Source organism: Desulfovibrio sp., assembly GCF_041907885.1.
Taxonomy (GTDB): domain Bacteria; phylum Desulfobacterota; class Desulfovibrionia; order Desulfovibrionales; family Desulfovibrionaceae; genus Desulfovibrio.
Genome location: NZ_JAYRGM010000002.1, coordinates 198096 through 253838, shown reverse-complemented (window position 1 = coordinate 253838; position 55743 = coordinate 198096). Strand labels below are relative to the sequence as shown.

The 55743-nt window shown below is 60.4% G+C and carries 56 protein-coding genes and 1 tRNA gene (2 of these 57 running past the window's edge); 15 read left to right on the top strand and 42 right to left on the bottom strand.

Annotated elements, in window-relative coordinates:
* The 4 genes in view from ACE3NW_RS02635 to ACE3NW_RS02620 are tightly spaced (at most 39 nt apart) and all read right to left on the bottom strand, a layout consistent with a single transcriptional unit that may run on beyond the window.
* Window positions 1–352, bottom strand: the 5' portion of a protein-coding gene (locus tag ACE3NW_RS02635) for a translation initiation factor 2 (protein WP_374280076.1). It extends 164 nt beyond the left edge of the window; 352 of the gene's 516 nt are visible here — the first part of the coding sequence; its start codon is at window positions 350–352; the stop codon falls past the left edge of the window.
* Window positions 353–391: 39 nt separating this feature from the next.
* Window positions 392–895, bottom strand: a complete 504-nt coding sequence (locus ACE3NW_RS02630) for a cob(I)yrinic acid a,c-diamide adenosyltransferase (protein ID WP_374280074.1) — start codon at window positions 893–895, stop codon at window positions 392–394.
* Window positions 895–1899 carry an AmmeMemoRadiSam system radical SAM enzyme gene (gene amrS / locus ACE3NW_RS02625; protein ID WP_374280072.1) on the bottom strand — a complete coding sequence of 335 codons (1005 nt, stop codon included), beginning with the start codon at window positions 1897–1899 and terminating at the stop codon, window positions 895–897. Before amrS ends, ACE3NW_RS02630 begins: the two co-directional genes overlap by 1 nt.
* A gap of 1 nt (window position 1900) precedes the next feature.
* Entirely contained in the window at window positions 1901–3121 is a 1221-nt protein-coding gene (locus ACE3NW_RS02620) for a hypothetical protein (protein WP_374280070.1), read from the bottom strand.
* 143 nt (window positions 3122–3264) lie between these two features.
* On the opposite strand from ACE3NW_RS02620, the gene purM reads away from it, so the two are divergent.
* Both purM and ACE3NW_RS02610 read left to right on the top strand, forming a co-directional pair.
* Window positions 3265–4323, top strand: a complete 1059-nt coding sequence (gene purM / locus ACE3NW_RS02615) for a phosphoribosylformylglycinamidine cyclo-ligase (RefSeq protein WP_374280068.1) — start codon at window positions 3265–3267, stop codon at window positions 4321–4323.
* A 241-nt stretch (window positions 4324–4564) separates the two neighbouring features.
* Window positions 4565–5032 carry a YccF domain-containing protein gene (locus ACE3NW_RS02610; RefSeq protein ID WP_374280066.1) on the top strand — a complete coding sequence of 156 codons (468 nt, stop codon included), beginning with the start codon at window positions 4565–4567 and terminating at the stop codon, window positions 5030–5032.
* Between the two features lie 56 nt (window positions 5033–5088).
* Here ACE3NW_RS02610 and ACE3NW_RS02605 read toward each other — a convergent pair whose 3' ends face one another.
* From ACE3NW_RS02605 to ACE3NW_RS02565, 9 genes are all read right to left on the bottom strand, one after another.
* On the bottom strand, window positions 5089–5688 hold the full coding sequence (locus ACE3NW_RS02605; protein WP_374280064.1) for a TetR/AcrR family transcriptional regulator: 600 nt from the start codon (window positions 5686–5688) through the stop codon (window positions 5089–5091).
* Between the two features lie 465 nt (window positions 5689–6153).
* A complete protein-coding gene (locus tag ACE3NW_RS02600) occupies window positions 6154–6870 on the bottom strand; it encodes a DUF134 domain-containing protein (protein ID WP_374280062.1) in 717 nt (238 codons plus the stop codon).
* A 366-nt stretch (window positions 6871–7236) separates the two neighbouring features.
* On the bottom strand, window positions 7237–7602 hold the full coding sequence (locus ACE3NW_RS02595) for a hypothetical protein (protein ID WP_374280060.1): 366 nt from the start codon (window positions 7600–7602) through the stop codon (window positions 7237–7239).
* Window positions 7603–7608: 6 nt separating this feature from the next.
* Window positions 7609–7986: a NifB/NifX family molybdenum-iron cluster-binding protein gene (locus ACE3NW_RS02590; protein WP_374280058.1), complete on the bottom strand. Its 378-nt coding sequence runs from the start codon at window positions 7984–7986 to the stop codon at window positions 7609–7611.
* Between the two features lie 12 nt (window positions 7987–7998).
* A complete protein-coding gene (locus ACE3NW_RS02585) occupies window positions 7999–8910 on the bottom strand; it encodes an ATP-binding protein (RefSeq protein WP_374280056.1) in 912 nt (303 codons plus the stop codon).
* A complete protein-coding gene (locus ACE3NW_RS02580; protein WP_374280054.1) occupies window positions 8903–9808 on the bottom strand; it encodes a 4Fe-4S binding protein in 906 nt (301 codons plus the stop codon). Before ACE3NW_RS02580 ends, ACE3NW_RS02585 begins: the two co-directional genes overlap by 8 nt.
* A 5-nt stretch (window positions 9809–9813) precedes the next feature.
* A complete protein-coding gene (locus ACE3NW_RS02575; protein WP_374280052.1) occupies window positions 9814–10164 on the bottom strand; it encodes a NifB/NifX family molybdenum-iron cluster-binding protein in 351 nt (116 codons plus the stop codon).
* A gap of 139 nt (window positions 10165–10303) precedes the next feature.
* The gene (locus ACE3NW_RS02570; protein ID WP_374280050.1) at window positions 10304–11380 is read right to left on the bottom strand and encodes a dihydrodipicolinate reductase; all 1077 of its coding nucleotides are present in this window, start codon (window positions 11378–11380) and stop codon (window positions 10304–10306) included.
* 102 nt (window positions 11381–11482) lie between these two features.
* Entirely contained in the window at window positions 11483–12406 is a 924-nt protein-coding gene (locus tag ACE3NW_RS02565; protein ID WP_374280048.1) for a DMT family transporter, read from the bottom strand.
* Between the two features lie 225 nt (window positions 12407–12631).
* Here ACE3NW_RS02565 and ACE3NW_RS02560 point away from each other — a divergent pair, with 225 nt between their 5' ends.
* Window positions 12632–13537 carry a LysR family transcriptional regulator gene (locus ACE3NW_RS02560; protein WP_374280046.1) on the top strand — a complete coding sequence of 302 codons (906 nt, stop codon included), beginning with the start codon at window positions 12632–12634 and terminating at the stop codon, window positions 13535–13537.
* A 139-nt stretch (window positions 13538–13676) separates the two neighbouring features.
* Here the strand turns inward: ACE3NW_RS02560 and ACE3NW_RS02555 are convergent, their stop codons facing one another.
* The 14 genes from ACE3NW_RS02555 to ACE3NW_RS02490 all read right to left on the bottom strand — a co-directional run bounded on the left by ACE3NW_RS02555 (window position 13677) and on the right by ACE3NW_RS02490 (window position 28198).
* Window positions 13677–14846 carry a phosphoglycerate kinase gene (locus tag ACE3NW_RS02555; protein WP_374280044.1) on the bottom strand — a complete coding sequence of 390 codons (1170 nt, stop codon included), beginning with the start codon at window positions 14844–14846 and terminating at the stop codon, window positions 13677–13679.
* Between the two features lie 44 nt (window positions 14847–14890).
* Window positions 14891–16897: a transketolase gene (tkt, locus tag ACE3NW_RS02550; protein WP_374280042.1), complete on the bottom strand. Its 2007-nt coding sequence runs from the start codon at window positions 16895–16897 to the stop codon at window positions 14891–14893.
* A gap of 11 nt (window positions 16898–16908) precedes the next feature.
* Window positions 16909–17628, bottom strand: coding sequence for a ribulose-phosphate 3-epimerase (rpe, locus tag ACE3NW_RS02545; RefSeq protein WP_374280040.1), 720 nt, complete (start codon window positions 17626–17628; stop codon window positions 16909–16911).
* A gap of 147 nt (window positions 17629–17775) precedes the next feature.
* The gene (locus ACE3NW_RS02540) at window positions 17776–18129 is read right to left on the bottom strand and encodes a MerR family transcriptional regulator (protein WP_291443008.1); all 354 of its coding nucleotides are present in this window, start codon (window positions 18127–18129) and stop codon (window positions 17776–17778) included.
* Between the two features lie 78 nt (window positions 18130–18207).
* Window positions 18208–20619, bottom strand: a complete 2412-nt coding sequence (pheT, locus tag ACE3NW_RS02535) for a phenylalanine--tRNA ligase subunit beta (RefSeq protein WP_374280037.1) — start codon at window positions 20617–20619, stop codon at window positions 18208–18210.
* A 30-nt stretch (window positions 20620–20649) separates the two neighbouring features.
* The gene (locus ACE3NW_RS02530; protein WP_374280035.1) at window positions 20650–21093 is read right to left on the bottom strand and encodes a translation initiation factor IF-2; all 444 of its coding nucleotides are present in this window, start codon (window positions 21091–21093) and stop codon (window positions 20650–20652) included.
* 6 nt (window positions 21094–21099) lie between these two features.
* Window positions 21100–22137 carry a phenylalanine--tRNA ligase subunit alpha gene (gene pheS, locus ACE3NW_RS02525; RefSeq protein WP_374280033.1) on the bottom strand — a complete coding sequence of 346 codons (1038 nt, stop codon included), beginning with the start codon at window positions 22135–22137 and terminating at the stop codon, window positions 21100–21102.
* 318 nt (window positions 22138–22455) lie between these two features.
* On the bottom strand, window positions 22456–22809 hold the full coding sequence (gene rplT, locus ACE3NW_RS02520) for a 50S ribosomal protein L20 (RefSeq protein ID WP_374280031.1): 354 nt from the start codon (window positions 22807–22809) through the stop codon (window positions 22456–22458).
* A 365-nt stretch (window positions 22810–23174) separates the two neighbouring features.
* On the bottom strand, window positions 23175–23372 hold the full coding sequence (rpmI, locus tag ACE3NW_RS02515) for a 50S ribosomal protein L35 (RefSeq protein WP_022657789.1): 198 nt from the start codon (window positions 23370–23372) through the stop codon (window positions 23175–23177).
* 120 nt (window positions 23373–23492) lie between these two features.
* Window positions 23493–24029: a translation initiation factor IF-3 gene (gene infC, locus ACE3NW_RS02510; protein WP_374280029.1), complete on the bottom strand. Its 537-nt coding sequence runs from the start codon at window positions 24027–24029 to the stop codon at window positions 23493–23495.
* A 1-nt stretch (window position 24030) separates the two neighbouring features.
* The gene (gene thrS / locus ACE3NW_RS02505) at window positions 24031–25962 is read right to left on the bottom strand and encodes a threonine--tRNA ligase (RefSeq protein WP_374280027.1); all 1932 of its coding nucleotides are present in this window, start codon (window positions 25960–25962) and stop codon (window positions 24031–24033) included.
* Between the two features lie 160 nt (window positions 25963–26122).
* Window positions 26123–26199 (bottom strand) — tRNA-Val (locus tag ACE3NW_RS02500).
* Window positions 26200–26363: 164 nt separating this feature from the next.
* A complete protein-coding gene (gene trmFO, locus ACE3NW_RS02495) occupies window positions 26364–27743 on the bottom strand; it encodes a methylenetetrahydrofolate--tRNA-(uracil(54)-C(5))-methyltransferase (FADH(2)-oxidizing) TrmFO (protein ID WP_374280025.1) in 1380 nt (459 codons plus the stop codon).
* A gap of 170 nt (window positions 27744–27913) precedes the next feature.
* Window positions 27914–28198: a CD3324 family protein gene (locus ACE3NW_RS02490; RefSeq protein WP_374280023.1), complete on the bottom strand. Its 285-nt coding sequence runs from the start codon at window positions 28196–28198 to the stop codon at window positions 27914–27916.
* A gap of 235 nt (window positions 28199–28433) precedes the next feature.
* Between ACE3NW_RS02490 and dut the strand changes: the two genes are divergently transcribed.
* The 3 genes from dut to ACE3NW_RS02475 all read left to right on the top strand — a co-directional run bounded on the left by dut (window position 28434) and on the right by ACE3NW_RS02475 (window position 30591).
* Window positions 28434–28964, top strand: coding sequence for a dUTP diphosphatase (dut, locus tag ACE3NW_RS02485; protein ID WP_374280021.1), 531 nt, complete (start codon window positions 28434–28436; stop codon window positions 28962–28964).
* A 74-nt stretch (window positions 28965–29038) separates the two neighbouring features.
* Window positions 29039–30238 carry an aspartate aminotransferase family protein gene (locus ACE3NW_RS02480; RefSeq protein WP_374280019.1) on the top strand — a complete coding sequence of 400 codons (1200 nt, stop codon included), beginning with the start codon at window positions 29039–29041 and terminating at the stop codon, window positions 30236–30238.
* A 131-nt stretch (window positions 30239–30369) separates the two neighbouring features.
* Complete coding sequence (locus ACE3NW_RS02475) at window positions 30370–30591, top strand: TraR/DksA family transcriptional regulator (protein WP_291334032.1); 222 nt, start codon at window positions 30370–30372, stop codon at window positions 30589–30591.
* 280 nt (window positions 30592–30871) lie between these two features.
* Here the strand turns inward: ACE3NW_RS02475 and ACE3NW_RS02470 are convergent, their stop codons facing one another.
* The 12 genes from ACE3NW_RS02470 to ACE3NW_RS02415 form a co-directional block, all read right to left on the bottom strand.
* Window positions 30872–31876 (bottom strand): anion permease, encoded by a 1005-nt coding sequence (locus ACE3NW_RS02470; RefSeq protein ID WP_374280017.1) that lies wholly within the window; start codon window positions 31874–31876, stop codon window positions 30872–30874.
* A complete protein-coding gene (locus tag ACE3NW_RS02465; RefSeq protein WP_374280015.1) occupies window positions 31869–32498 on the bottom strand; it encodes a DUF47 domain-containing protein in 630 nt (209 codons plus the stop codon). The genes ACE3NW_RS02470 and ACE3NW_RS02465 overlap by 8 nt, the downstream gene beginning before the upstream one ends.
* Window positions 32499–32857: 359 nt before the next feature.
* Complete coding sequence (locus tag ACE3NW_RS02460; RefSeq protein WP_374280013.1) at window positions 32858–33961, bottom strand: pseudouridine synthase; 1104 nt, start codon at window positions 33959–33961, stop codon at window positions 32858–32860.
* A complete protein-coding gene (locus ACE3NW_RS02455; RefSeq protein WP_374280011.1) occupies window positions 33958–35157 on the bottom strand; it encodes a GAK system CofD-like protein in 1200 nt (399 codons plus the stop codon). The genes ACE3NW_RS02460 and ACE3NW_RS02455 overlap by 4 nt, the downstream gene beginning before the upstream one ends.
* Window positions 35154–35813 (bottom strand): 3'-5' exonuclease, encoded by a 660-nt coding sequence (locus ACE3NW_RS02450; protein ID WP_374280009.1) that lies wholly within the window; start codon window positions 35811–35813, stop codon window positions 35154–35156. Before ACE3NW_RS02450 ends, ACE3NW_RS02455 begins: the two co-directional genes overlap by 4 nt.
* A 3-nt stretch (window positions 35814–35816) precedes the next feature.
* Complete coding sequence (mnmE, locus tag ACE3NW_RS02445; protein WP_374280007.1) at window positions 35817–37241, bottom strand: tRNA uridine-5-carboxymethylaminomethyl(34) synthesis GTPase MnmE; 1425 nt, start codon at window positions 37239–37241, stop codon at window positions 35817–35819.
* Window positions 37242–37477: 236 nt separating this feature from the next.
* Window positions 37478–38947, bottom strand: coding sequence for a R3H domain-containing nucleic acid-binding protein (locus ACE3NW_RS02440; RefSeq protein WP_374280005.1), 1470 nt, complete (start codon window positions 38945–38947; stop codon window positions 37478–37480).
* Window positions 38948–38987: 40 nt separating this feature from the next.
* Window positions 38988–40637 carry a membrane protein insertase YidC gene (gene yidC / locus ACE3NW_RS02435; protein WP_374280003.1) on the bottom strand — a complete coding sequence of 550 codons (1650 nt, stop codon included), beginning with the start codon at window positions 40635–40637 and terminating at the stop codon, window positions 38988–38990.
* An 8-nt stretch (window positions 40638–40645) separates the two neighbouring features.
* The gene (gene yidD / locus ACE3NW_RS02430) at window positions 40646–40909 is read right to left on the bottom strand and encodes a membrane protein insertion efficiency factor YidD (protein WP_374280001.1); all 264 of its coding nucleotides are present in this window, start codon (window positions 40907–40909) and stop codon (window positions 40646–40648) included.
* Window positions 40906–41298: a ribonuclease P protein component gene (gene rnpA, locus ACE3NW_RS02425; RefSeq protein WP_374279999.1), complete on the bottom strand. Its 393-nt coding sequence runs from the start codon at window positions 41296–41298 to the stop codon at window positions 40906–40908. The genes yidD and rnpA overlap by 4 nt, the downstream gene beginning before the upstream one ends.
* A gap of 36 nt (window positions 41299–41334) precedes the next feature.
* Window positions 41335–41469: a 50S ribosomal protein L34 gene (gene rpmH / locus ACE3NW_RS02420; protein WP_022657771.1), complete on the bottom strand. Its 135-nt coding sequence runs from the start codon at window positions 41467–41469 to the stop codon at window positions 41335–41337.
* A 499-nt stretch (window positions 41470–41968) separates the two neighbouring features.
* Window positions 41969–42607, bottom strand: a complete 639-nt coding sequence (locus ACE3NW_RS02415) for a hypothetical protein (RefSeq protein WP_374279997.1) — start codon at window positions 42605–42607, stop codon at window positions 41969–41971.
* Between the two features lie 291 nt (window positions 42608–42898).
* Here ACE3NW_RS02415 and thrB point away from each other — a divergent pair, with 291 nt between their 5' ends.
* On the top strand, window positions 42899–43462 hold the full coding sequence (gene thrB, locus ACE3NW_RS02410; RefSeq protein WP_374279995.1) for a homoserine kinase: 564 nt from the start codon (window positions 42899–42901) through the stop codon (window positions 43460–43462).
* A 180-nt stretch (window positions 43463–43642) separates the two neighbouring features.
* On the opposite strand, the gene ACE3NW_RS02405 is transcribed toward thrB, so the two are convergent.
* Together ACE3NW_RS02405 and ACE3NW_RS02400 are read right to left on the bottom strand one after the other, a co-directional pair.
* The gene (locus tag ACE3NW_RS02405) at window positions 43643–44221 is read right to left on the bottom strand and encodes a translation initiation factor 2 (protein ID WP_374279993.1); all 579 of its coding nucleotides are present in this window, start codon (window positions 44219–44221) and stop codon (window positions 43643–43645) included.
* An 80-nt stretch (window positions 44222–44301) separates the two neighbouring features.
* A complete protein-coding gene (locus ACE3NW_RS02400) occupies window positions 44302–45297 on the bottom strand; it encodes an OmpA family protein (protein WP_374279991.1) in 996 nt (331 codons plus the stop codon).
* 344 nt (window positions 45298–45641) lie between these two features.
* On the opposite strand from ACE3NW_RS02400, the gene ACE3NW_RS02395 reads away from it, so the two are divergent.
* Genes ACE3NW_RS02395 through cobM form a run of 4 tightly spaced genes read left to right on the top strand, consistent with a single transcriptional unit; the run spans window position 45642 to window position 50488 of the window.
* On the top strand, window positions 45642–46547 hold the full coding sequence (locus ACE3NW_RS02395; protein WP_374279989.1) for a hypothetical protein: 906 nt from the start codon (window positions 45642–45644) through the stop codon (window positions 46545–46547).
* A gap of 3 nt (window positions 46548–46550) precedes the next feature.
* Window positions 46551–47777: a cobalt-precorrin-5B (C(1))-methyltransferase CbiD gene (gene cbiD, locus ACE3NW_RS02390; protein ID WP_374279987.1), complete on the top strand. Its 1227-nt coding sequence runs from the start codon at window positions 46551–46553 to the stop codon at window positions 47775–47777.
* On the top strand, window positions 47774–49696 hold the full coding sequence (gene cbiE, locus ACE3NW_RS02385; protein ID WP_374279985.1) for a precorrin-6y C5,15-methyltransferase (decarboxylating) subunit CbiE: 1923 nt from the start codon (window positions 47774–47776) through the stop codon (window positions 49694–49696). The genes cbiD and cbiE overlap by 4 nt, the downstream gene beginning before the upstream one ends.
* A 3-nt stretch (window positions 49697–49699) precedes the next feature.
* Complete coding sequence (gene cobM / locus ACE3NW_RS02380; protein WP_374279983.1) at window positions 49700–50488, top strand: precorrin-4 C(11)-methyltransferase; 789 nt, start codon at window positions 49700–49702, stop codon at window positions 50486–50488.
* A 667-nt stretch (window positions 50489–51155) separates the two neighbouring features.
* Here the strand turns inward: cobM and ACE3NW_RS02375 are convergent.
* The gene (locus tag ACE3NW_RS02375; RefSeq protein WP_374279981.1) at window positions 51156–51440 is read right to left on the bottom strand and encodes a hypothetical protein; all 285 of its coding nucleotides are present in this window, start codon (window positions 51438–51440) and stop codon (window positions 51156–51158) included.
* A gap of 295 nt (window positions 51441–51735) precedes the next feature.
* Here ACE3NW_RS02375 and ACE3NW_RS02370 point away from each other — a divergent pair, with 295 nt between their 5' ends.
* From ACE3NW_RS02370 to ACE3NW_RS02355, 4 genes are all read left to right on the top strand, one after another.
* Window positions 51736–52578: a sulfide/dihydroorotate dehydrogenase-like FAD/NAD-binding protein gene (locus ACE3NW_RS02370; protein ID WP_374279979.1), complete on the top strand. Its 843-nt coding sequence runs from the start codon at window positions 51736–51738 to the stop codon at window positions 52576–52578.
* The gene (gene gltA / locus ACE3NW_RS02365) at window positions 52568–53986 is read left to right on the top strand and encodes an NADPH-dependent glutamate synthase (RefSeq protein ID WP_374279977.1); all 1419 of its coding nucleotides are present in this window, start codon (window positions 52568–52570) and stop codon (window positions 53984–53986) included. Before ACE3NW_RS02370 ends, gltA begins: the two co-directional genes overlap by 11 nt.
* A 173-nt stretch (window positions 53987–54159) precedes the next feature.
* Entirely contained in the window at window positions 54160–54987 is an 828-nt protein-coding gene (locus tag ACE3NW_RS02360; RefSeq protein WP_374279975.1) for a histidinol-phosphatase, read from the top strand.
* Between the two features lie 33 nt (window positions 54988–55020).
* Window positions 55021–55743 carry the 5' end (the start) of an ATP-binding cassette domain-containing protein gene (locus ACE3NW_RS02355; RefSeq protein ID WP_374279973.1) on the top strand. 765 nt of this gene lie beyond the right edge of the window, so the window shows 723 of its 1488 coding nt (coding positions 1–723); its start codon is at window positions 55021–55023; the stop codon falls past the right edge of the window.

Below are 55743 nucleotides of genomic sequence, written 5' to 3'. Positions count from 1 at the left end.
CGCCGTGCAGCATCAGCCCCGGCCCTTCCAAGGGGCCACGTATGCCCAGCAATGGAACCCCGGCCCCGGCGGCAAGCCCCACCTCCACCCCGGCATCCTGCCCAGAAGCACCGTAATAGATCACCATGTCTGCCGTCAGACAGGCCTGGTGGCAAAAGGCGTACACCTCACCGCCATCACGGTCTGTATCCATCCAGATGCGGCGTTCGGCTGGCGTGAGCCCCGGCGGCGGCACGGCCTTGTCTGTCCAGTCCAGCATGCGGCAGCCCATGCCCCGCAGCTCGCGCCCCAGCAGGCGCACACCGTGTTTGTGCTTGAAAGATCCGGCAACGTAGATTGTCAACTGGGCCATCAGAACATGTTCCTCACAGGCAGGCCGCTCGGCGGCTGGCTAAAACTCTATGCCCGGCGCGGCCTTTACGCCCGTGCGCCAGGGGTGCTTGATTTCCGTCATGGAGGTGACCAGATCTGCCGCCTCAATCAGCCAGTCTGGCGCATTGCGGCCAGAGAGCACAAGATGCCGCCCCTGAGCACGGGCCATGGCTATCATCTGTTCCAGCTCCTGCCGTTCAAGAATGCCCGCGCCGAGCGCGTACAGGCTTTCATCCAGCACCAGCATATCCACATGGCCAAGCTGTTCTCGCGCCCAGTCAAGCACGCGCAGGGCCGCCTGCCGGTGCGCAGGCCGATTGGCATCATTGCGCAAAAAACCCTGCCCACCGGCAAAAAAGCGTTCAGGGAGCAGCCGCGCCAACATGGCCTGTTCACCGGCCTGCCCGTCGCGCTTCATAAACTGCCCAAAGGCCACCGCCATGTTCTGCCCAAGGGCGCGCACGGTCTGCCCCACACAGGCGCTTGTCTTGCCTTTGCCGTCACCAGTGTACACAAGAATCATTATTTCCAGACCCCCGGAATCTGCACACCGCACGAGGGGCATTTTCCCTCCACGCCGCGCAGCCGTGTTTCGTGCATGTCGCGTTCAATAACCACAGCCCCGCACGCGGGGCAAAAGGTGTTGCTGCCAAGGGCACTGCGGGCATTGCCGATATACACGTGCTGCAAACCAGCCTGCCGCCCGATGCTCCAGGTTTTCTCCAGCGTGGCCAATGGCGTGTCAGGATGATCTATCATCAGGTGAGCGCCATGAAACCCCGAAACGTGCCAGGGGGTATCCGGCCCCAGCTCGTCGCGGATAAAAGCCGCCAGATCGGCAAGTTCCGCCTGCCCGTCATTGACACCAGGAATGATCAGGGTTGTCACCTCAAGCCACCAGCCGAGTTTTTTTATGGCCTTAAGGTTTTCCAGCACGGGCTGAAGGCGCGCCCCGCAATATTTGCGGTAAAAATCATCGCTGAATGACTTAAGATCCACGTTGGCAGCGCATATACACCGGCTCAGGGCCGACAGACAGTCCTTGGACATATAACCGTTGGTAACCAGCACGCTGCGTATGCCCTTTTTAAGGGCCATGCCCGCTGTTTCGTACAGCAGTTCAAAAAATACCGTGGGCTCGTTGTAGGTAAAGGCCATGCTTTGGGCCCGGTTGCTCTGTGCAAGCACCAGCAAATCTTCGGGAGCGGCCCGCTTGCCCGGAACAATGCCGTTTTCCGGCACATGGGCGATACTGCTGTTCTGGCAAAATTTGCAGGAAAAGTTGCACCCTGCACTGCCCACAGAAAAAATCCTGCTGCCGGGTAAAAAATGGTACAGGGGCTTTTTTTCCACCGGGTCCATGGCCGCAGCCGTTACCACCTGGCTGACCAGTGAAACCAGCTTGCCCTGCATATTTACCCGCACCCCGCAAATACCCTTGGCCCCCTTGCGCAGGCGGCAACGGTGCGCGCACAGGCGGCACACCACACTTCCGTCGGGCTGAGAATCCCACAGCGCTGCAAGCATGCTAACGCCTCTCCCTTCCATCGCGGCTTCGGTCTGCATCGCGCTGGTCATACGGTGAAGTGCCCTGCTGGCCGGGGCGAGAATCGTACCGTTCGTCGTGGCGGCGGTCGCCGCCACCGTATGCGCCGTTACGGGAATCGTGCGGCCCGGAATATGGGCCCGAATATGAGCCTTGATGCGGCGGCGGTGGCGGTGGTGGCAAAGAGCCATCATATCGGTCGTCGTGGCGGCGATTGTCGTGACGGCGGTCGTCGTGCCGGTGACGGTTATGGTCGGGCGGCATGACGGTTTGCATGCCGGGCTGCCAGATCACAGAGGGCGGCATGTAGGGCTGACCGGGTCTGGGCATGGGCCCATTGGGATTGCCGCCCCACTGGTTGCCATCGGGGTAAATTTGCGGAGCCACAAAAAAGGTGCCGTAGTTCTGCTGCTCTGGCGGGCTTGGCGGCACTACAGAAGTGATGATGTCGCCGGTTTGCGGGTCACGGTACTGGGTAGCAATACCCCGGTCGTTGAAGGTGTCGCCCGGCAACTGGCTCGTACCGTATGTGATATCCCCCTGCCCGCCATAGCCCGGCGTAGCGGGGTAAGGTGAAGCCGGGTAAGGGGCAGCAGGATACGGCACGCTGCCCTGCCCATATGGTGGTGATGGCGCTGGCGCATAACCGGGCGCATAACCGGGCGCAGGCGGCTGGGCAGTAGCCGGAGCAGCAGGCGAACCGGCCATGTCTGCGCCGTTGAAACCGGGTGCAGCAGGCGGCTGATTCGCCCCATCTGGCGGTGATGCCGGGGCAGGCAGCGCCCCCAGTGCGGAATAGGGCATCATGCCCCCGGCAGAGGGCCAAGGAGCAAGCCCGCCTGCCTGCGGAGCAGCGGGCTGGGCCTGAGCGGGCTGACCAGAAAAGCCGGGCTGGCCAGAGAAACCAGACTGACCGGGAGCCTGCACGCCGGACGGGGCAGCGGGCTGGTTTTGCACGCCGGTATACGGCGCGCCAGAACTGGAACCGTTTTGTGCAGCAGGCAAAGCCCCTGACTGCGGCGGCTGCCCTGCGGTCTGGGGCTGCGCTGCTGACGGTGCTGGCTGCAAGGGCTGGGCTGGCCCAAGTTTTGCCCCGGTAACTGGTGCGCGGTATTCCGCTGCGTTTTCTGCCGCATGGGGCGCAACAGGAGAAACGAACGTCAGTACGGCGCAGAAAAAAAACAGACCGAAATATCCACGCATGGCACGCTCCTTCCCCCTCCGGCCCCATTCTAGCAGCGCTGGCGAGGCCGGTCTATGAAAAAACTCGCGCCGGGAGGCTCAAAAAGTCGCTTGGGATTTGGCAGAAGCTGTGCTAAATAGAGCAGATTCAAAGGAGGCATCGGATGTCCAGCGACCGCGCAAAAGCCTACACACAGGCAGGCGTTGATATCGAGGCGGGAAACTCTCTGGTTTCGCGCATCAAAGGCATGGTTCAGAGCACGCAGACCAGAGGCGTCATTTCCGACATTGGCGGCTTTGGCGGCCTGTTCCGGCCTGACCTCAGCGGTATGACCGAGCCTGTGCTTGTTTCTTCCACCGACGGTGTGGGAACCAAGCTCAAAGTGGCCTTTGCCTGTAACAGGCACGATACCGTGGGCATCGACCTTGTGGCCATGAGTGTCAACGACATTCTGGTTCAGGGCGCAACCCCCCTGTTTTTTCTCGACTACTTTGGCACCGGCAAGCTCGACGTAGACACGGCGCAGACTGTCATTGGCGGCGTGGCCGAGGGCTGCCGTCAGGCCAACTGCGCGCTGCTCGGCGGCGAAACCGCCGAAATGCCCGACATGTACGCACCAGGCGAATACGATCTGGCTGGCTTTTGCGTGGGTATTGTTGACAATACCAAGCTAATCGACGGCTCCGGCATTCAGGTGGGCGACAAGATCATCGGCATTGCCTCTTCGGGCCTGCACTCCAACGGCTACTCGCTTGCCCGCAAGGTGCTTGAGCAGAGCGGCCTTGCCTTTACCGATCCCTTCCCCGGAGCAGACGGAGCAACCGTTGGCGATGTGCTGCTGACCCCCACAATCATTTATGTGGAGGCGGTGCGCCATCTGCTGCGCGATATGAACGTCAAGGGCATGGCCCACATCACCGGCGGCGGTTTTTACGACAACATTCCCCGCGTGCTGCCTGCACAGGTTGAGGCGCGCATCAATTTTGGCAGCTGGCAGATGGCCCCGGTTTTCCACTGGCTCAAGGAAACGGGCAACCTCAGCTGGCCTGAAATTTTGCAGATATTCAACGGCGGCATCGGCTATGTGCTGGTTGTTCCCGCCGATCAGGCCGAAGAAGCGATAAGCCGCATTCAGGCTTTCAAACTGCGGGCCTGGTGCATTGGCGACATTGCCCGCCGCTCCAAGGATGACGACCAGGAACAGGTCATCATCAACTTTTAGCATGTATAATGGGCCGCACGGAATTCCGGGCGGCCCATATTTGTTATAAAGCCCAAGCTGCGGGCTTGGAGCCGCCCTGGTCGGCCATGCCGCCGGGCGGATACACCGGGCGGCTTTTTTTATCTGTCGGGCATGGCCCGGCATGATCCACGGGCGCATGAATCAGCATCTGCCCTGCGGCAGCACTCACCACATATTTTGCCCGTGCGGCCTTTGCCGCCAGCACATTCGGGAGACTTTCATGAACAGCACTCTCAGTTGCCTTGGCAACGCCATATGGTTCTTGTGCGGCGGCATTATTATGGGGCTTGTGTGGTGGCTTTACGGCCTGCTCTGCTTTGTTTCCATTGTAGGCATTCCCTGGGGCAGGGCCTGTTTTGTCATGGGCAATTTTGCCTTTTTTCCTTTTGGCAAAATGCCGGTGGCGCGCGATGTGCTTACAGGACAGCAAGATGTGGGTACAGGCCCTCTGGGCACGCTGGGCAACATCATCTGGCTTGTGCTGGCGGGGGTGTGGCTTGCCATGGGCCATCTGCTTTCGGCCATCATGTGCGCGGTGACCATCATTGGCATTCCCTTTGCGTGGCAGCATGTCAAACTGGCGGCCCTTGCGCTCTGCCCCATTGGCAAAACCATTGTGCCCGCCCAGCTGGCCGACGCAGCCGAACGCGCCGCCGCCGAACGTGGCTACCGTGAAGGGCGCTATTAGTCGCAGAAAATTCTGGCGGGCCCTGCCCACTGCCTTTACGCAAGGCCCACCGCAGACTAGCCCTTGGGGCTTTCGCCAAACAGCTCTTCTATCTGCCTTGCATAAAACTGCTTCATGAATTCAAGATCAATCTTGGGTGATTTTTCTCCCCGCAACAGATTTACCACCATGGATGCGCCCATCAGCTGCGCAAGTATCAATTCTGCGCGGGTGGCCGCGTGCTCGCCCGGCAACACGTTAATGATCTGCTCACGCACATTGTTGTAGGTGTCTGTCATCACGTCTGAAACATTGGGATCGAGAGCAGAAAGCGCCGTGATGCGAAAATCCGTCACCCAGGCGCTGTGTGCGCCGTCGCTCAAAATACTGTTCATGGCGAGCGTGGTTCTTTCTGCTGGCGGCACGTCGGGCAGGGCGGCATTGCCCTCATCATTGAGTATGGCTGCCACCTCAAGAAAAAGATTCCTTTTCGAGCCAAAATAGCGGCTTATCAAGGCCGGATTCACCCCAGCCTCAGCACCAATTTCGCGTATTCCCACACTGACATAGTTGGCTGAAGAAAAAAGCCTTCTTGCTGCTTGCAATAAACGGTTTCGCGTTTCTGCGGCATTACGTTTACGCTGGGGTACTGAAACTTTCTTGCGATCGCAAACCATTGTATTCGTCCTCTGTACTTGTTGCTGCTTGGCATGGCTCACATGCAAGAGCCCGCCCTTCGTGTAATCAATCGGTTACTCGCTTTCAATAAAAAGTGCAAGCTCATTTTATGCGGGATTACTCGCATATTTACAGGTATACCAGTGTAGTAAAAAATAAAAATACAATATTTTACTGCGCTGGCAGATCAGGGTGCGAAATATAAAAGCATGTGCAACCAGCACGATATATCCTTCAACATTGCCACCACGGGCGCTGCACTTACCTGCTGTGAACAGGCAAAAACAACAGTGCGCGCCCCTGGCGGGGCGTGGCTACAGCGGGCAGACCCTGTGGCAATCTGCCGAAGGTCAGGCGTGAATTTTACGGAGTTCAGAGAAGCACGAGGGCACGAAAAAGAAAATTACAAACAAAGGGCCCCACTGCGCCAAGGGCCTCTGGCACTTGGCAGCAGGCTGCAATCCTTAGCGTTTGGAAGCGCAGCCGCCCTGGCACAGATGCCCTGGCCCAAAGGGCACAAGCCTGCCAGCGGCAAAAGCATTAAGACAGTCTGCCACGGTGGGCAAACCGGCATTGTAGTACACGGCAATGCCCGCCGCCTGCAAAGCCTGCAAGGGGCGCATGCCCATGCCGCCAGCCAGCAGGGTGTTCACCCCAAGCCGCAGCAGGGCCTGCACGGGCCCGCCGCAGTCGCCACCCTGATGCATGGGGTTTGGCTGCACGCTGATTTCTGTAATCTTGCCCTCTTCCACCCTGGCCAGCGTATAGAGCTGGCAGCGGCCAAAGTGCGCGTTGGGTGCGGCATCCAGGCCACCCGGCAGCAGACAGGGAACCGCCACCAGGATGCCGCCGCTGGCGGCAGCCTCGGCTTCGTTGGCCTGGTCACCCGCATCTACCGCGCACACGCCACCTTCAATGCGCAGGGCCTGCCCCAACACAAGGGCTTGGGCCACACTGCGCCGGGCACGGCGCAAAAGTCTGCCAAAGGTGTGCCGCGAAACCCCCATGCGGGCAGCGGCCTCGTCCATGTTCAGATCTTCATAATCGGCCAGCCGCAGGGCTTCCAGCCCATCCAAGGCCAGCACTACCTCTTCAAGATCGTGCAGGGGTATCCCATTGGGCTTGAAACAACTGTTTTTCGGCAGGGCGCTTACACGCCTGCAATGGCAAGGTCTTGGCATAATTTCCCAGCAATATGGTTTTATTTGAGAATAAGCCAACGACAGCGCGTGCGCAAGGGGGCGCAGGCACGACAGACCTGGCATCTGCCCAGCTGTACCCGGCAGGCAACACTTCCCCGCCGGTTTGCCACACGACACACAGCAGCCCAAAACCGTACAAGGCCGAACCAGAACCGGGAGGGGTAAACCCGGTTCTGGCCCAGCCATGTTTCCATGGATGCCAGACAGTCACCCCTGTACGGAGGTGTGACTCTGCAACCCATGCCACACGCCCCGGCGCGGAACCGGGACGCGAATATCATGCCTGCGCGCTGCAAGTACGCGCTGCGCTCGGCCGCCGCTCTCAAACCGCTGGCGGGGCTGCGCTCAGGCCAGAATATCTGTCAGCAACCGTACCAGTCGCCGGGCATCATCCGGGCCCGGCTCTGGCGGCAATGAGGTCAGAATGCCAAGGCCTTCCATGACATCGTGAAAGAGGCCTTCTGCCATATCCGTAACAACTGCGGTATGCACCAGGGCGTTCACACGCATGATGCCTATGACATCCAGCCGGGCCTGCTCCTGCGTGGCCGCGTCTACCACCACAAGCTGCGGGGCCTGCCGCTGCACGCAGCTTTGACATGTCGCGGCGTCAGCCACAGTTGTAACTGTGCAATCCTGCCGCTCAAGCTCCTCCACAAAGGGGCCAAAAACAGCGGGCCTGCCTGTCTGCAACAAAATGGAGCGTTTCATGGCGGCCTAGTGCCCGCCGCCGCAGGTATGCTCTGGCGTGAATTCAATCAGCTTGCCCTGGCAAAAGGCCTGCACGGCCATGCCCACGGTGGGCTGGTTGCCGGCAAAATACACACTGATGCCCATCTGGTTAAAACCCATGAGGGGGCGCATGCCCATGCCGCCAGCCAGCAGGGCGTTGACACCGTGGGCGGCCAGATACTGCACAGGAGCCATGCAGCCGCCCTGCTGGTGCTCAATGGGGGCAAGCGTTGACTGACCGGCTACCTGTCCGTCTTCCAGTTCAACAATGGTGTAGATATCGCAATGCCCAAAATGCATGCCCATGCCAGAATCCATGCCACCGGGCATTTGCGAAGGAATTGCCAGAATCGTCTTGCTCATGATGCTTTCCTTTTACAGAGTTTTTGTAATGCCCCGCCGCTCTGGCTGCGCGGCCAGAGCGCACGCGCGCTCCCAGGCTGCGGCCAGTATTTCGGCAAGGGCTGAAGTTTGTTCCGTAAGGGCCTGCCGCCGCACCATGGCCTGCGTTACCAGCGGGCTGAAGGGCAGCTCGCCCAGCAGATGGTGGCCGCCCTCTTCGATCATGGTGCGGATGCGGGCGCATTCCTCGGCGTTCAGGTCGGCCTTGTTGATGAGCACCGCCACAGGGATGCGAAAGTGCGCGCACAGTTCGGCCACCCGGCCAAAATCGTGCCGTCCCGAAGGCGTGGGCTCTACCACCGCCACAGCCAGCGCCGCCCCGGAAAGGGAGCTGATGACAGGGCAGCCCACACCGGGGGAACCATCGCAAAGCACCAGCTCGGCCCCCAGGGTTGTGGCTTTTTCGCGGGCCTGCCGCTTGAGCAGAGCAACCAGCCGCCCCGAATTTTCCTGCCCTGGGTCAAGCTGCGCATGCACAAAGGGGCCAAGGCGGGTGTCGCTCACATACCACACGCCGCAACGCCGGTCTGGAAATTCCACGGCCTGAGCCGGACAAAGCTTGTGGCACACGCCGCAGCCCTCGCAGGCCAGCTCGTCAATGCTGTACACGCCGTCCACAAGGTTTATGGCGTCAAAACGGCACAGCTCGGCGCACCGGCCACAGGCGGTACAGAGCTCAGGATTGATGCGGGCCGTGTTGCCCGATATGAAAACCTCGCGCTGCTGCACCTGCGGGTTTAGCAAGATGTGCATGTCCGGCACGTCCACATCCAGATCGCAGAGCACGGCCTTTTGCCCACGGGCGTGCGCCTGTGCGGCAAATGCGGCGCAAACAGTGGTTTTTCCCGTGCCGCCCTTGCCGCTCACAACTACAATCTCACGCATGGCAGGGGCCCTCCGCAAAATTTCGCAGCTGTGCCGCAAGCTCGGCAAAACGCTGCCGCCACCGCTGGCCCGTGGAACCCGCTGCCTCCGTGGGCGGCACACCGTGGGCGTAAGCCTCGGCGGCCTCGCGCTCAAAGGGCAGCTCTGCCAGCACAGGCAGTTTGGCCCCGGCGCACCATGCGCGCATTTCTTCCTCGCAGGCGGCATTGCCCTGCATGCCCACACGGTTCAACACCACGGCAATGGGCCGCCCCAACTGGGCAAAGGCCGCTTGGGCCAGTTTGAAATCGTACAGGCCAAAGGGGGTTGGTTCTGCCACCAGCAAGACCACATCGGCCTTGCGGGCGGCGGTCATGGCCGGGCAGCTCACGCCTGGGGGGGCATCCATCAGCACGTCTGCGGGGTGGGCCAGAAGCTCGGCGGCGAGACGGCGCTCCTGAGCGCGCAGCAGTGGCGGTGTCATGGCCTCGCCCACGCGGGTGCGCCCCATTATAAAGGGCAATGCACGCCCGCCAGCCTGAACCGTGCCGAGCAGCAACGCGCCCAGCTCTCGCTGCGCCACGCGCAGCGCCTGTTCGGGGCACACCGCAAAGCAACCGCCGCAACCGTGGCACATATCCTGAAAATACATGGGCTTTGCACCCAGCATGGCAATGGCCCCATAGGCGCACATGGGGCGGCACGCGCCACAGCCCGTACACTTGTCTGCCAGCAGTTCCGGCACTTCAAGGCAGACCGTTTCCGGCTCCGCAAGGCTTGGGTGCAGCAAAAGATGCAGATTGGGAGCTTCCACATCGGCGTCGGCCAACATGAGCTCGCCCTTCCATTGGGCAGCAAGGCAGGCGGTTACCGTGGTCTTTCCCGCGCCGCCCTTGCCGCTGGCAATTACAATGCGCATACGCCCTACTTGTTGGGGGCAGTGGCCGGACTGACCGAGCCTTCTGCAAGGCAGCGCACGGCATCACCCACGCTGCGGTTGTCCATGTCCTGATACACATCAAGCCCCGCCGCCTTGAGCGCAGTAAAGGCCTTGGGCCCCACATAGCCGCTCATGACAGCCTGCACGCCAAGGCCAGCCAACAGCTCTGCTGTCTGGATGCCAGCACCCTGGGCCGCAGCCTGTGATGCGCCGTTGTCCACGTAGTCTGCCTGCAAGGTTTCCATATCAACGACAACAAACCCGCCAGCCCTGCCAAACCGTGGATCAACCAGCGATTCCAGCCCCGGCCCTTCACTTGAGATGGCAACTTTCATTTGCGTGCTCCCTTGTTTTTGCTCAAATGAGCATAATCCTGCACGCCAAATTGTCAAGCATATAAAAAATCCGCCGCACCAGCTTTTGTTGCTGCATGCGGCGGAGACCCGCCAGAGGCGGTGGGGGGGGAAGTAAAAACTAGCTGTTCACATAATGATCAAGCGATTTGACGCGGTAGCTGTTGACCGGCATGAGGTCGGTGGTCACATAGCCGGGCGCGGCATTGATGAGGTCGGGTATGCGGTTGACGATGGTGGCGCAGGTCAGCTCCACCGTGGCGGGCCGGGTAATGACCACCTGGGTATCGGGCTCGCCCACGAGAGTCCAGTCGTTGCGGTCTTCCTCGCCTGGGGCGTAGACCTTGCCCACGCACTCGCTCTCGATGACAATGCCCTCTTCTGTCTCTGTGGTCGCCACGGCAGACATGCCCGTGGCGTGCCCGGCAGGTATGGTCATACCCAGGGTTTCAGAATGCAGCTCGGCAGCATGGGTTTGCGGCACGCACTTCTGTACCTGACTCCTTACCGTCAGGCCGAGGCGCTCGGCCAGCCAGCCGTTGACATTCCACATATAGGAGGGCAAGAACTCGCCCTTTTCAATAAGCTGCTGGCGCTCGGCGGGCGAAATGGCATCGGCGGCGGCAATTTCCTTTTCAAAAGCCTGCAAATCAAGGCCAGCACCGTGGGCTTTGGCCAGGGCAATGCCGTAGTCTTCCACATTATAGCTTGAGCTGCCCCTGATTTTACGGATGCTGTGCATGGCCCCCGCAAGGGTGGCAATAAGGTTGCCCCAGAACACATCCTGATAGCCCGAACCGCAGATGGTGCAGCCGGTCTGTTTTGCCATGGCGTCCACCTGCCGGGTGAGCACTGGGGAGGAATTCATGGGAAAGATGGCTTCTTCGTTGGTGGTGATGGCGTTGACGCCGTTTCTGGCGCAGACCATGAGGGCCTCGGCGATATCGCGCATGAGGCTCATTGTTGTGATGATGCAGGCATCGGGCTTGAGGGCGGCCAGCACCTTGTCGGCCTCGTTCGCGTGCTGTACCACAACGCCCCGCTCTGGCCCGCCCATGACAGAACCGATATCGCGCCCTACCACAGCCGGGTTCACATCAAAGGCAGCCACAATTTCCGCGCCTTTTTCGTACACATAGCGCATGGAATACTTTGACATTTTTCCACAACCATACTGGGCAATCCGCAATTTGCTCATGAGTTTCCTCCTGGTTTTGGATATGCATTATCCTGAAAATTGCTTTCAACTTCAGCATACGCTTCGCTTGTGAAAAAACAAGCATGCCACGTATAGAAAAAATTAGCGTGTTTGAGGCCGCACTCCCAGGGCCACACCCAGGCCTGCCACAATGGCGGCAGATCCGGCCAGCTCAATGGGCAATATGGGCGCACCCAGCAAAAGTGCAGACAGTGCAAGCCCGCTTATGGGATTGAGCATGTTGTAAGCGGCGGCGGTAGAGGCCCCCTGCGTGCGGATAAGCAGCAGCCACAACGCCATACCCACAAGGCTCACCACGGCCAGCCACGCCAGGGCAAGCAGGGCTGGCAGCGACAGGGCCAGAGGCGTGACGGGGTTCAGCCAGGCCGCCGGGGCAAAGCAGACCATGGCGCATACAGACATCCAAAAATTCACCGGCAGAACAGGCAGAGCGCTGTAGCGTTTTCTGAACAGCAATGCGCCCACAGAAAAAGCCACCGTAGCACCGGCGGCCAGCAGCACCCCTAGAGCGGCCCCGCCCTTGAGATTGTGTAGACCCACCATCAGCACTATGCCCGCCAGCGAAAGACAAAATCCCAGCAGCTTTGCGGTGCTGAAAGATTCAAGGCCCCGTGCAACGCCCAACAGCAGGGTTACAAAGGGCGAGCACGACACAATCACGATAACCCAGGGGGCAGCCACCAAACCCAGGGCAGAAAAGCTCAGGCCCAGATAGAGCACGTTGTTCAGCAGGCCAAGCAGTATTCCGGCTCCAAGGGCCTGCCTCCACTGCGGACCCCACAGCCTCTTGCCACACAGCACCGCCAGCACGGCAACCGTACCCACAAAGCGGTAAAACAGGCCCGCAAACGGCCCCATTTCTGTCACCACAATCTTGCCCGCCACAAAGGCCGAGCTCCAGATGATGCTGAAACACAGCCCCACTGCCAGGTGCCCCAAGCCAGGGCAAAAATGCCCGGCAGGCTTTGGACTGCTCTCGGCTGCCCCCGTTTTATTCAGTTTCACAGTTTCTCCCTCCCTGCGGTTTGCCGTGTGATCGGCTTGCTGGCCTGCGCTTGTGGCTGAAAGTGCTCCGGCACTGGTTTCCGTGCTTTCTGGCAATGCCTGCCAATCTGCTTTCCCCACGCGTACTTTGTTTGCAGCCAGTGTAGACGGGAGTTTGATAATCTGTAAAATTTATTTTTATTATCTTCACATAAGCTGCTCTTATTTAAAAACACAGGAAGCCACATGCCCCAGACCCCAGACACGCGCAATATCACGCTGGAACAGATGCGCGCCTTTGTGGCCGTGGCCCACAGCCGCAGCTTTCAAAAAGCCGGGCAGAAGCTTTGCCGCAGCCAGTCAGCGGTAACACAGTCTGTCAAAAAGCTTGAGGATCTGCTCAACAGTACGCTGGTGGAGAGGGGCAACGGCCACACCTTTGGGCTGACGGCTGCGGGCGAACGTTTGCTGCCCCAGATTGAGGACATGCTGGTGCGGGTGGACGCCCTGTTGCGCGCGGCCTGCCAGCCAGAACTGCGGGGCCGCATTACTGTGGGCATTCCACCCAGTTTCAGCACGGTGGAGCTTCAGGCGGCCATGGCGCGCTTGCTGGCGCTCAACCCCAATCTGCAAATCGGCGTGCTTTCTGCCATGTCTGCCGATATTGACCGCATGCTTGTGGAGGGGCGGCTGGATGTGGCCCTGATCAACCAGTACAGGTTTGACAGCAGCCACGCCCCCGATGGCATTTTTGAAGTGCTGGCCCAGCAGCCCCTGCACTGGGTAAGCGGCAGCCCAGTGGATATTGGCCCCGCCGCCCCCGTCCCCCTTGTCACCTACAGCGAGGGCAGCCCCTGGCGCGCTGCCACGCTCGAAGCACTGGATGCCGCAGGTAGAGCCTACGAATTTGCCTACGAATGCGCCTCTTACGAAAGCCTGTGCAGCTCTGTGCTGGCGGGATTTGGCATTACCGCCCTGCCCGAATGGGACACTGGCGGGCGATTTGTCGTTCTGGACGGCAAGGGAAATCTGCCGCCCTTGCCGCAGGTGCGCACTGTGCTTAAAACCGCCACATCCAGCCCGGTGTTGCAGCAGTTTTGCGAATTTATCATCCAGCTGCCCTTTTTCAAAAACCTGCGCGCCCAGGGTTGAACGCACGCATGCGGTAGCGAGCAACAGCCACACGCAACAGCCACAACCAACTGCTTGCATGCAACAGCACGCAAAAACCCCCGAATCCGAAGATTCGGGGGTCAGTATCAGCCGTTTGCACCGCCGTATGGCAGCAGGCCTAGCCTCTGTCTTCCAGCGCCGCCACCGAAGGCAGAACCTTGCCCTCAAGCAGCTCCAGCGACGCACCGCCGCCGGTGGAGATATAGCCCATCTTTTCTGACAGACCGTATTTTTCCACCGCCGCCACAGAATCACCGCCGCCCACAACCACAAATGCCTTTGAATCGGCAAGGTATTGCGCCAGGGCCTTGGTTCCCTCGCCGAAGGGAGCGGTTTCAAAAGCGCCCACAGGGCCGTTCCACACCACGGTGGCAACCTTGGAGAGCAGCTTTCTGTACTGCGTCACGGTGTCACGCCCGATGTCCAGAATCATCTGGTCGGCGGGCACATCACCCACGGCACGGGTGGTGGCCACCTGACCGGGGGCCAGTTCTTCGGCAGTTACCACATCAACGGGCAGGGGCAGCTCTCTGTTGAGATTTTTGGCCTGTTCCATGATGCGTTTGGCGTCGGGCACGAGGTCTTCTTCGTACAACGACTTGCCCACCATGTATCCGGCAGCGGCCAGAAAGGTATTGGCAATACCGCCGCCCACGATGAGCACATCTACCTTTTCAAGCAGATTTTCGAGCAGCGCCAGCTTGGTGGACACCTTGGAACCGCCGATAATGGCGGCCAGCGGACGTGCGGGGTTATCCAGCACCTTGGCAAAGGCATCCAGCTCGGCCTGGAGCAGCGGCCCGGCGCAGGCCACCGTGGCCACACGCACCGCGCCCTCGGTGGAGGCGTGCGCACGGTGGGCAGCGCCAAAGGCGTCCATCACGTACACGTCGCCCAAAGCGGCCAGCTGCGCGGCCAGAGCGGGATCATTCTTTTTTTCACCCTTGAGAAAACGCACGTTTTCAAGCAGGGTGACGCCGCCCGGAACCGCCTTGGCTTCGTCAAGCGTGGCAGCAAGGGCCACGGGCTGCCCCAGCAGCTCGGCAAGACGCGCCGCCACGGGCTTGAGTGAAAACTGCTCTTCGTACTGCCCCTCGGTGGGTCGCCCAAGGTGCGAAAGCACTACCACGCCCGCGCCTTTTTCCAGCGCGGTGCGGATGGTGGGCAAGGATGCGCGGATGCGCTTGTCGTTGGTGATCTGACCGTCCTTCATGGGGACATTGAGGTCTTCACGAATCACAACGGTCTTGCCCGTCAGCTCCAGGTCCTGCATTTTCTTGATAGGCATATGTGTTCTCCCTGTCAGAGGATTTGCTCCCATTGGCAGACGGGCTACTTCGTACCCTGCTGCAAAAGCTCTTCCGCCAGTTCCAGCACATGCGCCACGGTAAAGCCCAGGCGCTCAAAAAGCACCTTGGCGGGTGCGGATGCGCCAAAGCGCTCCATGCCCACCACGGCCCCGTCAAGGCCCACATACTTGCGCCAGTAGTCCGCTGCGGCGGCTTCAATGGCAATGCGGGCGCGCACGCTGCGGGGCAGCACGCTTTCCTTGTAGGCAGCATCCTGCGCGTCAAAAAGCTCGGTGCAGGGCATGGAAACCACGCGGGCCTTGCGTCCGTTGGCGTTCAGCTGTTCTGCCGCCTCAAGGGCCAGCCCAACCTCGGAACCAGTGGCCATAATGATGATTTCGGGCGTGCCCGCGCAATCGAGCAGCACATAGCCGCCGCGCTCGATGGCCTCCACCTGCGCATCGGTACGCTTGCAGAAGGGCAGATTCTGGCGCGAAAGCGAAAGCCCGGTGGGCGTGTGGGCGTTTTCAAGGGCGCAACGCCAGGCCACGGCGGTTTCCACCGTATCGCAGGGACGCCACACGTTGAAATTGGGCATAAGGCGCAGCATGCCAAGCTGTTCCACAGGCTGGTGGGTGGGGCCGTCCTCGCCCACGCCAATGGAGTCGTGCGTCAGCACCCACACAGAGCGGATACCCATGATGGCGGCAAGACGCAGGGCGTTTTTGGCCTGATCGGCAAAGGACATGAACGTACCGGCATAGGGAATGAAGCCCCCGTGCAGGGCAAAACCGTTCATGATGGCGCTCATGCCGAATTCGCGCACGCCATAGGAAATATAGTTGCCTTCGTGGGTCTGCACGTCCATATGTTCGGAGGAGCTGGTCAGCGTTCCCACCGAGCCGGTAAGGTCGGCAGAGCCGCCCACCAGTTCGGGCAGATAGGGCACAAGGCACTCCAGCGCTTTTTTGGAGGCCACGCGGGTAGCCGTGGTTTCGGCCTTGCTCACGGCGTCTGCCACCATGTTCTGGGCAATGGTCGCCCAGCCGCCGGGCAGTTCGCCGCGCATACGACGGGTAAATTCGGCGGCCAGATCGGGGTTGGCCTTGGCGTAGTCGGCAAAAACATGTTCCCAGGCGGCCTCGGCAGCCTTGCCCGCTTCACGCGCGTCCCACGCGCTGTACAGGTCCTGGGGCACGCTGAAGGGTTCCTCGGTCCAGCCAAGGGCCGCACGGGTGGCGGCTATGCCCTCATCGCCCAGGGGTGAACCGTGGCAGGAAGAGGAATCGGCCTTGGGCGAACCAAAACCAATGTGGGTACGGCAGATGATCAGGCTGGGGCGGCTGTGATCCGACTTGGCTTCGGCAATGGCGGCATCAAGGGCGGCGGCGTCGTGCCCGTTGATGGGGCCGATCACCTGCCAGTGGTAGGCGCGGAAGCGCGCGGCCACGTCTTCGTTGAACCAGCCGTCAATCTTGCCGTCAATGGAAATACCGTTGGAATCATAGAGGGTGATGAGCTTGCCCAGGCCCCAGGTTCCGGCCAGCGAGCAGGCCTCGTGTGACACGCCTTCCATCAGGCAGCCATCGCCGGTGAACACATAGGTGTGGTGGTCTACAATCGTGTGTTCCGGCGTGTTGTAGCGGGCGGCCAGCATGCTTTCGGCCAGGGCCATGCCCACGGCAGAGGAAATGCCCTGCCCCAGAGGGCCGGTGGTCATTTCGATGCCCAGATCGGGTTCGTATTCCGGGTGGCCAGCGGTTTTGGCGCCCCACTGGCGGAAGTTGCGCAGCTCTTCCATGGGCAGATCGTAACCCGTGAGATGCAGCAGGGCGTACAGCAGCATGGATGCGTGACCGTTGGAAAGCACAAACCTGTCGCGATCAAACCAGCGGGGGTTGGAAGGATTGTGCTTGAAACCGTGACGCCACAGGGCTTCGGCCATATCGGCCATACCCAGAGGTGCGCCGGGATGACCGGAGCGGGCTTTTTCAATGGCGTCCATGGCAAGGGCGCGGATGGCATTGGCGCACTGTCTGCGGGTGGGCATGACTCTTTCCTCTATTTTTGCGTGATATGGTTGGCGGTGCGTTGTTTCAGGGCTTGTTCCGCAGGGCGGGGCGATCTGCCCGCCAGGGGAGCCAGAAAGGCGGCAAGCCGCTTGTCGTATGGTTTGTGGCCAAAAAAGGCCGAACCGGAAACAAGAACCTCTGCTCCGGCATCCACAAGCTGGGCGGTATTTTCGGGGCACACGCCGCCGTCTATCTGGATAAGCGCGTTGGCCCCGCCGTTGGCGTCGAGCATCTGGCGGGCAGCGCGAATCTTGTCAAACGTGGCGGGAATAAAGGCCTGACCCGAAAAACCGGGGTTCACGCTCATGAGCAGCAGCATGTCCATATCTGCCGCCAGCCAGCGTGCCGCGCTTATATCCGTGCCGGGGTTGAGGGCAAGACCGGCCTTGCAGCCCATGGCCCGTATGGCCGAGAGCGTGCGCTGGGGGTGCTTGTCTGCCTCGGCATGGATAACCAGCATGTCGGCCCCGGCCTTGTGAAAATCGGCAATGTACCGGGCGGGGTCATTCACCATGAGGTGTACGTCAAAAAAAAGCCCGCTGACAGACCGCAAGGCCTTGATCAACGGGGGTCCAAAGGTGATGTTGGGCACAAAGGCCCCGTCCATCACATCCAGATGCAACCAGGTGACACCAGCAGCTTCAAGAGCTGCAAGCTCTTCGGCCAGTCGGGCAAAGTCGGCAGAAAGCAGAGAGGGCGATAAAATCATGATTATATCGAGGGGGCTTGTTGCGGGGGAGGACCACCAACAGAAAGGGTCGCCTCCCCCGCGTCCCTTCCCTGAAATTTTTCGGCAGGCATGCTGCCGCATCTGTTGCCAGCGCCGCATGTGCGCTACATATATCCGCTGGCCTGCCTATTTTTCGCTGAGCAGGCGGCGCAGCGAGGTCAGCTCACGCTGAAGCATGCGCATAAAATCGGGGTCTGGCACTGCCGCAACCCTTTCGGGCAGGCTTTCATCTACCACCGCGCTGCCCGCAAGCACACGGCGAGCGCCTTCAATGGTCATGCCCTGCTCGTGCAGCAACTGCCGGATACGGCGCAGCAGGGCCACGTTTTCCTCGGTGTACAGGCGCTGGCCCTTGCCCGTGCGCAGGGGCGCCAACTGGGGAAATTCCGTTTCCCAGAAGCGCAGCACATGGGTTTTGAGGTCGAGCAGTTCCGCGACCTCGCCGATGCGATAGGTATTGTCGGGCGTGTGGTCCGACATGCTCTACCCCTCCTGACACTCGCTGACCATGTGCCATAAATGCGCAGGCCCGAAAAAGCCGGGCCTGCGCGCATTGTGCTATATCTTTACGCCCAGAGCGCTCACCAGTGACTGTGCCACCTTCTCCCGCTCTTTGTCCACTTCCGTATCCTTGAGGGTGCGCTCCGCATGGCGGAAGGTAAGCCTGAAGGTAAGGTTGCGCACGGGCTCTTCGCCCTGCTCCACCCTGGGTTCAAAGCAATCCACAAGGGTCACGTCGTCCAGCAGGGCAAGCTTGAGGCCCTGCACATGGGCCACGATGTCGGCCACCTTGAGGCCAGCCCCGGTGGTAACAGTAATGTCGCGCCGCACGGGCGGGTACACCGGCAGGGGCGCAAAGCGCACCGTGGCCGCATCGTGCAGCTCGCGCAGAACTTCAAGATTCATTTCGGCCAGCCACACATCCTTGCGGGCGTGGTATTCGTCGGCCATGGCGGGCTTTACCCGGCCCATGAAGCCCACGGCGCGGCCCTGTACAAAAACATTGACGCAGGGCAGCAAAAAGGCGTGTTCCTGAGCCAGCTCATAGGCAGGCGCTTCAAGGTGCAGATAGTGCAACAGGTTTTCCACCACACCCTTGAGGTCGGCGTAGTCCATGTCGCCTTCTGCCTGGGGCCAGGCAGTGTCGTAGCGCGCGCCGTAGAGCAGCACGCCCAGCATGCCTGTTTCGCGGGCGGTGGTTTCAGAGGCGGCGTCGGCTTCAAAAATATTGGCCAGCTCAAACAGCCGCAGCCCCTGTGCGCCCTGGGCAAGATTGTTGCGCAGATCGTACAGCAGGCCGGGGGCCAAGGCGGTACGCAGGGCGTCCTGCTCTGCCGAGAGGGGGTTCATGATGGAAATGCGGCCCTCGCGCGGCAGGGTGAGGTGATCCATATCCTTGTGGCCCACAAAGCTGTAGTTCACTGCTTCATTGAGGCCAAGGCCAGCGCCCCAGTGCTTGAGGCGCGACCAGAAACCAAAGCGCGATTCCGGTTCGCCTGCGCGGTCGAGGTTGCGGGCAATGGGGGGCAGCACAGGGGCAATGGTATCAAGCCCGTGAACGCGGCCCACTTCTTCAATCAGGTCGGCCTCGCGGGTGAGGTCGGGCCGCCACGAGGGCTGGCTCACACGCCACACGGGGCTGTTTTCGCCCTTGTCCACGGCGCAGCCCATGCCGGTAAGCACCCTTTCATCAAATTCGCTGGTGAGGTGTACGCCCAGCAGGGAATCGGCCCGTGCGGGGCGGAATTCAATGCTGGCTCCCTTGAAGGGGCAGGGTTCGCTGATGGAAAGCCCGCGCTGCACACGCCCGCCGCTCACGGCGGCCATCATGGCGCAGGCGCGGTCGAGCGCCCAAACGGTACGCTGCTGGTCAATGCCGCGTTCGAAGCGGTAGGAGGCTTCGGACGAAAGACCAAGGCGGCGCGAGGTTTTGCGGATGGTGGCGGGCTTGAACACGGCGCTTTCCAGAAACACGTTGGTGCTGGCATCTGAAATTTCGCTGTTCAGGCCGCCCATAACACCGGCCAGGGCCACGGCGCGTGCTCCGTCGCGGATGCACAGGTCGGCGGCGGTAAGCGTGCGCTCCTGCCCGTCCAGAGTGGTGAACTTGTCACCTTCCTGAGCGCGGCGCACCACAATGCGGCCGCCTTCAAGCCTGTCCAGATCAAAGGAGTGCAGGGGCTGACCGCATTCAAAAAGAATATAGTTGGTCACGTCCACAATATTCGAAATGGGGCGCACACCCACGGCATGCAGCCGGTGGCGCAGGCGCATGGGCGAAGGCCCGATCTTGACGCCCGTAATCACGCGGCCAGAATACAGCCAGCAGTGTTCGGGGTCTTCAATATCAATGGGAACCAGCATTTCCGGCCCGGCTGCGTCGAGTTCCAGCGGCAGGTCGGGGATGGAAAGCGGCATGTTGTACGCAAGGGCCGTCTCACGCGCAAGACCGAGCACAGAGAGGCAGTCTGCACGGTTGGGCGTGATGGAAATATCGAGCACCTCGCGGTCCAGCGTCAGCTGGTCCACCAGGGGTTTGCCCACCACAAAGCTTTCGGGCAGCACCATGATGCCGGTATGGTCTTCGGTCAGCCCCAGCTCGCGCTCTGAGCAGATCATGCCAAAGGAAGGCGCACCGCGCAGCTTGGCTTTTTTGATCACCATGCCGTCGGGCATTTTTGTGCCCACCAAGGCCACGGGAACCCTTTGCCCGGCAGCCACATTGGGCGCACCGCAAACGATATCCAGCAGTTCGCCCTGCCCTGCATCGACCTTGCACACGTGCAGATGGTCCGATTCGGGGTGGTTGTCGCACGAGACCACATGACCAACCACAATGGAGCTGATGGCGTCGTAGGGCCGCCGGATGTCTTCCAGCTCAAGGCCGAGCATGGTCAGACGGTCGCCCAGCGCCTCGGCCGTTCCTTCATACGGAGTAAATTCACGCAGCCATGAAAGTGAGAGCAGCATAGTTCGTCCTGTTTCCGCGCCTTGGCGTGGTTATTTGAAACTCCAGGCAGGAGTCTGATTTTGCGGATTGGGCAGAGGGCGCTCGTTGGGCCCGCTCTTACCCGCGCCCGGCCCATAGGCCCCCGGAAGGGGACGCTGACGGGCGGGTTTTTCTTCCGGCTGGCGGTCGTCAATGGTGTTGCCGTAGGCATCCGTATAGCCCATGCCGCCCTCGGCTGTACGGCCAGCGCTTTTGCTTGGCAGGGACTCGATGCGCTTGGGCTCGCCGGGCGGGTCCATGCCCGAATTGCGCGCGCTGTAGGCAGAGGCCGCCTGTGCCGACGGGGCAAGCCATTGCGGGCTGTCAGGCACAAGCTGCGCCGCCGCCAGCAGAACCAGCAGCACCAGGCACAGAGGCGCAACGGCCAGAGGCCGCGCCGCACGCAGGCAGGCAAACCGGGAGCTACGGGCTATATGGCTGACAACGTGGCGCATGCAGACCTACCGGGCAAACTGGCCCAAAAAGCGCACGTCGTTTTCAAAAAACATGCGCAGATCACCAATGCCGTACTTGAGCATGGTCACGCGTTCCACGCCCATGCCAAAGGCAAAGCCGCTGACATCTGCAGGATACCCCACAGCCTCGAAAACCGCCGGGTCAACCATGCCGCAGCCCAGAATTTCAACCCAGCCTGTGGTTTTGCACACACGGCAGGGGGCATCGCCAATGTGGCCCTTGCCGCCGCACATGCAGCACGAAATGTCCACTTCTGCCGAGGGTTCGGTAAAGGGGAAAAAGCTGGGGCGGAAACGCACCTGTGTTTCTGCGCCAAACACAGCGCGCACAAAGGCGGTGAGCGTGCCGCGCAGATGGGCCATGCTGATGCCTTCGCCCACCACAAGTCCCTCGATCTGATGGAACATGGGGGTGTGGGTAAGGTCGCTGTCGCGCCGGTACACCTTGCCGGGGGCAATTACGGCCTGAGGAGGCTTGCGCGCCAGCATGGTACGGGCCTGCACGGGCGAGGTGTGCGTGCGCATGAGCACCTTTTCGGTGACATACAGGGTATCCTGCATGTCGCGGGCGGGATGCTCCGGCGGCATGTTGAGGGCTTCAAAGTTGTAGTAGTCGATTTCCACTTCAGGGCCAGAGGCCACGTCAAAACCCAGCCCCTGAAAAATCTGGCAGATTTCTTCGGTCACCAGCGTGGTGGGATGCAGGCTGCCGCGCCAGGGCGCACGGCCCGGCACAGAGGGATCGAAACGCCGCAGCGCCTCGGCCTCACGCCCGGCTTCAAGAGCGGCCTTGCGGGCTTCAAACAGGGCATTGCAGCGCTCTTTGACGCTGTTGGCAGTCTGCCCCACGGCGGGGCGCTCTGCCGGAGCAAGCGAAGGCAACTGGGCCATGATCTGGGCTATACGGCCCTTGCGGCCCAGTACATCCACGCGCAAAGCCTCAAGGGCATCCAACGAAGAAGCCTGGCCCAGACCTTTTTCAAGTTCAGGAACCAGGCTTTCCAGTGCAGAAATCAGATCCATAGCGGATATCCCAATGCCGCGCGGCGCGGCTTTTGTTAAGGGAGGCGCGGTTGCTGAAAGGGGTTGCTGCGGGAGGGCCTGAGCTCAGGCCTGCCCATGCGGCAGCACGCCAATTCTGCGGCCCACGCTTCCTCACGGCATGAATTCGCCCTGCCTGCCGGTTTTGCCGGCAACACAAAAAAATCAAGGCGCGGACGGCGCTTGTGCACCGCCCGCGCCTTATACCATGCAAGGCCCCGCTCCCGCAAGCCGCACTGCCCCATCAGGGGGCATGCGTCGCTGCCAGGAGGCTGCCCTCCGGCGCGGGGAGCGCCACTCTTACTTCAGAGCGGCCTTGGCCAGATCGACGATCTTGGCGAAGTCGTCCTTGTGATACACGGCAAGGTCAGCCAGAACCTTGCGGTTCAGTTCAATGCCAGCCTGCTTGAGGCCGAACATGAAACGGCTGTAGGAAAGACCGCTCAAACGCGCACCGGCGTTGATGCGGAGAATCCACAGAGTGCGGAAATCGCGTTTCCTCTGCTTGCGGCCCACATAGGAATACTGCATCGAGCGTTCCACAGCCTCACGCGCGGTGCGGTACAAACGGCTGCGGCCGCCGCGAAAACCCTTGGCTGCGCTCAAATATTTTTTATGACGACGATGACTTGCAAGACCTCTCTTTACACGCATATGCGCTGCCTCCTTCTCCCAACCAGGCGGAGGAATGCCCGTTGGGGAGCGTAAAAAACTCATGGCTCTCAAACGAGAGACGCGGATTGAACGTCAGTCGCGGCTCCGCATGCGCCGCCGATGCCGTGGCATCGCGCTAATTTACCGTTGTTCCCTACAGAATCTGCTCGCGTTCGCACAAATTTAATTGTGGTTACGCGAATTTGCCTTGCTGTTTTGGCTATCTGCAATGCAGACGGCTGACGCAGCTAATTCGTTCGTTGGCGAGAAAGCCAAGGGAAACGCCGAGCGGAGCATAGTTAGACCTATGTGACCGAGGCGCGCCCCGCAGGCTGACAAAGCCAACGGGCGAATGGGCAAGTCAGCTAGCCGTTGGGCAGCATCCGGCGCACAGCCTTCTCGTTAGTCTGGTCCACAAGGGTGGACTGTCCCAAACGCATCTTGCGGCTGGCGGCCTTCTTGGTCAGAATGTGGCGCAAGTTCTGGCGGCGACGCTTGAACTTACCGCTGCCGGTCTGCGAAAAACGCTTGGCGGCGGAACGCCGGGTTTTGATCTTGGGCATGGCGTACTCCTTAAAAACGTATACACTTGGCCGCCGTTTTACGGGCGCACCAAGGGAAGGGCATAATGCCCCAAAGCGACCCACCACGCAAGGAAAAATTCATCTCCCCGCGCAGTCGGCTTACGACTGTTTCTTGGGCACCAGCATCATCTGCAAGGTGCGGCCTTCGGCGCGGGCTTCCTGATCAACCTTGGCAATATCGGCAAGGTCTTGCACAACCCGTTCAAGAATGGCCATACCGCGATCTTTGTGTACAATTTCGCGGCCTCTGAAAAACACCGTAATCTTGCAGCGGTCGCCCTCTTCAAGAAAACGGCGGATGTGGCGGACCTTGGTTTCGTAATCGTGGTCGTCCGTTTTGGGACGAACCTTGATTTCCTTAATCTGCACCACGGCCTGCCGCTTTTTGGCTTCCTGCTTCTTTTTCTGCTGCTCGTACTTGAACTTGCCGTAGTCCATTATGCGACAAACGGGCGGTTCAGAAGTGGAAGCCACCTCCACAAGATCCATGCCGGCTTCCTTGGCCAAGGCAATAGCATCGTTGCGTTGCAGAATTCCAAGCTGTTCGCCATCGGCGGCGATCACGCGCACTTCACGGGCGCGGATCATCTCGTTGCGACGCACACCGTCTTGCGGCATGTCGCGACGGAATCTCATATTAGGCGAAGCTATAGCGCATCCCTCCTTGTTTGAAAGGCTCTTCGGCGTCCGCCCGGATAAGCGCGGCGATTTCCGCAACGGATTTGAGCCCCAGATTGTCCCCACTGCGCAGGCGCACATTGGCACCGCCCGCCTGCACTTCTTTTTCACCTACCACCAGAATAAACGGAACCTTTGCAAGCTGTGCCTCGCGCACCTTGAAGCCCAGCTTCTCATTGCGCGTATCGGCTGTGGCGCGGATACCCAGCGCCTTAAGCTCATCGCACATTTTCAGAGTAGCTTCATCACCGGCATCTGTCACCGTGAGCAGGCGGGCCTGCTCTGGCGCAAGCCACGTGGGCAGCGCACCGGCAAAGTTTTCAACCAGAATGCCGATGAAGCGCTCAAGCGAGCCCATGATGGCGCGGTGTACCATGACCGGCCTGTGCCGCTCACCGTCCTGCCCCACATAGGTGAGGTCAAAGCGTTCCGGCAGGGTAAAATCAACCTGAATGGTCGAGCATTGCCATTCACGGCCGATGCAGTCAAGCAGGCGCACGTCAATTTTGGGGCCGTAAAAGGCGCCGTCGCCCGCATTGATCTCGTAGGGCAGCCCGGCCTTTTCAACAGCCTTGGTGAGGGCGTTGGTGGCCAGTTCCCACGCTTCGTCCGTGCCAATGCTGCTTTCGGGCCGTGTAGAAACGGCCACCTTGTACTGAAAGCCAAACAGGTTCATGAGGTCGCGGATAAGGTGAATGACCTCAAGAATTTCGCCTTCAAGCTGCTCTGGCGCGCACAAGATGTGGGCATCGTCCTGGGTAAACTGGCGCACACGCAAAAGCCCGTGCAGCACGCCGCTTTTTTCATGGCGGTGAACCACGCCCAGTTCAAAATAACGCTGGGGCAGATCGCGGTAGCTGTGCAGCTCGTTACCGTAAATGAGCATGTGCGAAATGCAGTTCATGGGTTTGACGCCGTAGGCGTCTTCCTCGATCTGCGTAAAGTACATGTTTTCGCGGTAGTGGTCGTAGTGGCCCGACTTCTGCCAGGTTTCCACGCGCAGCAACTGCGGCCCCTGCACAATTTCGTAATTGCGCTTGAGGTGCTCGCGCCGCCAGAAGTCTTCAAGAATGGTGCGCACCATCATGCCCCTGGGCAGCCAAAAAACCATGCCGGGCGCAACGTCTTCCTTGAAGGTGAAGAGGTTGAGCTCGCGGCCAAGCTTGCGGTGGTCGCGGCGCTTGGCTTCTTCAAGCTGCTTGAGATAGGCATCCAGCGACTTTTGGTCGGCAAAGGCCGTGCCATAAATACGCGAAAGCATGCGATTTTTTTCATCGCCACGCCAGTAGGCACCGGCAACGCTCATGAGCTTTGCGGCCTTGGCAAAGCCCGTGTGCGGCACGTGGGGGCCACGGCACAGGTCGGTAAAATCGCCGCAAGTATAGAGCGACACCGTTTCGGCATCGATGCTTTCGATAAGCTCTACCTTGTAGGATTCACCCATGGCGCGAAAAACCTCAACGGCTTCGGCCTTGGAGAGCACCTTGCAGGTAAAGGGCTCGCGCGCATCGGCAATGCGCTGCATTTCTGCTTCAATGGCGGGAAAATCTTCACTGGAAAAGGGCTTTTCCACGTCAAAGTCGTAGTAAAAACCGGTATCAATGGAGGGGCCAATAGTGACCTTGGCAGTGGGGAAGAGACGCTTGACCGCCGCAGCCATAACGTGGGCGGTAGAGTGACGGATCATTTGCAGGCCCTCGGCCGAGTCGGCGTACACGGGCGCAAGCTCGGTGCAGCCAGCAGGCAGGGGTGCGGAAAGATCCAGCAGAGCGCCGTTATCGGCACGAGCGGCCACAACGGCCTTGAACTTTTTACCGCTCAAGGCTTTTTGCAGGGCAGAGGCAACAGAATCACCAGCCTCCACCATCTGCCCTTCCACGCGGACTTCCATGAAAAGCTCCTTAAAAACATCCGGAGGCACATAAAACAAAGTGGGGAGGTAAACCTCCCCACTGCGCCGAATCCGGTCTTCGGGTCGCATAAAGCGACCTGTGCTATGGGCGGGGCCAAGGCCTTCCGCCGTTTAGGGGAACTATCCCCGAAGAGTCATTTGGTAGGAACGAACAGACTTGAACTGTTGACCCCTTCCGTGTCAAGGAAGTGCTCTAGCCACCTGAGCTACGCTCCTACATGGGCAAGAGGCTATATAGCTACTCCCCATGCCCCCGTCAACACTTTTTTGTCACATTGCCGCAATTTATTGCAAAACAATCTCTCAAAGCGGCCTGAACCGCCATTTTTTCTGGCCAACATTTTTCGGGTCAACTGCCCGGAATCCGGCCAACTGCGGCACTAGGCCTGGGTCTGGATGGCCCCTGCCTCACGCAATTCTGCCAGCCATGCGCCAAAACATTCCTGAGCGCGGGCAGAATACAGGGCCTTGCGGTCTTTTTTGCGGGCCTTCTCCCCCAGTTCTGGCACAAGGCCAAAATGCGCGTTGGACGGCTGAAAATGCTTTACCGGCGTGCGCAAATGGTTGAGCAGCCCGCCAAGGGCGCTCTCCACCGGCGGGGGCGGCAGCTCGTGCCCACGGGCGCGGGCGTCGAGCAGCATGCCCAGCCACAGGCCGCTGGCCGCCGATTCCACATAACCCTCCACGCCGGTGATCTGCCCGGCCAGATACACGCCGGGCCGGGCCCGCAGCGAAAGATCGGCTGCAAGCACCTCTGGCGCGTTCACATAGGTATTGCGGTGCATGCTGCCAAAGCGCGCAAATTCAACATGTTCCAGCCCGGGAACCAGCCGGAACACGCGGGCCTGCTCGCCCTGGGTGAGTTTGGTTTGGCACCCCACAAGATTGCAGGTTTCGCTGTTGGCGTTTTCGGCCCGCAATTGCAATATTGCCCAAGGGCGGCGGCCCGTGCGCGGGTCAACAAAGCCCACGGGCTTGAGCGGCCCAAAGGTCAGGGTGCGGGGGCCGCGCTCGGCAAGGGCCTCTATGGGCATGCATCCTTCAAAGTGCTTTTCCTGCTCGAACTCGTGGGCTGAAATCTTTTGCGCTTCAAGCAGAGCGGCATGAAAGGCCTCGTATTCATCGCGGCTCATGGGGCAGTTGAGATAGTCGCCCTCGCCTTCTCCCTCGCCGTTTTCCTGCCCATAGCGCGAGGCGCGGAACACCACGTCCATATTAAGGGAGTGCGTCCACACAATGGGCGCAATGGCATCATAAAAATAGCAGTGCTTGGCGCTCAGGGTTTCGGCCAGCGAGGCAGAAATTCCCTCCGAAGCCATGGGCCCTGCGGCCAGCACCACTGCCCTGCCCTCGCCGTAAAAAGGCGCAAGCACAGGATCATCGAGCGACTCCACCCGATGCGCCACAAGCGTGATGTTGGCCTGAGCGGCCACGCGCAGGGTCATGGCGCGGGCAAAGGCCTCGCGGTCAACGGCCAGCGCCTTGCCCGCCGGCACGCGGTGGGCATCGGCCAGCTCCATAAAATCGCTGCCAAGGGCGCGCATTTCGGCCTTGAGCAGGCCCACACCAGAGCTGAGTTCGTCCGAACGCAGGGAATTGGAGCACACAAGTTCGGCCAGCTGATCGCTGATATGGGCAGCCGACCGGTAGGCGGGCTTTTGTTCAAACAGGGTTACAGCGTGACCGGCGCGGGCCAGATGCAGGGCGCATTCGCACCCGGCAAGGCCGCCGCCCACCACGGCTATGGACATGGTTTGCATACGTTCTCCTTGCCGCGCAGCTTGAAAGAAAACCCGCCTGTTGGCAAGGGGCAGGCATGGTCGGGGGGCTCCAGACAAAAAGCGCCCCGATCACTCAGGGCGCTGGCGTCAAACGGATTGGGGATACGGATCGGGGATTTTTGAGGGCAGCAAGATGACCCTGCAAGGCATCAGCATGCCCTGTCGGTTTGCCCGCAGCCCGCAAGAATTTTGTAAACCGCTTTTTCAGAAAGAAAATACCGCTCCGCAAGCTGCGGAACTGTCCAGCCAGCCTTGCGGCGCGCGGCCATTTCGCTGTTTCTGGCAGCCCGTTGCGCACGGCAGGGGGCAACCTCGCCCCAGTGCTTTCTGTTTTCTTCCTTGCGGGGAATGTACAGGTATTCCCCGTCTACATATTCCTGTATGGCCCGCAGCAAATGCTGCGGCAAAACATGTGCAGCCTTTTTATAGCCCATGGTGCTTCCTCCTGCTGATGATTCAGGACGGAGCAAGGGCTATTGCCTAAACATTCAAGCTGTTATGCAATAGCCCCTGCTAAGCACAACAGGCAGAATCCATGTAAGTGTTCATCCAGCATTCCTGTTAATTGTTAATGTATATCCTTTTTTATACTGGCCGTGGCAGGGCGTCAACAGGCGCGGGCCCAACGCAACTCTTGCCCCCGCCGAAATCCTGCGCTACTAACACCTGATGCACGACGATCTTTCAGCACAGCACTCTGCCGATCTGGCGCAAGGCAACCACGCAGGCACTGCCCCCGTGGACATTGCCTTTGTGCGCGCCGGTGCGCGTGAGCTCTACGCAAAGGGGCAGGATGATTTTCTGGCCCCCGCCACCAGCCAGTCGGCAGGCATGGATCTGCGCGCCTGCCTTGATGTGCCTGAAGCCCTTATCCCCGCCGGGGGCAGGCTCAAGGTAAGCACGGGCATCAGCGTGCAGCCCCGCGCCGCAGGCATTGCCGGTTTTGTGTACTCGCGCAGCGGCCTTGGCGCGCGCGACGGCATTACCGTTGCCCAGGGTGTTGGCATCATAGACCCGGACTATACCGGTGAAATTCTGGTGTTCCTTCTGAACACCTCTGGTCACGACCGACGAATCCAAAACGGCGAGCGCGTGGCCCAGCTTATCTTTCAGCCCTACGTGCGACCGCGATGGCGTGAAGTTACGGAACTGTCTGCCACAGAGCGCGGTTCCGGCGGTTTCGGTCACACCGGGCGCTGATACTCTGCGTTGGCCAGCGCCAGCGCCTTTCATCCATTCCACCATTCATACGTTCACCGAGAAGGAGTTTGTCCATGTCACAAGCTTTTGCCGCCGTGAAAGCCGGGGAAGAGAGCCTGCTCTGCCGTTCCTACAGCCGTTACCCGCTGGCTATCGTGCGAGGCAAGGGCGCGCGACTCTGGGACGTGGACGGCAAGGAATATGTCGATCTGCTGGCTGGCATCGCCGTAACAGCTCTTGGCCACTGCAATGACGAAATCTGCGCTGCCCTGGAAACCCAGGCCCGCAAGCTCTGGCACGTGAGCAACCTGTTTTATCAGGAAGAACAGCTTGAGCTGGCAAAACTGCTGCTCTCGACCAGCCACCACGGCAAGGCTTTTTTTTGCAATTCGGGCGCAGAGGCCAACGAGGCCTGCATCAAGCTGGCGCGTCGCTACATGCGCAGCGTAAAGAAACGCGAAGCGTATGAAATCATCACCCTGGGCGGCTGCTTCCACGGCCGTACCCTGGGCGCGCTGGCTGCCACCGGGCGCGAAAGCCTGAGCCAGGGCTTCACCCCCCTGCCAGAAGGTTTCAAGCAGGTTCCGGCTTGTGCCCTGGCAGCGCTTGAAGCCGCCATCAGCCCGGCCACGGCTGCGGTGCTTGTTGAGGTGGTGCAGGGCGAGGGCGGCATTGTGCCCCTGCCCGCAGACTACCTGCACGGTGTCGAAGCCCTGTGCCGCAAGCACGACGTGCTGCTGATGTGCGACGAGGTTCAGGCTGGCATGTGCCGCACCGGCAAATTCTGGGCCTTCCAGAACTATGGCATCACGCCCGATATCATCAGCATGGCCAAGTCGCTGGCCAACGGCCTGCCCATGGGTGCCATGCTGGCAACAGACGAAGTTGCACAGGGCTTTGAAGCGGGCAGCCACGCCACCACCTTTGGCGGCGGTGCGCTTGTTTCTGCCGTGGCGGCCAAAACGGTCGAAATCATGCTGCGCGACCATCTGTCAGAACGTGCCGGGGCACTGGGCGAACACATGAAAGAACAGCTGGCAGCCTTGCAGCAGCGTGTGCCCGGTAAAATCCGCGAGGTGCGCGGCCTGGGCCTCATGCTGGGCATTGAGCTGACCGTTTCCGGCAAGGACGTGTGGGAAGAGCTGCTGCGCCGGGGCTACATATGCAATCTGAGCCACGGCGTTACCCTGCGCCTCTTGCCCCCCCTGAACATCGACCAGGCAGATCTGGATGGTTTTGTGACTACGCTTGAGGATGTGCTGAAGGCTTTTTAAAAAATGCCCCCGCGTGGGGCTTTACAGAAGCATAAATGTACACTAAATAGTGCTTCCTGAAATATTCTGATAAAACTTACGGCAACCCCGCTCTGCGGGGTTGCCGCTTGCTTTACACAAGGAGTTGAAAAATGGACGTTTTTGACCAGGCTACCGAGCTGGAGCGTCTTGACCGCGAATCGGCCCTCATGCGTGCGCGTGCCGCTGTAGACCGTGGCGGCCCCGAATGGATCAACGGTGTGGCCTGCTGCCGTGAATGCGGCGACCCCATTCCCGCCAAGCGCCTTGAAGCCCTGCCCGGTGTCGGCCTGTGCCGTGCCTGTCAGGAAGAACGCGAAGGCAGCCGAGACTAGCAGGCCAGCGCTGCTCTGCGGCTGCGGCCCCAGCAGCGCACGCTTGCCCTCCGCACAAAGGCTTCCACGCCCTCAGGGCCTGCCCACGGCAGGGCCTTTTTTTTCGCCTGCCGACTGGCTTGATGGCTCGGTGCAAGCTTTCTTATCCTTCTGCGATTCTGCCAACACAGTCTTTTTCATCATGAAAAAACGCCCTGCCGCACAAGGCGGACAGGGCGCATATCAGCAACAAAAACAGACACAAACAATTCAGGCACAGCGCGGCAAGCGCGTCTACAGGTCAGTTCCAGATAAAATGCAGCAGCCAGTAGGACACATACCCGATGGCCGCTGCGGCTGGCAGGGTGAGCACCCAGGCCGTCACCAGATTGGCGGCCACGCTCCAGCGCACGGCTGAAAGCCGCTTGGTGGAACCAACGCCAAAAATGCAGGCCGAAATGGTGTGTGTGGTGCTGACGGGCGCGCCCATCAGCGAAGCCCCGGTAATCACCATGGCGGCGGCGCTTTCTGCCGCAAAGCCGTGTACAGGTTCCAGCTTGAAAATACGGTGTCCCATGGTCTTGACGATCTTCCAGCCGCCCACGGCTGTGCCCAGCGCCATGGCCCCAGCGCACGAAAGCTTGACCCACATGGGCACTTCAACCGTATCGAGCTTGCCAAAAATCATGAGGGCGAGCGTCACAATACCCATGGTTTTTTGCGCATCGTTGAGGCCGTGGCTGGTGGCCATAAAGGCCGCAGACACCAGTTGCAGACGGCGGAACGAAGCATTGACCTTCCGCCGGTGTATCTGGCCGCATACCCAGTAAATAAGCCACATGCAGCCAAAGCCCATCACATAGCCAGCCAGGGGTGAGGCCACCAGCGGAACGAGCACCTTATCCCAGATACCCTTTCCGTTCAGGGCGCTGAAACCGGCATCGGCCACGGCAGCCCCGATGAGCCCGCCTATGAGCGCATGCGATGACGATGAGGGGATGCCAAAATACCAGGTGATGCAGTTCCAGGCGATGGCCCCCACAAGGGCCGCCAGCACAAGCACATGGCTGCCTTCAACAACCTGGGGCAGCACAATGCCGCTGCCCAGGGTTTTGGCAACCTCCGTGCCCAGCAATGCCCCGCCAAGGTTCAGCAGGGCCGCTGCCCCCACCGCAAAACGAGGCGTAACCACCTTGGTCGAAACCACGGTGGCAATGGCATTGGCGCAGTCGTGTGCCCCGTTGGTGAAGTCGAACACCAGGGCCACCAGCACGATGAGCGCCAGCAGCACGGGGATATCAAACATTTTTCAGCACCGCTTCTTCAATGGTTTCGGCCAGGGCATTCACCTGTTCAAGCAGGATATTCATGCGTTCGTAGGCCTGGCTCCATTTGAGCACCCGCATGAGGGCCTTGCTTGTGAGTTCCTGATGTTCGTCCATAAGCTCTGCCAGGCCCACGGCCAGCACCATGTCGCATTCGCTGCGCAGGGCGCGGAAGGCTCGGGTTTTGTGGCAGTCGCGCCGGTTGGCCAGGCCTTCGAGCATTTCGCGGGTCAGGTCCAGCATGGCACTGATGGTGCGCGCCATTTGCAGGGCAGGAAAACGGATCGAGGCAAATTCAAAAATATGCAGCCGCGTGCTCAGGCTGTGCAGGCAGTCCATGCACTCTTCCTGTTCCTGGTTGATGCGCAGGATGTCCTCGCGGTCAATGGGCGTGATAAATGTCTGCGAAAGAGCCCGGATAATCTTGCTGTGCAGCAGATCGGCCTCTTCTTCCAGAAAGGCTATTTCCTTGTGTACATGATCCATGTTGGAAACGTCTTCCAGCATGTTTACCAGCAGGGCCGCCATGCGGCGCAGCAGATCGTTCTGCTCTGCAAGCATGGAAAAAAACGGTGCGGATTTGGGCAATAGGGCAGGAAACATCCCTTCTCCTTAAACTGGTTGCAGGCGCGCCGCGCCAACGAATGGTAGCTGTTCCACGCAGGCAGGCCTGAGCTGTGCAGCTGTGGCGAATGCGACACCGCTTCGCCATCCTGTTTGACCTAATCCATTTATACCGGGCAGAACTTTGTGCCAAGAGAAAACACGGGGGCAAATTGAACTTTTCAATTTTTTTTAAATAAATCAAATCATGATAGCATGTTATAAATCAAGTTTTTTGCCGTTTTTTCGCTTGTGGCACGGGTTTTCAGCATGATTTCCCCTATTAGATTGAGCGCTCAACCCATATTCGGAACAAGGATTGTGCCAATGCTCTGTAAAAAACAGCAGATGCCTGGTTGCTAGAAACCAGTGGTCAGCCAATCCTGCGCACGTCGGACGGCGGGCGGCGGCAAAAAGGTCCAGGGTGGCGGCACAATGCAGGTTGCGCCCGGAAGCGTCAGACAACCATGGTGCAAAAAAAATGTGGAGTCAGATGCACTGTCAGAGTCTTCGCTGGCACTGGCAAAGCCGTACAGGGGGTCATTCCAAAGGGGATGCCCAAAAGAAGCCGCATGAGCGCGTATCTGATGGCGCGCCCCACGGCGGATGCGGCAGCCCGCCAGCGTCAGGCCAACGCGGTGAAACTGCGAATGTTCGTCAAACGCGGGCAGATTGAGCTCTGGCCCATCAAAATAATACAGAGGCGCAAATTCCGTCCAGCGCGAGCGACCAGTATCGCACTCAAGCACCCGGCTTTTGTTGCGTTTGTCTGTGCGCAGGGCCCGCCTGACTGTAAAGTCTTCCTCAAGCCGCCCAGCCAACAGGGCCACATAGCGTTTTTCGCAATGCCCGGCCACTTCAAGACGGCGAAAGTCATCCGCAGCTTCAGGGCTGAACGCCCCACAAACAATGCCTGACGTGCCGTGATCGAGCCGCTGGAGCAGCTGGGGGCAAGGCCGGGCCGCAGCCTCGGCAGACCAGTCGCCCTCCGCTCTTTTTGCGGCAGAGGAAAGCAGCTGCGGCAGCATTTCTTCGAGACTTGCAGCCGTGCCACCCACCAGAGAGGCCGTGTGCAGGCCTGCGGGCTTGAAGAAAAAGCACAGGGCTCCCTGTACGGCCAGCAGGCGGGGTTCAAGCTGCGTGCAGTCCATACCGGCTGCGCATGCGGCCACGGGCTCAACGGTTTCAACACTGGGGGCAGCGTCTGCCGGTTCCTGCGCTGGTTCTTGCAGGGTAACCACATCACCCTTGCGCAGGCGCTGCGCAGCCGAGCAGCCACGGCCATTGACCAGCACCAGCCCGTTTTCGATGCAGCGCTTGCGGCCGCGCAGCCCCATGTGGGGCAAAAGCAGGCTCAGGGCGTAATCAAGCCGCTGGCCCACCATATTGTGACTCTCTGCCTCAAACTGGCCAGAAGCCGCCTGGGGCGCGGCACTTTCCGTATGCGAAATATCATTGCTCACAGGGTCACCGAACTGCCGGGCACGAGCTCCAGCAGGGCTTTGGCGGTTAGTTCCGGCACGTGCCGCTGCGGATCATTCTCGTTCACCAGGTCTTTTTCCACCAGCCGCACGCCCATACGGGTCAGGGCCGCGCGCTCGTCCGCATCAAGCCCGCCCTCATAGCGACCATGCCGGGCATCCACCAGCACGGTATGCAGCAGGGCCTCGCCTGGGGCTTCGGGCGCGTCTTCACGCAGATGGCGCAATATCATGGCCGCCTGCCCCGCCACCGTAAGCCCGTGCAGCTCGGCATCTGTGCCCGTATTGGGAATAAATATCTTGGGGCAGTCAACCGCTGCAATGCCCTTGCCCACATTTTGCGGCAGCAGATTTGCCAGCACGCTGGTGTAAAAACTGCCCATGGGATAGCATATAGCCCCCGCAGAGCGCAGATAGGCCGCAGAGGCTGGCGCAAGCGGCGGGCGGCAGGGTGTTTGCGGTTTTTTTGATCCGTCCTGATTGCGGTCTGGCTCGTGTACGGTCAAAAACAAGCGTCGCACAGCACCGCTCAGATTTTTGAAGCGGTGCTGCCCCACAACCAGCGAGCCATCCTCAAGCTCTGCCGCCAGGTGCAGGCTTTCGCTCACAATGGGCAAAACCACGCCCCGCGTTTGCAAAAGACGGCTCAAAAAAGCCATCACCGGGCCAAAAACCCGCTTGTGATGCAAGTAGCCGCCCGCCAGAACAAGATTGCCCACACAGGCCCTGAAGGGATCAAAATCGTTGGGCATGCGCTGCAAAAAGAAATTGAGGTGCAGGCGCAGGGCATCGGCAAACAGGGGGGGCATTTCTGCCCATACCGGGTGCGATTCGCTGCCCATAAGGCGCAACTGCTGCCGCAATGGTTCTGGGTCGGCATGCTCGTCGTCCTGATCCGGCAGTCTGCTGGCGCAGAACGACATGACGGCAGCGGGCACAACGGCGCTGTCGGCCAGTGCCAGCATGCGGTTGCGAATGTCGCCCACGGCGGGCATGGCAAAAGCACGCCGCAGGGCGGCAGAGCTGCCGCCGGAATCAAAGGGCGTTACCAGATGGACAGAATTGTGCGTGTAGTGGATCAGTTCGCGGCTCAGGTCGCGCAGGGCAGTGCCGCCCGTAAAAAAAACCAGTCGTGGACCAATAGGCGGAAAACAGAAAGGCGAAGAATTTTCGCTCACACGGGGCTCCCGACGGCCAGCATGTCACCCTGGGGCAGAGCATCGCAAAGATGACGACAGGAAGGAATAAGCCCCATTTCGCACATGCGCAAAAAGATCAGCCTGCCAATCCAGGCATCTGTGGCGGCGTAGGCGATCTGGCGGGGGGTCAGCTCCATGAGGCCCCAGTTGGAACACTGCGAGCCCTTGGAAATGCGCCAGCCAAAAAAATTGGCCGCAAGGGTGCGCAGCCCCTGGCTGGGCAGCTTGTGCGCACGGGCAACGCCGCCAAGGTCCACAAGCCCGGCGGGCTCAAAATCGTACACCTTGGCAAGGTCGCGCATGTCGTCGCGAATACCCACACCGGCCTTGACCTGATCGGGATTTGCCAGAATTTCAACGATATGCGGGCCAAAGGGCAAGAATGCCAGCTGCACAAGATACACGGCATTGGCCGTTGCCAGCTGGATGAGTGCCGGAGAATTGCGCCGCCCCTTGCGGAAAGAAGGGCGCGTTTCTGTATCAAAACCCAGCAGCTCAGCAGAGCGCAGATCTGGCAGCGCGAGTTTCCAGTCGTCCAGAGAGCGAATAACCTGCACTGCCCCCTCATAATGGCAAAGGGGCATGGCGTTGATTTCTTCGCAACTCAGCCGACGGTGCAATACGTCCATATCCATAGGTTACTTACCAATGCAGAATTGGGCAAATATGCTGTTCAGCACTTCAGCCGGGCTTGAAAGCCCGGTAACTTCCCCCAGATACGAGGCGGCCATATCGAGTCTGACCGCACAACAATCATAAGGCTGCCCAGCGACCACATCCGCACGCAGCCCATCAAGCTCTTTCAAGGCGTTTTCCAGCGCCAGCGATTGCCGGGCGTTGGGCGCAAGACCGTCTTCCGGCGCGGAATCCGCGCTGCCCCCAAGCAACTCGGCACGCAGGGTTGCGGCAAGCTCCTCAACATATGTATCGGAAAGTGCGCTTACTGCGCAACAGGTTCTGGTGCCAATCCACCGTGGGGGAAAAACTTTTGGCATACAAATGTCGCATTTGTTCCATACCACAAGCAATGGCGCATCGCCAAGGGCTTCCAGAACCTCGCAGGCTGCAGGATCAGGGCACGTATCTGCGGCGGCGCCCTCCTCACCCAGCTTGGCACCGTCAAGCACCAGAACCACCAGGTCGGCCTGCGAAAGTTTTTCGCGACTGCGGTTTACGCCCATCTGTTCCACGGTTTCTGCGGTTTCGCGCAGACCGGCGGTGTCCGTAAGGCGCACGGGCAGGCCGTCAAAAAAGCAGGTTTCTTCCAAAAAATCTCGGGTTGTGCCGGGTATGTCTGTTACCAGCGCCCGTTCGCGGCCAAGCAAGGCATTGAGCAGGCTTGATTTGCCCGCATTAACCCCACCAGCCAGCACAACAAGCGCCCCCTGCTGGGCGATCTGCGCGCGGCGGCTGCCCGCCAGCAACCGGCGCACGGCCAGTATCACGCCGTCCAGCACTTCGCACAGCGCGGCAGGGTCCATGCCTTCCACTTCTTCATCGGGAAAATCCACGGCCAGGCACATCTGAGCCCGCAGCATTTCGAGCTCGTCGCGCAGCTCTACGGTGCGCTGCCCAAGCAGGCCGTCGAGCCGGTTAAAGCCGTAGCGCAGGGCCTCGCGCGAGGGTGCGGCTATGAGCTCGGCAACGGCCTCGGCCTGGCTGAGATCAAGGCGGCCATTAATAAAGGCCCGGCGAGAAAATTCGCCCCTGTCTGCCTGACGCGCGCCGCAGCGGATGGCACTCTCAAGCACTGCCTGCACCAAGAACGCGCCGCCGTGGCTCTGAATTTCAGCCACATCCTCACCGGTAAAGGTGCGCGGCCCAGGCATGAATACGGCCAGGGCATCATCAAGAGCCTCACCGTTCCAGTCAATAACCCGGCCCCGATGCAGATGCCAGGGCGTAAAATTTTCTACCATGGCAGAAAGGGGCAAAAACATGCGTGCCAGCACTTCTTTGGCACGAGGGCCCGAAATCCGCACAATGCCAATACCCCCGGAGCCGGGCGGCGTTGCTATGGCAGCGATGGTATCGTTGCGCTCTGTCTGCATTGCTGTTTCCATTTTTCTGCCATCCTGCCCGGTATGCCTGTAACCTGTGTGCCGCTGTGCCAATATGCTCAGGCCCGATTCGGCCTGTGCCGATCAGGCCTGCGCACTGGCAACGCTGCCTGACCGCAAAAAGCGTTGCCGGAGATATGCCCGAAAGGGCCGTCTCTCCGGCAACGTAACAAGCTTTGTATGGCCGTGCAGGCCGCTTGCGGGGGCGTCATTGAGCGCGTGTGCCGTGAGGCTGAACGCTAGGCGCGCTCTCCCTTTTTGCGCATGATAACCACGCGCTTCATGGGGCCATCGCCCGTGCTGCGGGTCTGCACATCCACCGCTTCCTGCAAGCACACATGCACAATGCGCCTGTGGTAGGAGGACAGGGGACGGGTTGAATACGAACGCCCGCTCTGGCGAACCTTTTCTGCCAGCGCAAGTGCCATTTCGCGCAGTTTTTCATCCTGACGACGCCGGTATTCGCCAGCATCAAGCTGCACGCGCACGGCTGCGTTCATACCCCGCGAGACAATGCGCGAAATCATGTACTGCAATGCCGCCAGGGTCTGGCCCTCGCGGCCAATCAGCAGACCAGAATCCTCATCGCATTCAATACCCACATAAACCCTGCCGCCGCCAATCTTGACGGCAATGCCCACTTCGTCGCCCGTGATGGGGCGAATGAGCTTGCGCACGGTATCGCCCACCAGGGCTTCAAGCTTGGCTGCGTCGAGCTGCTCAAGCGGCGTAACCGGCAGGCCTTCGCCTGCGGCTTCAAAGTCTTCTTCCAAGCCCTCCAGGGCAGCGTCACCCTTGGGAGCGCGCTCTGGGCGCGCACCTTCACGATACGCGGGGCGGGCATCGCCCCTGCCGTTGCCCCTGTTATCAGGGCGGGAATCGTTGCGGCGGCCCCTGGGATCACGGGGGGCTGATTCAGTGGCGACGCCAGCTTCCACAGCCTCGTCACCCTCGGCATTTCTGCTAGGGCGTTCACGGCGGTCGTTTCTGCCGTTTCGCCCCTGGGGCTTGCTGCCGATTCTTTCCTGCTTGCCGTTGCGGTCATTGCGACGCTCAAAGGGCCGATCTGCCGGTTTTTCCATCACGTTGCCATTACAAGCAGCGTCAAGGGCTTCTTCGCTTTCATACGAATCAAGCGACGGGGGCTTGTTGCGGTTACGGCCACGGTTACGGCGGTCGTCCTGCTGCCCGCGCGGGGGCCGGGCTTCCTGCGAACGCGTTTCGTGCGCGCGCGGCTCTTGCCGCTGGCGCTCACGCCCTTCACCCCTTTTCTTTTCTGCCGATGCTTCTGCCGGCTTTTGAGCGGCCACGGCAGAGGGTTCCACTGCTGACGCAGCAGGGGCAGATACGGCCTCTACGGGGGCAGGTCTGCCACCGTTTTTGCGCGGTTCTGCCGCAGGCTGAACGTCATCGGTTCCCGCCTGGCCAGTAGGTTGGCCCGCAGACGGGCCCGCAGCCTGATCAGCACGCTGGCCAGACGCAGCGCCTTCGCCACCCTTTCTGCCCAGAATAGTATCCACAGTTTCGCGCAGCTGCACGCGGCGGGCGCGCACCTTGGCCTTACGCGCCCCTACGATGCCGAAAATGCCGGATTTCGCATCCTGTACAATTTCGATTTCAAGCTTTTCCCGCGCCGTATTGAAGTAGCCGCAGGCTTCCTCTATGGCGCCGTCAAGATCCTTGCCCTGGAATTCCTTAAACCCTTCCATACGAACCCCTTGCTGTGTCACGCGAACCCGCCGGGGCGGCCTACTTCGCTGCGGCTGTAGAGAACTTTTTCGCCATCATCCTCTGCTGCGCAATGGAAAGGATGTTGTTGACCAGCCAGTACACCACCAGACCAGAGGGGAAGCTCAGGAACATGGCGGTAAAGATCAGCGGCAGGAACATCATGATCTTCTGTTGGGTGGGGTCAGAGGCCGGAGGGCTCATCTTTTGCTGAATAAACATGGTCAGGCCCATGATAACAGGCGTGACATAGAAGGGGTCCTTGGCCGAAAGGTCGGCCAGCCACAAGATATCCGTGCCGGGCACATAGGTGATGAAGGGAGCGTGGCGCAGTTCAATAGAAGTGAGCAGCGCCTGGTACAGACCAAAGAACACCGGCATCTGGATAAGAATGGGCACGCAGCCGCTGGCCGGATTGACACCGTAGGTCTTGTAGAGCGCCATGACTTCCTTGTTCATGAGCTCCTTGTCGTCCTTGTACTTCTCGCGAATAGCCACCATGTGGGGCTGAAGCTTCTTCATCTTTTCCATGGAGGCATAGCTCTTGGCCGTAAGGGGCCAGAACAGGGCCTTGATGAAGACCGTCAGCAAAATGATGGCAACGCCCCAGTTGTTGACGTACTTCTGGAAAAATTCGAGCAGCCACAACAGGCCCTTGGCAATAACGTGGAACATGCCAAGGTCGATACTTTTGGAAAGCTGGTCTGAAACAGCGGCAAGCTTGGCGCGTTCCTTGGGTCCAAGCCAGTACGAAACGGTGAGCTCGCGCTCCTGGCCGGGGCCAAGCAGCACTTCGGGCTCTTCAACAGCTGCGCGAAACACGTTCTGCTGCATGCGGCCCTTGACGGTCACGTTGTTGGTGTCGCCGGGCAGCACTGCCGCCAGAAAATAGGTGCTCATGGTACCGGCCCAGTATATCTTGCCGGTAACCTGCGAACCCGTTGTTTCGAGAGTTTTGGAAGATGATTCTTCACCCAGGCTGCCGTCGTTGTCCCAGGCAAGGCGCATGGCGTCATAACGGTCGCCAGCGGCATTGCTGGCATCGGCGGCCACGGTGTAGCTCACGCGCACGCTGCGGGCCTGATCGGTGTTATTCACCACGCGGATTTTTTCGCTGATCAGGTAGGTATCGGCGCTGAAGGTCATCTCACGCACAACACGCAGATTGTCCACCTCGCCGTTAAAACGCAGCACACCCTTCTGGCCCTCAGCAATTTTCAGGCCGTTTTCGGTATTTTCAACAGACCACTGGCCGGTGCTCCACGAGGGCTGGCTGTTTACCACAAGGCCCAGAGGGGCAACCGTGGCGGTCTGTGTATCTACAAGATTGACCAATGGAGAATCTGAAGCGAGGCCGGTCTGGTACTGCTTGAGCTTGAAAGAGCGCAAAGCACCGCCGCCGGTATGAAAAACGGCTTCGTAAAGCGGAGAATCGACCGTAAGGTCGCGTCCGGGGGCGGGGGTAAACACGGGCAAAGCCTGCTGGGCGGCGGCAGCGGCCTGCTGCTGCGCCTGCTGCTGTTGGGCGGCCTGCTGCGTCTGCTGTTGCTGCGCAACCACGGCCGGATCAGGCTTGCGAACCCAGCCCATGTATTCGGACAGGTAACTCCAGCCCACAATAACGACGAGGCACAAAAGAATGGCGATGATCAGATTTTTTCCGTCTTGCATGAGGGCGTTCACTCCTGGGACAGTGGCGGGACGTCACGAGGACGCCTTGGTGGTGGAACAGGGTCGTACCCTGAGCCGCCCCACGGGTGGCAGCGGGCAAGACGCTTGAGCGCAAGCCAGCCCCCCCGGAAAATGCCGTGGGTCATGATGGCCTCTGCGGCATAGGCGGAACAGGTAGGATAATACCGACAGGCGGGGGGAAGCACTGGCGAGATGCAAAGCTGGTAAACGCGTATGGGTAAGATGCACAGGTTACGCAGCAAATGACTCATGGCAGCCCATCCAATGCCGGGCGGCCCGGCTCACGCCGAACCAAACGCCGCATCAGCGGCAAAAGCTCGGCGGCCACGCTGGCCAAATCCAGCGCAGCCTCTCCGGCATGCTTTTTGGCAACGGTAACGATGTCGGCTTCATTGGGCAGATCGCTGCGGTGCAAACGATAAAACTCCCTCAAAAGCCTTTTGACGCGATTGCGCACAACGGCATTGCCAACCTTGCGGGATACGGCCATGCCCGTGCGCGACGCTAGACCGGGACAATTGCCCGACAGCACAAAAACAAGAAAATGCTCGGTGTGCAGACGCCTGCCCCGCTCATAGCACGCTACGAATTCCGCCCTTCGGCGTATCCGCAGATGCTGCGGCAGACCATTCTGATGCATGGGAATACCCATGTAGAACGGGGCAAGCCCGCTCCGCTAGGCGCTCAGAACCTTACGGCCCTTGGCGCGGCGACGACGAATGATGGCGCGCCCGCTGGGGGTGGCCATGCGGGTGCGGAACCCGTGGGTGCGGGCCCTTCTGATTTTGCTCGGCTGATATGTTCTTTTCATGGCAGACTCCTTAAAAAATTTCCGGCTGGGCCTTGGGCCGACCACCGGAGCGATGCGGCACGCCGGGCCTGAGCGGCTTTGGGGCTACCCCCGGCTTTTAAGCGCAGAGAGCAGCATTGCCCTGGCGTTAAAATATATGGAACAAGCTACATACACGCCAGCCCCGGCTCCGTCAAGCGCCAGTTGTCCCAATCAACGCGCGACTATCATGCCCTTGCACGCGCGTACCCGCAAGGGCAATAATGGCCTGATCTCAATATTTTTCGCTTTGTGGGCTGCGGCATGCGGCTGCTCTGGCCAGAACCGGCACAAAATATTTTTTCAGTCCCTGCCGCAATCCCTCAAAAAAGCCGGCCCTGCAACAACACCCGCGCAATACGAAAGTGCAGAATTTTTCCGCCAACTGTGAATGTACGCGCAACTGCCCAATCCGCAACCTTTGCGGCCTGGATTACAATAAACGCACAGCCGACAGGCTTAACCGAGTGCTCTCTGATTGCTAGGGCCTGGCGTTGGCGCGTGGCAGAATATCGTCGGCAGAGATGGCTGGAACCGCCGCACCTTGTCCGGCAGCGGCAGGCGCGCTACCGCTCTGCACGGTGGTGTTGCCCCCCACGCCGCCAACAGGTGATGCGGCAGCGGACGAATAGGGAGAATCCATTCCGGCAACACCGCTGGCAGCCGGAGCGGGGCTTGCACCAGCAGCGCTCAGGGGCGGAATGGCACTTCCGTTACCGGCAGGAGACTTGAGCGAGGTTTTGCCAACGCCCTTGGGTGGGGCGGTGGGAGCATTGCCGGAAGCCTCCGCTGGGGCGGCCTTGGGCGTCTTTGCCTTGCGGGCGTGCCGCACCGGGGCTTTTTTGTCCACGGGCGGGGTCAACGCCAGTTCGGGCACTGCGGCGGGGTCAACAAAATGTGCCCCCTCAAGCGCTATCTGCCGAGGAGCCACCAGCGTGTTCTGATACAGCCGCCCGCCCCCATTGTGCAGCCACACATCAGTAATATTTGTGGCCCCAGACGCAGTGCGCGCGGGAATCTGTGGTGGCAGGGATTCAGCTTCAATGGCTTTTGCCGCTGATACAGGGCAAACCGAAATAGCCAAGACCGCAAGCAACGGCAACATAACTGACTTGCTCATGGAACTCACCTCTACTGTGCTTATCGGCCAAAAGGCGCCCAAAGTTTAGCCCACGGGTGGTAAAACGCGGGGCAACGGTGCAGTAACTTTTGCCCCGGCCCTTTCCGGCAAAGCCCCGCCAAAAATATATTATGGATAAGGCCCCGAGCATCATGCAAAATTCCGCTGGTCATTGACAGGCAGCTTTGGCTTCGGCACATTCAGCCGTATACCATACTACATTGCCGCCGCAGTACCTTGACTGGCACTGCCCGTGGCACGATCTGCTTACAGGCAAAATCAGGAGCCAGCATGCCTACCAAGCCGGAACTAACCGCCGCCCCATCTGCGCCAGCCCCCTGCATAACCCTTATCGGCATGGCCGGAGCGGGCAAGTCTACCGTTGGGTACGCGCTTGCCCAGGAACTTGGATGGGCACTGGTAGACAGCGACCACCTGATTGAAGCGACCTACGGCGCGCGCCTGCAAGATATTACAGACGCCCTCGGCAAGTCGGCCTTTCTGGATACCGAAGCAAAAATAATCGCCGCCATAAAAGCCCACCGCACGGTCATTGCCACGGGCGGAAGCGTCATATACCGCGATGCAGCCATGCAGCATCTTGCGGCACTGGGGCCGATTGTTTTTATTGATGTGCCGTTTCACCTCATAGAGGAGCGCATTGCCCGCAATCCCGAACGCGGCATTGCCATGAATCCCGGCGAAAAACTTGAAGATATTTTTAATGAAAGACTTGCCCTGTACACACAGTACGCAACCCTGTGCTGCCCGGCGGAAGGTAAAAATCCCGCCCAGTGCGCCCGCTGGATACACGCCCATCTGCCCAAGAATTTTTTTCAGGGTGACGGTGCATAAGTCGCAACGGCCCTGATTTTTTCACCCCCCCCAAAAAAACAACAGCCCCCACCGCAAAAAAAAGCGGGGCAAAAGCCCCGCCAAAATTCCTTCACGCCACAGCAGCTGCCAGGCAGATGACACCCGCTCCGGCTACACGCAGTCAGAGGCTGCGCACGGCCAGAGCGGCATCACAACACGCTAGTACTGCCAGGTAGAGCCGTCGTAACGAATCAGTTCGTTAAGGTTACGCGCCTTAACCTGTTCGCACGAAGCTGTGGTGGTGGCTTCCTGCTTGGTCTTGCCACGGCATTCCATCACCTTTTCCTGGTAACGGATAAAGCCTACGTACTGACCGCTGGCGCCGGGCCGCAGCTCGGTGGTCACATTGGATGCGTCCACCTCGATGTAGCTGGCAACAAAACCCTTGCTGTCCTGGCGCACTTCCTTGGATGCCTTGGAAGGCATAACCGTGCGTGCAGCCTGGGCGGCAAGCTTGTTGCCCACCATGGTAAGCTCGGCGGCAACCTGAGCCTCGGTTTTCACAACCTTTTTGGAGGCAGCGGGTTTTGCTTCAGCAGGCTTTTCAGCCTTGGCCTTGGTCTTGCCCTTGCCCTTTACGTCCTTGGCAGGGGCTTCAGGAGCCGGAGCCGGTTCGGGGGCAGCGGTCTGTTCCTGGGGCTGAGCAGGTTTTACTTCTTCAGAAGAAGAACCGCCAAACCAGGCACAACCGCCGGAGGCCAGGCCCATAGTGAGAATAAGTGCCAAAATCTTACGCATGTGCGATGCACCTCATAAAAAGCCGGGCGGCATAGACCACCCGGCTTTTGCTTTAATTCGACTGAAGCGAAGCCCTGCGATTACTCGAAGGACACTTCGGTACGCCGGTTCATGGCGCGACCTTCGTCGGTCTTGTTGTCATACTTGAAGGACTTGCCACGACCAATGGCGGTCATGCGGCTGGAGGGGATGCCCTGCTTCACGAGGTAGTTCTTAACCGCGCTGGCGCGTTCCTGCGAAAGCTTCATGTTGTAGGCATCGGAGCCCACAAAGTCGGTCCAGCCAGAGAGAACAACGCGCTTGTTGGGGTTGTTCTTGATCAGGTTGGCGGCTTCGTTCAGGATGCCCATGGCCTTGCCGTCAAGGGCGTAGGAATTGAAGGCGAAATGCACGCCGCGCAGCACGATGACGTCTTCATCCTTGCAGAACACGGAAAGCACAAAGCGTTCAACAGCGGCGTCGCTGGTGGCGAGCTCTTCAGCACGCACCACAACGGCGTTGGAATTCAGGGCGGCGATCTTTTTGACGTTGGCTTCACCGTTGGGGGTGTCGGCCAGGGAGATCACATGCACAACCAGGTTACGCTGGCTGGCGTACATCTGGCTCACAACCTGCACGAGGTCGGTACCACGGTTGTTGTCACCGTCGGTAACGAGGATCAGGGCGGCGTCACGCTTCATGCTGGAGATGAAGGGTTCATAAGCCTGAAGGCCATTGCCCATGCTGGTCATACGACCAAAAATCTGGAAGTCGCTGCTCAGTTTCTTGAGGCCAGCGGCCATGGCGGCGCGATCCCAGGGGCCCTGGGCGACAATGGCGCCGTTGGGCGAAAGGGTGTGCAAGCCACCGTTGTAGCTCAGAGCGGGAATAGCGGCGTTAACGCGCGTGAGCACATTTTTGGCCACAAGAATCTTGTCCTGCTTGAGCGTGCTGTTCTTCATCATCATGGAACCAGAGTAGTCCACGACGAAGTCGAAGCTTTCAATTTTCTTGTTGCAAGCCGGAGCGGCCGCAGCGGCCACGGCGAAGCTCAGAACAAGAGCGGCCGCAAGAGCAAGAAGACGAAACGATTTCATACTGCCTCCCAAACGTTGTTAGTGTCGTCGATTACCGTACAGCAACAGTAAATCGCGGTGTGCCCGCCACGTTACCGGCTCACTCACAGCCATGGGCCTTGGAGACGGCAACTGCTTTTGACATACCCGCGTTTGGGAAAAACCGCAAGTTGTAAATAGGAAAGACTCTTTCGCTTTTGCATTGGTCTTTAACTGATGCAACCGGGCCGTTTGGCCCATCATTTTTTTGCGCGTCGTCCCCAACTCGTCACACAGCCATGCATCCCCTTGCGCAAACTGCTGCTACCAGCGCTGGACAGCCCGCCGGGGCTGGGGCATACTTTGCCGCGAACCAAGGATTTTCCATGCCTGTACTGACTTTTTCCAAGTGGAGCCCGGGGGGCAACACCACACTGCTTTTTCCCGACAGCGGTCAACACCCCGCCGAGCAGGCGTGGCTTGCGGCTCTGGCGCTTGACCCGGCAATGCTTGGCGGCGAACAGGCGGGCTTTGTGCAACTGGCGCAGGGCAAACTGCGCATGGCCGGTGGCGAATTTTGCGTCAATGCCAGCCGCGCGGTGGGGGCCATGCTGGCCTATGCCGCCCAAAACTCCAGCCCCGAACAGGGCATTCTCAATGGATTTGCCGCAGATCCGACACAGCTCACGAGCTCCGCACCACCCCCGTGCCCGGTGCGCATTGACGAAATCCAGGTTTCTGGCTGGCACAGCCCCGTGCGTCTGCACACAAGGGGCGCGGCTCCGCTCTGGCAGGTAGAGGCCCTGCTGCGGCTGCCCGCCTGCTCCATCACCACGGTGGAAGAAGGCGCGCAACTGGTACGTTTGCCGGGCATCTGCCATTTGCTGCTCGGCGGCCCGGCCCATCCCCTGCCCGAAGATTGTTATGCAGCAGCCGCGCAACTGCGCCAGCGCCATAATCTTGAAAACGAGCCAGCCGCAGGGGTTATCTGGTGGCGCGAATGTCAGGGCCAGCTTGAGATGCTGCCCCTGGTACATGTGCGCGATGCCGACACAACCTTTCTTGAAAATGCCTGTGGCTCAGGCGCGTTGGCCCTGGCCCTGCGCCTTTCGCGTTCAGGAACGCGCCGCGCATTTTCCATCATGCAGCCCGGCGGCTCGGCCCTTGAGGTACGTCTTTTTTCAGAGAACGGCGCAGAAATGGCCGGTGTGGATGGCCTTGTGGCACTTGTGGCCCGTGGCAAAATATGGCTGCCCGACCCAGTGCCGCGTACACGCCCCTGTCGGGCCTGATCCATGCCCAACACTCTGCGCGAGGGCTTTACCACCGGCAGCGCCGCCACTGGAGCTGCCCTGGCCGCACTGCAACTGCTGCGTTACGGCAGTGCGCCAGCCACGGTGCGCGTCCCCCTGCCACCCTTTGCAGCCGCTTTGCAGAGCTCTGGATGCGGGCTGCCTGAACCTCGATGCTGGCTCGTACTGCCTGTCGCAGAATGCCTGCCGGGGCCAGCGCCAGAGCTGGCCGCACGCTGGGCCACCAACAATTTTGAGTACTGCGACCCGCCGCCGCAAAAAATTATTCGTTCGGCCCACGCCAGCATTATTAAGGACGGCGGTGATGATCCCGATGCCACATCGGGCGCGTGCATAACAGCTACGGTTGTCGAAAGCGTTGCACCGGCCCTTGGAACCGAGGTTGCAGATCACGGCAACATCATTATAAAGGGAGGGCCGGGGGTTGGGCGCATCACACTGCCAGGGCTTCCCGTAGCGGTGGGGCAAGCGGCCATAAACCCGGTGCCGCGCCAGCAGATCAGCCTTGCCTTGCGAGCGCAGGAACACGACCAGGCCAGCACACCCACAGGTGCAGCCCAAACGGTACTGACCGTTTTTGTCAGCGTGCCCCAAGGCCTTGAACTGGCACAAAAGACCTTCAATCCCCGCCTGGGCATTGAAGGCGGTATTTCCATTCTGGGAACACAAGGCACGGTGCGCCCGTTCAGCCATGCCGCGTGGAAGGCCACCATTGGGCAAGGGCTGGACGTTGCCGCAGCAACGGGTTGCCGCACGGTTTGCCTTACCACAGGCAGGCGTTCTGAGCGGCTGCTCATGGAGCGCTACCCACATTTGCCCGAACGCGCCTTTGTGCAAGTGGCCGACTTTGCGCAGTTTTCGCTACATGCAGCAGGCACGGCGGGTTTTGAACAGATTGTCTGGGGCTGTTTTTTTGGCAAGCTGGTCAAACTGGCTCAGGGGCACGCGTATACCCACGCCAAGGACTCCACGCTCGACATGTGGGCCTTGGCGCAGCAGGCGCAATCCGCCGATGCGGCCTGTGCAGAAGCGGTTGCCCGCTGCATAACCGCCGCGCACGCGCTGGAGCTGCTGCTGGCCGATGCCGCAGGCCCGCAAGTGCTCAATGCGGTAGCCCAGCAGGCAATGCAGACAGCCAGAACTTTTGCGGGGCAGGCCGTGAGCCTGCACCTTTTTCATACTGACGGCAGGGAATTATTGGCGCTATGAAACAACAGGTCTCACTGCCCGGCTTTGCCGTGCCATCACACACGCCCACGGTTCCAGCAGCGGAACACGCGGCGGGCCCTGCTGCCGATACTGCCCCATCCGCTATGACAGAAGCGGCCTGTGCCCCTGCGCCTGCGGGCCAGTTGGCCGCCCCTGCGGCGGCAACGTCTTTGCATTCGCCATCCGACGAACAGCTTGACGACACCACTGCCGACGCGATGGGCAGAGATGCTGCCACCGCTTCTGCCAGCGCCAGTGAGGAGCCCGCTGACGAAACCAGCAGCCCGCAGGCGCAGGCAACCCAGCCAGAACCCGCACGGGCAGAAGACAGCCCCGCACCTCTGACAGCCGTATGCCCTGTCCCCGTGCCAGATACGGATACCCCCACGGATTTGTCCAGCCCGGCATCCACCCCCAAAGCGCCTGCCAGTGCGACGCGGCCTGCCCACGACCCTGCCCCCGCCCCGGGCCTCGCCCCTGCGGGCGGATTGTCCGATCAGGACGACTGGCCGCCCATGGCCGAGATGTTGCAATCCTTCTTTGTTTTTGAACCCACCATCGCCACCCCGGAACCGATCACGGTCATGGGGCTCGACTGCGCCCGCCCTCGAGGCATGGCCGGCCTGGCCGAAGCCCAGCGCCAGCTTGCGGAGCAGGCCGACGTTATCTGCGCCGGGCGCACCCTGCTTGAAGAATTTTCTGGCCGCAGCCTCGCCCCTGCCGCCGAAGCCGCCGAGAACGAAGCTGCCCACAGAGCGGCGGCCAGCAACGAAGCCGACAATCAGGGCCTCAAGGCGCGCCTGCTGCCCCTGAGCACGCCCCTTGAACCGCTGCTCACCCGCCTGAGCCAGCTGCGCGCCGCAGGCGAGCGCGTGCTGGTGCTGGCAGACGGCGACCCCCTGCTGTTTGGCATTGGCGCAACCCTGGTGCGCCGCCTTGGCCCGGCTGCGGTGCGGCTGCTGCCAGCGGTCAGCTCCTTGCAGCAGGCCTGCGCGCGTCTTTCCTTGCCATGGCACAAGGTTATCTGCCTTTCGCTGCATGGGCGCGACGATCTGCGCCCCCTCAACGTGGCCTGCGGCAAAAATGCTCCGCTCTGCATCCTCACCGACGCGCGCATGTCGCCCGATGTGCTGGCCCGCCATCTGCTTGACAGGGGCGTTGACTGGTTTGACACACACATTTTTGAACGCATGGGCGCAGCCGACGAAACCGTCAGCCATCTGAGCCTGGCCGATGCCGCCAGCCGCGAATTTGGCCCAGCCTGCACCATGATTCTGGTTCCCGCCGCACCCGCCCGCCGCCCGCACCTGGGCCTGGATGCCGACCAGCTTGCGGTTGACCGGGGCCTGATCACCAAAAAGCCGGTACGGGCAGCGGCCCTTGCACTGCTGCGCATAGAGGCCGGGCATGTGGTGTGGGATCTTGGCTCCGGCTCTGGCGCGGTGGCCCTTGAGGCCTCTGTGCTCGCGCACGAGGGCCGGGTTATCGCGGTGGAGCGCTCTGCTGGGCGCGCCATGGGTATTCAGGAAAACCGCCGCCGCTTTGGTGCCGCCAATGTGGAAGTACGCCTTGGGCAAGCCCCGGAATGCCTGCCCGGCTTGCCCGATCCGCAAAGGGTGTTTATCGGCGGCGGCCTTTCCGGTGACGATGGCGACGACATTCTGGGCCATGTGTGCCTGCGGCTGCCCGTGGGGGGCCGCGTGGTGGTCAGTTGTGTGCTGCTCGACAGCTTTAGCCTGTGCCGCCGCTTTTTTGAAGACATGGCCTGGCCCGTAGAAATTTTGCAGATATCCGCAGCCGAGGGCAAAACACTGGGCGGCGATGTACACCTTGCGGCCATGAACCCGGTATTTTTGCTGGCCGCCCAAAAACCTGCGCCTTCGGCCATCCAGTCCGGCGCACAGCCAGAAGACAGGTAAACCATGGATGCCACGCTGCGCACCGGGATTGCACCCGGCACTGTTACATTTGTGGGGGCAGGCCCCGGCGACCCCGACCTCATGACCATCAAGGGGCGCAAAGCCATAGAAGAGGCGGCCCTGGTGCTCTATGCGGGTTCGCTGGTTCCGCGCGAGGTGGTGGCCTGCGCAGCGCCCCAGGCCATGGTTGTGGATTCCGCACCGCTGACGCTCGAACAGTGCCACGCCCTGGTGCGCGCCACAGCCCTAGAGGGACGCCCCGTGGCCCGTGTACACACGGGCGACCCCTCGCTGTACGGCGCACTGCGCGAGCAGGCAGCCCTGCTGGATGCAGACGGCATCCCCTGGCGGGTCATACCGGGCGTTACCGCAGCCTGCGCTGCCGCCGCCGCTGCGGGCATTACCTTTACCGTGCCCGAAGTAACCCAGAGCCTCATCATCAGCAGGCTTGAGGGCCGCACCCCGGTTCCCGCGCGCGAGCATCTGCACCTGCTGGCCCAGCACAAGGCATCCATGGCCGTGTATCTTTCTGCCGCCTCGGCGCAGGCGCTACAGGATGAGCTCTCGCGCAGCCTGCCGCCAGAAACCCCGGTGTTTTGCGCACACATGGTCAGCTGGCCAGAAGAACAGCTGTACTGGACAACTCTGGGCGAGCTTGCCCAGTGCATTACCAGCCACAACCTCACCCGCCAGACTGTCTTTCTCGTGCTGCCGGCAGAAGGCAGCCAAGGCGCGCCCTCGCGCCTCTACGCCGCCGACTTTGCCCACGGCTACAGGCCCGCCCAGGGCTGATTCTTTCCCGCCCATTCTGCTATCAAAACCACCTGCATGCGGGTGGTTTTTGCGTTGCGCAAGTGCGCGCTCAACGGGCTAATGCCGTAATAAAACGAGAGGCGAAGGCCCCACGCCCCCGCTACAGACACACTGGCCGCGAATATTCGCGGCAAAGGCACGAAAAACGCTCGCTTACGGCGCGGCAAAGCCGCAACCGGCTCACGCTTTTCGGTGCTGCCGCAAGCGGCTGCACGAGAGGCGGCTGGCACTGACTGAAAATGGATTGGGCTTGCAAATAAAACGAGAGGCGAAGGCCCCACGCCCCCGCTACAGACAAACAGGCCGCGAATATTCGCGGCAAAGACACGAAAAACGCTCGCTTGCGGCGCGGCAAAGCCGCAACCGGCTCACGCTTTTCGGTGCTGCCGCAGGCGGCAGCACGAGAGGCGGCTGGCACTGACTGAAAATGGATTGGGCTTGCAAATAAAACGAGAGGCGAAGGCCCCACGCCCCCGCCTCTCTTAGGTGGAGAATTCGCTATGGATTGCGGACTGCCATGCCCCCTATCATGTCACGGAAAAGTGATGCTAGTGGTTTGTGTTCTGCACTGCGGGCTTTGCCCTGCACTGCGAACGCATGGTCGTTCTGCTTCCGGGCCGGGGCTCCACTTTGGAGACCGTCCGGTTTACTGTTCGGGCGCGTCGATCACGCGCCTCACAAGAGCCAGGGCCAGCAAGGCCGGAGACATCCTGGGCATTTCGGCTGGTCTGCGCAGCTGGCGCTTTACAAAACCCGCCATGTCCAAAGCCATATCCGCATCAGTCACAGCCGCGCGGCAGGCCTTCTTGTTTTCTTCCAGTACAACAAGATACCGCTCAATCAGCAGCAGGTTCCGACTTCGGGTCGGGTCTTCTGCGGCTTCAGGCGGCGAGGTTCCAGTCTGGAAAACGTCACCGATATGTTGCGACATGACCATTCCTCCATGAATGGATCACTGCTTCCTTGCAAAGGGGTTGGCCCTGTCCGCCTCCTTATTAGTTTGTACCTACTCCCCTTCCCCACCTGTCAAGAGGCTTATCGGTACAATAGGCCGAGGCTTTAGGGCAATACCCCAAAATTACGGCAACAGGCGCGCATTTGTGCAGATTGCACACAAACAATAAATCATATCAGCCATGTAAAAGAATCACAAAAAAACTGTTGCTTGCAAGTAATGTCGCACACAGCTACCATGCACCAACTCACATGCCTGACGAGGAGAACCTATGCCAACACCTATATTGCACAAGGAAAGCCTGATCCCAGGCAAAACCAGCAAACTGGTGCTCCATGCGCCGCAAATCGCGCAAAAAGCGCGGCCCGGCCACTTCGTCATGCTGCGCATGAGCGAACAGGGCGAACGCATTCCGCTCACCATTGCTGATACAGACAAGGACAATGGCACTATCACCATAGTGTATCTGGTCATGGGCAAGAGTACCGCCATGCTTGAAGCCCTTGGTGCCGGAGATGCAATTCTTGATGTCTGCGGCCCCCTGGGTCACCCCACCCATATCGAAAAACGCGGCACGGTTGTGTGCGTAGGCGGCGGCACGGGCATTGCCGCCATGCACCACATTGCCAAGGGCCACGCCCGCATCGGCAACAAGGTTGTGGGCGTTATCGGCGCTCGCAGCAAAGATCTGCTGCTTTTTGAAAACGAACTCAAATCCTTTGTGGACGAGCTGCTCATCTCTACCGATGACGGCAGCTACGGCCACAAGGGTCTGGTTACCGAACTTTTGCGCAACAGGCTTGAAACGGACAAGGACGTGTTTGAAGTGGTTGCCGTGGGCCCCGTGCCCATGATGGCCGCCGTGGCTGAAACCACCCGTCCTTTTGGCGTTAAAACCACGGTCAGCCTCAACCCCATCATGGTTGACGGCATTGGCATGTGCGGCGCCTGCCGCGTCACCGTGGGCGGCAAAACAAAATTTGCCTGCGTGGACGGCCCCGAATTTGACGGTCACGAAGTGGACTTTCCCGAATTGCGCCGCCGTCTGGCCGCATACCGTGAGCAGGAGACCATTTCCATTGAAGAATACCGGAGAGTCAGCCATGGAGAATAGCAAGCCCAAAAAGACCGTGGCTCCCCGCGTGGATATGCCCTGTCAGCCCGCCAAGGTGCGCCGCGCCAACTTTGAAGAAGTTGCACTCGGTTACACCAAGGAAATGGCCAAAGAAGAAGCCAGCCGCTGCCTCCAGTGTAAAAAGCCCCTGTGCGTTACCGGCTGCCCGGTCGAAGTGCCCATCCGCGACTTTATCCATCAGGTGGCCGAGGGCAACATGGATGCGGCCTACCGCATCATCAAGACCACCAACAGCCTGCCTGCCGTGTGTGGCCGCGTGTGCCCGCAGGAACACCAGTGCGAAGGCAAGTGCGTGCTCAAGGCCAAGGGTCAGCCCGTGGCCATTGGCCGCCTTGAACGCTTTGTGGCCGACACCTACATTGCCACCACCGCCTGCGAACAGGTAACCGGCACAAATGCCTGTGCCCTGCCCCTTGGGGCCAAAAAGGTGGCCTGCATCGGCTCTGGCCCCTCGGCCCTGACCTGTGCTGGTGTGTGTGCCACTGCGGGCATCAAGGTGGACGTGTTTGAAGCCCTGCACGAACCCGGCGGCGTGCTCATTTACGGTATTCCCGCCTTCCGTCTGCCCAAGAACGTGGTCGCCACCGAAATCAACGGTCTGCGTCAGGCCGGTGTGGATTTCCACCTCAATTCCGTGGGTGGCCGCACCATTGATATTGCCGACCTGCGCAAGGAATACGACGCCGTGTTCATCGGCGTGGGCGCTGGTCTGCCTATCTTTTTGGGCATTCCCGGCGAGAACCTCGTGGGCGTGTTTTCGGCCAACGAATACCTCACCCGCGTCAACCTTGGCCGCGCCTACAACTTCCCCACCCAGGACACCCCGGCCTACCCCGGCAAGCACGTTACCGTGTTTGGCGCGGGCAACGTGGCCATGGACGCGGCCCGCACGGCCCTGCGCATGGGCGCTGAAAGCGTGCATGTTGTGTACCGCCGCACCCGGGCAGAAATGCCCGCCCGTCTTGAAGAACTGGAACATGCCGAGGAAGAAGGCGTGCAGTTTGCCATGCTCTCCGCACCGTTGCGCTTTAACGGCGATGCGGAAATGCGTTTGCAGTCCGTAACCCTGCAACGCATGGAGCTGGGCGAACCCGACGCCTCTGGCCGCCGCAGGCCCGTGCCGGTGCAAGGATCGGAATACGATCTGCCCACCGACCTTGCCATTGTGGCTTTGGGCACGCGCTCCAACCCCATTCTGCTTGAGGCCACGCCAGAGCTCAAGCTCAACAAGTGGGGCTACATCGAGGCCGACGAAAACACCGGCGAAACCTCCATTCCCAACGTCTTTGCGGGCGGCGACATCGTCACCGGCGCGGCCACGGTCATTCTGGCCATGGGCGCGGGGCGCAAGGCCGGTCAGGAAATCGTCAAAAGAATAGCGGGCTGATCGCAGCCAGCAGCATATCAGGGAGCTTCCAAACGGGAGCTCCCTTTTTTCATACCACGCGCCCAACCGCCGCCTGTGGCTTGCCAGACGTGCGGTTCGCGGTCATACTTGCGCAAAGAGCCAACGCATATTCAGGCATTTTCAGGCATACACAGGCATATTCAGGAAAAAACATGATTCTCGCAGACTTGCACACCCACACCAAGTATTCGCACGGCGGCAACACCCCGGATGAAATGTTTGCTGCGGCCGAGGCCAGGGGGCTGGCCTACATGGGCTTTACCGAGCATTCGCCCCGGCCCGTGGGCTTTGACTATACCCACGAATACCGCGAACAGCTCACCCGGCATCTGCCCGACTACGAACGCGAGGTCTGCGCTCTGCGCGCCGCCCATGCCAACGGCCCCTGCCGCGTGCTCTTTGGCATGGAAATGGACTGGCTTGAAGGGCAGGAAGACTACACGCGCGCCTCGTGCGCGGCCTTTGATTTCGACTATCTGCTGGGCAGCGTGCATTTTATCGGGCACTGGGGTTTTGACGACGGCGCGGAACCTTGGAAGGCATTTTCGCAGGAAGAGTGCGACAAGCAGTACCAGGCCTATTTTGAAGCCTGGGAGCGCATGATTCTTTCCGGCCTGTTCAACATCGCCGCCCATCCCGACCTCATCAAGATTTTCTCGGTGGAGCAGTTCCACATCTGGCTGGCCAGACCCCAGAGTCAGGCGCTTGTGGGGCGTGGGCTTGCCGCCATCAAAAACATGGGCATGAGCATGGAGATATCTTCGGCTGGCATTCGCAAGGCCTGCCGCGAAATTTACCCCGCCCCGCCCATAATGCTGATGGCCGCGCAGATGGGCCTGCCCGTCAGCTTTGCCTCCGATGCCCACGGTACGGAAGATGTGGCCTACGGCTTTGCCCGGCTGGCCTCGTATGCCCGCGCCTTTGGCTTTGCCGAATACACCATTTTTGACCGTGGGCAGCGTATCGTTCTGCCGCTGTAAAGCAACAACCGCCTTTGAACACACGGATTTTTTATGTCCGAAACTATCATATCCATTGACGACGTAAGCCTTTTTCTGCCTGGCGATTCCAGCCAGAAACACATTCTGCACAACATCTGCTGGCAGGTGCGGCGCGGTGCGCACTGCGCACTGCTTGGCCCCAACGGTTCCGGCAAGTCCACCCTGCTACGGCTCATGCGTGGCGAACTGTGGCCCGCCCGTGGCCGTATCCAGTGGCACGGGCCGGACGGCGCGGAAGATTCGCCGCTGGCTGGCCGCGCCATGACAGCCCTTGTTTCGCCAGCCCAGCAGGAAAACTATCAGCGGCAGGCCTGGGATCTCACGGGCCGGGATCTGCTGCTCACAGGCTTTGAAGATACCCCCCTTGTCTATACCGACAGCACAGCCTTCCGGCGGCAGGCGGTGGATGCCATGGCCGCCCGCCTCGATGCGGAAGGCCTGCTTGAACGCACCGTTCCCACTTTTTCGCAGGGGCAGCTACGCCTGCTGCTGCTTGGCCGCGCCCTGCTGCGCGCGCCCACCCTGCTCTTGCTGGACGAATGCGACGAAGGCCTTGACGACCGCTACCGCCAGATATTTTTTGAAACACTGGGCGAATACGCCAACCGCTGCACCGTGGTCATGACCGCGCACCGCTCGGCCAATATTCCCGACTGGTGTACGGGCCGCCGCTATGTGCGCAACGGAAGGCTGCTCACCGCACCGCCTGCGGGCGATCTGCCGGAAGAAACCACG

Bases quoted from the DNA above. Each gene is read 5' to 3' on its own strand.
- pheS (WP_374280033.1), bottom strand. From the start codon at position 22,137: ATGGATCTGATTTCTGCACTGGAAAGCCTGGTTCCTGAACTTGAAAAA.
- ACE3NW_RS02395 (WP_374279989.1), top strand. From the start codon at position 45,642: ATGCCTGTACTGACTTTTTCCAAGTGGAGCCCGGGGGGCAACACCACA.
- dut (WP_374280021.1), top strand. From the start codon at position 28,434: ATGCACGACGATCTTTCAGCACAGCACTCTGCCGATCTGGCGCAAGGC.
- ACE3NW_RS02605 (WP_374280064.1), bottom strand. From the start codon at position 5,688: ATGGTTTGCGATCGCAAGAAAGTTTCAGTACCCCAGCGTAAACGTAAT.
- ACE3NW_RS02600 (WP_374280062.1), bottom strand. From the start codon at position 6,870: ATGCCAAGACCTTGCCATTGCAGGCGTGTAAGCGCCCTGCCGAAAAAC.
- yidD (WP_374280001.1), bottom strand. From the start codon at position 40,909: ATGAGTCATTTGCTGCGTAACCTGTGCATCTTACCCATACGCGTTTAC.
- tkt (WP_374280042.1), bottom strand. From the start codon at position 16,897: ATGCCCACCCGCAGACAGTGCGCCAATGCCATCCGCGCCCTTGCCATG.
- ACE3NW_RS02580 (WP_374280054.1), bottom strand. From the start codon at position 9,808: ATGCGCATTGTAATTGCCAGCGGCAAGGGCGGCGCGGGAAAGACCACG.
- ACE3NW_RS02370 (WP_374279979.1), top strand. From the start codon at position 51,736: ATGCCAACACCTATATTGCACAAGGAAAGCCTGATCCCAGGCAAAACC.
- ACE3NW_RS02620 (WP_374280070.1), bottom strand. From the start codon at position 3,121: ATGCGTGGATATTTCGGTCTGTTTTTTTTCTGCGCCGTACTGACGTTC.
- trmFO (WP_374280025.1), bottom strand. From the start codon at position 27,743: ATGCAAACCATGTCCATAGCCGTGGTGGGCGGCGGCCTTGCCGGGTGC.
- purM (WP_374280068.1), top strand. From the start codon at position 3,265: ATGTCCAGCGACCGCGCAAAAGCCTACACACAGGCAGGCGTTGATATC.
- thrB (WP_374279995.1), top strand. From the start codon at position 42,899: ATGCCTACCAAGCCGGAACTAACCGCCGCCCCATCTGCGCCAGCCCCC.
- ACE3NW_RS02630 (WP_374280074.1), bottom strand. From the start codon at position 895: ATGATTCTTGTGTACACTGGTGACGGCAAAGGCAAGACAAGCGCCTGT.
- ACE3NW_RS02470 (WP_374280017.1), bottom strand. From the start codon at position 31,876: ATGTTTGATATCCCCGTGCTGCTGGCGCTCATCGTGCTGGTGGCCCTG.
- cbiD (WP_374279987.1), top strand. From the start codon at position 46,551: ATGCCCAACACTCTGCGCGAGGGCTTTACCACCGGCAGCGCCGCCACT.
- ACE3NW_RS02530 (WP_374280035.1), bottom strand. From the start codon at position 21,093: ATGCGCCACGTTGTCAGCCATATAGCCCGTAGCTCCCGGTTTGCCTGC.
- ACE3NW_RS02450 (WP_374280009.1), bottom strand. From the start codon at position 35,813: ATGGATATGGACGTATTGCACCGTCGGCTGAGTTGCGAAGAAATCAAC.
- rpe (WP_374280040.1), bottom strand. From the start codon at position 17,628: ATGATTTTATCGCCCTCTCTGCTTTCTGCCGACTTTGCCCGACTGGCC.
- amrS (WP_374280072.1), bottom strand. From the start codon at position 1,899: ATGCTTGCAGCGCTGTGGGATTCTCAGCCCGACGGAAGTGTGGTGTGC.
- rnpA (WP_374279999.1), bottom strand. From the start codon at position 41,298: ATGCATCAGAATGGTCTGCCGCAGCATCTGCGGATACGCCGAAGGGCG.
- ACE3NW_RS02570 (WP_374280050.1), bottom strand. From the start codon at position 11,380: ATGAGCAAATTGCGGATTGCCCAGTATGGTTGTGGAAAAATGTCAAAG.
- infC (WP_374280029.1), bottom strand. From the start codon at position 24,029: ATGAGATTCCGTCGCGACATGCCGCAAGACGGTGTGCGTCGCAACGAG.
- ACE3NW_RS02595 (WP_374280060.1), bottom strand. From the start codon at position 7,602: ATGAAACGCTCCATTTTGTTGCAGACAGGCAGGCCCGCTGTTTTTGGC.
- ACE3NW_RS02575 (WP_374280052.1), bottom strand. From the start codon at position 10,164: ATGAAAGTTGCCATCTCAAGTGAAGGGCCGGGGCTGGAATCGCTGGTT.
- ACE3NW_RS02590 (WP_374280058.1), bottom strand. From the start codon at position 7,986: ATGAGCAAGACGATTCTGGCAATTCCTTCGCAAATGCCCGGTGGCATG.
- thrS (WP_374280027.1), bottom strand. From the start codon at position 25,962: ATGGAAGTCCGCGTGGAAGGGCAGATGGTGGAGGCTGGTGATTCTGTT.
- rpmI (WP_022657789.1), bottom strand. From the start codon at position 23,372: ATGCCCAAGATCAAAACCCGGCGTTCCGCCGCCAAGCGTTTTTCGCAG.
- ACE3NW_RS02540 (WP_291443008.1), bottom strand. From the start codon at position 18,129: ATGTCGGACCACACGCCCGACAATACCTATCGCATCGGCGAGGTCGCG.
- gltA (WP_374279977.1), top strand. From the start codon at position 52,568: ATGGAGAATAGCAAGCCCAAAAAGACCGTGGCTCCCCGCGTGGATATG.
- cbiE (WP_374279985.1), top strand. From the start codon at position 47,774: ATGAAACAACAGGTCTCACTGCCCGGCTTTGCCGTGCCATCACACACG.
- ACE3NW_RS02610 (WP_374280066.1), top strand. From the start codon at position 4,565: ATGAACAGCACTCTCAGTTGCCTTGGCAACGCCATATGGTTCTTGTGC.
- ACE3NW_RS02480 (WP_374280019.1), top strand. From the start codon at position 29,039: ATGTCACAAGCTTTTGCCGCCGTGAAAGCCGGGGAAGAGAGCCTGCTC.
- ACE3NW_RS02585 (WP_374280056.1), bottom strand. From the start codon at position 8,910: ATGCGTGAGATTGTAGTTGTGAGCGGCAAGGGCGGCACGGGAAAAACC.
- mnmE (WP_374280007.1), bottom strand. From the start codon at position 37,241: ATGGAAACAGCAATGCAGACAGAGCGCAACGATACCATCGCTGCCATA.
- rpmH (WP_022657771.1), bottom strand. From the start codon at position 41,469: ATGAAAAGAACATATCAGCCGAGCAAAATCAGAAGGGCCCGCACCCAC.
- yidC (WP_374280003.1), bottom strand. From the start codon at position 40,637: ATGCAAGACGGAAAAAATCTGATCATCGCCATTCTTTTGTGCCTCGTC.
- ACE3NW_RS02555 (WP_374280044.1), bottom strand. From the start codon at position 14,846: ATGCCTATCAAGAAAATGCAGGACCTGGAGCTGACGGGCAAGACCGTT.
- pheT (WP_374280037.1), bottom strand. From the start codon at position 20,619: ATGCTGCTCTCACTTTCATGGCTGCGTGAATTTACTCCGTATGAAGGA.
- cobM (WP_374279983.1), top strand. From the start codon at position 49,700: ATGGATGCCACGCTGCGCACCGGGATTGCACCCGGCACTGTTACATTT.
- ACE3NW_RS02490 (WP_374280023.1), bottom strand. From the start codon at position 28,198: ATGGGCTATAAAAAGGCTGCACATGTTTTGCCGCAGCATTTGCTGCGG.
- ACE3NW_RS02375 (WP_374279981.1), bottom strand. From the start codon at position 51,440: ATGTCGCAACATATCGGTGACGTTTTCCAGACTGGAACCTCGCCGCCT.
- ACE3NW_RS02475 (WP_291334032.1), top strand. From the start codon at position 30,370: ATGGACGTTTTTGACCAGGCTACCGAGCTGGAGCGTCTTGACCGCGAA.
- ACE3NW_RS02440 (WP_374280005.1), bottom strand. From the start codon at position 38,947: ATGGAAGGGTTTAAGGAATTCCAGGGCAAGGATCTTGACGGCGCCATA.
- ACE3NW_RS02415 (WP_374279997.1), bottom strand. From the start codon at position 42,607: ATGAGCAAGTCAGTTATGTTGCCGTTGCTTGCGGTCTTGGCTATTTCG.
- ACE3NW_RS02400 (WP_374279991.1), bottom strand. From the start codon at position 45,297: ATGAAATCGTTTCGTCTTCTTGCTCTTGCGGCCGCTCTTGTTCTGAGC.
- rplT (WP_374280031.1), bottom strand. From the start codon at position 22,809: ATGCGTGTAAAGAGAGGTCTTGCAAGTCATCGTCGTCATAAAAAATAT.
- ACE3NW_RS02405 (WP_374279993.1), bottom strand. From the start codon at position 44,221: ATGCGTAAGATTTTGGCACTTATTCTCACTATGGGCCTGGCCTCCGGC.
- ACE3NW_RS02465 (WP_374280015.1), bottom strand. From the start codon at position 32,498: ATGTTTCCTGCCCTATTGCCCAAATCCGCACCGTTTTTTTCCATGCTT.
- ACE3NW_RS02560 (WP_374280046.1), top strand. From the start codon at position 12,632: ATGCCCCAGACCCCAGACACGCGCAATATCACGCTGGAACAGATGCGC.
- ACE3NW_RS02360 (WP_374279975.1), top strand. From the start codon at position 54,160: ATGATTCTCGCAGACTTGCACACCCACACCAAGTATTCGCACGGCGGC.